Source organism: Enterobacter sp. YSU (assembly GCF_016082135.1).
Lineage (GTDB): Bacteria > Pseudomonadota > Gammaproteobacteria > Enterobacterales > Enterobacteriaceae > Enterobacter > Enterobacter hormaechei_C.
On the sequence record NZ_CP059487.1, the window covers coordinates 2,449,607 to 2,507,277 of the forward strand.

Annotated in this window: 52 protein-coding genes and 2 pseudogenes (2 of these 54 running past the window's edge); 40 read left to right on the forward strand and 14 right to left on the reverse strand. The window is 50.6% G+C overall.

The window, feature by feature from the left end; translation table 11 throughout:
- The 4 genes in view from H2Z33_RS11935 to parE are tightly spaced (at most 28 nt apart) and all read left to right on the forward strand, a layout consistent with a single transcriptional unit that may run on beyond the window.
- Positions 1-113, forward strand: the 3' portion of a protein-coding gene (locus H2Z33_RS11935) for a DUF1249 family protein (RefSeq protein ID WP_003862516.1). 310 nt of this gene lie to the left of the window's left edge; only the last 113 of its 423 coding nucleotides appear in the window; the start codon falls outside the window, past its left edge; it ends in the stop codon at positions 111-113.
- Between the two features lie 27 nt (positions 114-140).
- Positions 141-968: a 3',5'-cyclic-AMP phosphodiesterase gene (gene cpdA / locus H2Z33_RS11940; protein WP_045906826.1), complete on the forward strand. Its 828-nt coding sequence runs from the start codon at positions 141-143 to the stop codon at positions 966-968.
- Positions 968-1,549 (forward strand): esterase YqiA, encoded by a 582-nt coding sequence (yqiA, locus tag H2Z33_RS11945; protein ID WP_015571888.1) that lies wholly within the window; start codon positions 968-970, stop codon positions 1,547-1,549. The genes cpdA and yqiA overlap by 1 nt, the downstream gene beginning before the upstream one ends.
- A gap of 28 nt (positions 1,550-1,577) precedes the next feature.
- Complete coding sequence (gene parE / locus H2Z33_RS11950; RefSeq protein ID WP_017384044.1) at positions 1,578-3,470, forward strand: DNA topoisomerase IV subunit B; 1,893 nt, start codon at positions 1,578-1,580, stop codon at positions 3,468-3,470.
- 85 nt (positions 3,471-3,555) lie between these two features.
- Here the strand turns inward: parE and H2Z33_RS11955 are convergent, their stop codons facing one another.
- Complete coding sequence (locus H2Z33_RS11955) at positions 3,556-5,685, reverse strand: TonB-dependent siderophore receptor (protein ID WP_015571887.1); 2,130 nt, start codon at positions 5,683-5,685, stop codon at positions 3,556-3,558.
- A gap of 384 nt (positions 5,686-6,069) precedes the next feature.
- On the opposite strand from H2Z33_RS11955, the gene H2Z33_RS11960 reads away from it, so the two are divergent.
- Genes H2Z33_RS11960 through H2Z33_RS11980 form a run of 5 tightly spaced genes read left to right on the forward strand, consistent with a single transcriptional unit; the run spans position 6,070 to position 10,731 of the window.
- Entirely contained in the window at positions 6,070-6,882 is an 813-nt protein-coding gene (locus H2Z33_RS11960; protein WP_017384046.1) for an ABC transporter ATP-binding protein, read from the forward strand.
- Positions 6,879-7,862, forward strand: coding sequence for a FecCD family ABC transporter permease (locus H2Z33_RS11965; RefSeq protein WP_040118116.1), 984 nt, complete (start codon positions 6,879-6,881; stop codon positions 7,860-7,862). Before H2Z33_RS11960 ends, H2Z33_RS11965 begins: the two co-directional genes overlap by 4 nt.
- A complete protein-coding gene (locus H2Z33_RS11970; RefSeq protein ID WP_017384048.1) occupies positions 7,859-8,899 on the forward strand; it encodes a FecCD family ABC transporter permease in 1,041 nt (346 codons plus the stop codon). The genes H2Z33_RS11965 and H2Z33_RS11970 overlap by 4 nt, the downstream gene beginning before the upstream one ends.
- Positions 8,900-8,908: 9 nt before the next feature.
- Positions 8,909-9,859, forward strand: coding sequence for an iron-siderophore ABC transporter substrate-binding protein (locus H2Z33_RS11975; protein WP_015571884.1), 951 nt, complete (start codon positions 8,909-8,911; stop codon positions 9,857-9,859).
- Positions 9,856-10,731 carry a MurR/RpiR family transcriptional regulator gene (locus H2Z33_RS11980; protein WP_015571883.1) on the forward strand — a complete coding sequence of 292 codons (876 nt, stop codon included), beginning with the start codon at positions 9,856-9,858 and terminating at the stop codon, positions 10,729-10,731. The genes H2Z33_RS11975 and H2Z33_RS11980 overlap by 4 nt, the downstream gene beginning before the upstream one ends.
- A 41-nt stretch (positions 10,732-10,772) precedes the next feature.
- Here H2Z33_RS11980 and H2Z33_RS11985 read toward each other — a convergent pair whose 3' ends face one another.
- Positions 10,773-11,612 (reverse strand): AraC family transcriptional regulator, encoded by an 840-nt coding sequence (locus tag H2Z33_RS11985; RefSeq protein ID WP_023295450.1) that lies wholly within the window; start codon positions 11,610-11,612, stop codon positions 10,773-10,775.
- 166 nt (positions 11,613-11,778) lie between these two features.
- Here H2Z33_RS11985 and H2Z33_RS11990 point away from each other — a divergent pair, with 166 nt between their 5' ends.
- The 3 genes and pseudogenes from H2Z33_RS11990 to H2Z33_RS12005 all read left to right on the forward strand — a co-directional run bounded on the left by H2Z33_RS11990 (position 11,779) and on the right by H2Z33_RS12005 (position 16,263).
- Complete coding sequence (locus H2Z33_RS11990; protein WP_047726759.1) at positions 11,779-13,593, forward strand: DUF2264 domain-containing protein; 1,815 nt, start codon at positions 11,779-11,781, stop codon at positions 13,591-13,593.
- Positions 13,594-13,624: 31 nt separating this feature from the next.
- Positions 13,625-15,047 (forward strand): annotated as a pseudogene (locus H2Z33_RS23595) (MFS transporter).
- Between the two features lie 28 nt (positions 15,048-15,075).
- Positions 15,076-16,263: a glycoside hydrolase family 88 protein gene (locus H2Z33_RS12005; protein WP_032103344.1), complete on the forward strand. Its 1,188-nt coding sequence runs from the start codon at positions 15,076-15,078 to the stop codon at positions 16,261-16,263.
- Positions 16,264-16,295: 32 nt separating this feature from the next.
- Here the strand turns inward: H2Z33_RS12005 and lysM are convergent, their stop codons facing one another.
- The 5 genes from lysM to qseB all read right to left on the reverse strand — a co-directional run bounded on the left by lysM (position 16,296) and on the right by qseB (position 19,924).
- Complete coding sequence (lysM, locus tag H2Z33_RS12010) at positions 16,296-16,736, reverse strand: peptidoglycan-binding protein LysM (protein ID WP_014885249.1); 441 nt, start codon at positions 16,734-16,736, stop codon at positions 16,296-16,298.
- Between the two features lie 151 nt (positions 16,737-16,887).
- Positions 16,888-17,202: a putative quinol monooxygenase gene (locus tag H2Z33_RS12015; RefSeq protein WP_063135374.1), complete on the reverse strand. Its 315-nt coding sequence runs from the start codon at positions 17,200-17,202 to the stop codon at positions 16,888-16,890.
- Between the two features lie 30 nt (positions 17,203-17,232).
- On the reverse strand, positions 17,233-17,814 hold the full coding sequence (locus H2Z33_RS12020) for an NAD(P)H-dependent oxidoreductase (RefSeq protein WP_015571876.1): 582 nt from the start codon (positions 17,812-17,814) through the stop codon (positions 17,233-17,235).
- Positions 17,815-17,903: 89 nt separating this feature from the next.
- A complete protein-coding gene (gene qseC, locus H2Z33_RS12025; RefSeq protein ID WP_045906820.1) occupies positions 17,904-19,268 on the reverse strand; it encodes a quorum sensing histidine kinase QseC in 1,365 nt (454 codons plus the stop codon).
- Complete coding sequence (qseB, locus tag H2Z33_RS12030; protein ID WP_047636441.1) at positions 19,265-19,924, reverse strand: quorum sensing response regulator transcription factor QseB; 660 nt, start codon at positions 19,922-19,924, stop codon at positions 19,265-19,267. The genes qseC and qseB overlap by 4 nt, the downstream gene beginning before the upstream one ends.
- A 139-nt stretch (positions 19,925-20,063) precedes the next feature.
- On the opposite strand from qseB, the gene H2Z33_RS12035 reads away from it, so the two are divergent.
- The 9 genes and pseudogenes from H2Z33_RS12035 (at position 20,064) to H2Z33_RS12075 (ending at position 29,704) form a co-directional block, all read left to right on the forward strand.
- On the forward strand, positions 20,064-20,465 hold the full coding sequence (locus H2Z33_RS12035) for a YgiW/YdeI family stress tolerance OB fold protein (RefSeq protein WP_003862501.1): 402 nt from the start codon (positions 20,064-20,066) through the stop codon (positions 20,463-20,465).
- 118 nt (positions 20,466-20,583) lie between these two features.
- On the forward strand, positions 20,584-22,842 hold the full coding sequence (parC, locus tag H2Z33_RS12040; protein WP_063135375.1) for a DNA topoisomerase IV subunit A: 2,259 nt from the start codon (positions 20,584-20,586) through the stop codon (positions 22,840-22,842).
- A 163-nt stretch (positions 22,843-23,005) separates the two neighbouring features.
- A complete protein-coding gene (gene plsC / locus H2Z33_RS12045) occupies positions 23,006-23,743 on the forward strand; it encodes a 1-acylglycerol-3-phosphate O-acyltransferase (protein ID WP_003862497.1) in 738 nt (245 codons plus the stop codon).
- Between the two features lie 61 nt (positions 23,744-23,804).
- Entirely contained in the window at positions 23,805-25,217 is a 1,413-nt protein-coding gene (ftsP, locus tag H2Z33_RS12050) for a cell division protein FtsP (RefSeq protein WP_017384056.1), read from the forward strand.
- Positions 25,218-25,347: 130 nt separating this feature from the next.
- Positions 25,348-26,523 (forward strand): annotated as a pseudogene (locus tag H2Z33_RS12055) (YgiQ family radical SAM protein); the annotation flags it as partial.
- A gap of 124 nt (positions 26,524-26,647) precedes the next feature.
- Positions 26,648-27,682, forward strand: a complete 1,035-nt coding sequence (locus tag H2Z33_RS12060) for a hypothetical protein (RefSeq protein ID WP_198091833.1) — start codon at positions 26,648-26,650, stop codon at positions 27,680-27,682.
- A 19-nt stretch (positions 27,683-27,701) separates the two neighbouring features.
- A complete protein-coding gene (locus H2Z33_RS12065) occupies positions 27,702-27,902 on the forward strand; it encodes a hypothetical protein (protein WP_000594930.1) in 201 nt (66 codons plus the stop codon).
- Entirely contained in the window at positions 27,899-28,615 is a 717-nt protein-coding gene (locus H2Z33_RS12070) for a zinc finger-like domain-containing protein (protein ID WP_000838219.1), read from the forward strand. The genes H2Z33_RS12065 and H2Z33_RS12070 overlap by 4 nt, the downstream gene beginning before the upstream one ends.
- A gap of 234 nt (positions 28,616-28,849) precedes the next feature.
- On the forward strand, positions 28,850-29,704 hold the full coding sequence (locus H2Z33_RS12075; protein WP_000970401.1) for a hypothetical protein: 855 nt from the start codon (positions 28,850-28,852) through the stop codon (positions 29,702-29,704).
- 8 nt (positions 29,705-29,712) lie between these two features.
- On the opposite strand, the gene H2Z33_RS12080 is transcribed toward H2Z33_RS12075, so the two are convergent.
- Positions 29,713-30,525 carry a DNA adenine methylase gene (locus H2Z33_RS12080; protein WP_001121574.1) on the reverse strand — a complete coding sequence of 271 codons (813 nt, stop codon included), beginning with the start codon at positions 30,523-30,525 and terminating at the stop codon, positions 29,713-29,715.
- Positions 30,526-30,894: 369 nt separating this feature from the next.
- Here H2Z33_RS12080 and H2Z33_RS12085 point away from each other — a divergent pair, with 369 nt between their 5' ends.
- The 5 genes from H2Z33_RS12085 (at position 30,895) to H2Z33_RS12105 (ending at position 34,942) form a co-directional block, all read left to right on the forward strand.
- On the forward strand, positions 30,895-32,058 hold the full coding sequence (locus H2Z33_RS12085; protein WP_000114860.1) for a hypothetical protein: 1,164 nt from the start codon (positions 30,895-30,897) through the stop codon (positions 32,056-32,058).
- 247 nt (positions 32,059-32,305) lie between these two features.
- Positions 32,306-33,997: a DUF4942 domain-containing protein gene (locus H2Z33_RS12090; protein WP_000096325.1), complete on the forward strand. Its 1,692-nt coding sequence runs from the start codon at positions 32,306-32,308 to the stop codon at positions 33,995-33,997.
- The gene (locus tag H2Z33_RS12095) at positions 33,994-34,170 is read left to right on the forward strand and encodes a hypothetical protein (protein ID WP_000070862.1); all 177 of its coding nucleotides are present in this window, start codon (positions 33,994-33,996) and stop codon (positions 34,168-34,170) included. The genes H2Z33_RS12090 and H2Z33_RS12095 overlap by 4 nt, the downstream gene beginning before the upstream one ends.
- 60 nt (positions 34,171-34,230) lie before the next feature.
- The gene (locus tag H2Z33_RS12100) at positions 34,231-34,674 is read left to right on the forward strand and encodes a hypothetical protein (RefSeq protein ID WP_001805248.1); all 444 of its coding nucleotides are present in this window, start codon (positions 34,231-34,233) and stop codon (positions 34,672-34,674) included.
- Positions 34,661-34,942, forward strand: coding sequence for a hypothetical protein (locus tag H2Z33_RS12105; RefSeq protein WP_000535423.1), 282 nt, complete (start codon positions 34,661-34,663; stop codon positions 34,940-34,942). The genes H2Z33_RS12100 and H2Z33_RS12105 overlap by 14 nt, the downstream gene beginning before the upstream one ends.
- A 57-nt stretch (positions 34,943-34,999) precedes the next feature.
- Here H2Z33_RS12105 and H2Z33_RS12110 read toward each other — a convergent pair whose 3' ends face one another.
- Positions 35,000-35,626: a hypothetical protein gene (locus H2Z33_RS12110; RefSeq protein ID WP_000966518.1), complete on the reverse strand. Its 627-nt coding sequence runs from the start codon at positions 35,624-35,626 to the stop codon at positions 35,000-35,002.
- A 372-nt stretch (positions 35,627-35,998) separates the two neighbouring features.
- Between H2Z33_RS12110 and H2Z33_RS12115 the strand changes: the two genes are divergently transcribed.
- Together H2Z33_RS12115 and repHI2 are read left to right on the forward strand one after the other, a co-directional pair.
- Entirely contained in the window at positions 35,999-38,455 is a 2,457-nt protein-coding gene (locus H2Z33_RS12115; RefSeq protein WP_001232713.1) for an Ig-like domain-containing protein, read from the forward strand.
- Positions 38,456-39,562: 1,107 nt separating this feature from the next.
- Positions 39,563-40,651, forward strand: a complete 1,089-nt coding sequence (gene repHI2 / locus H2Z33_RS12120) for an IncHI-type plasmid replication initiator protein RepHI2 (RefSeq protein ID WP_000159528.1) — start codon at positions 39,563-39,565, stop codon at positions 40,649-40,651.
- Between the two features lie 2,077 nt (positions 40,652-42,728).
- Here repHI2 and H2Z33_RS12125 read toward each other — a convergent pair.
- The 5 genes from H2Z33_RS12125 to H2Z33_RS12145 form a co-directional block, all read right to left on the reverse strand.
- Positions 42,729-45,149 (reverse strand): Ig-like domain-containing protein, encoded by a 2,421-nt coding sequence (locus H2Z33_RS12125; RefSeq protein ID WP_000681217.1) that lies wholly within the window; start codon positions 45,147-45,149, stop codon positions 42,729-42,731.
- Positions 45,150-45,613: 464 nt separating this feature from the next.
- Positions 45,614-46,201 (reverse strand): hypothetical protein, encoded by a 588-nt coding sequence (locus tag H2Z33_RS12130; RefSeq protein ID WP_000491820.1) that lies wholly within the window; start codon positions 46,199-46,201, stop codon positions 45,614-45,616.
- Between the two features lie 43 nt (positions 46,202-46,244).
- Positions 46,245-46,508 carry a hypothetical protein gene (locus tag H2Z33_RS12135; RefSeq protein WP_000149862.1) on the reverse strand — a complete coding sequence of 88 codons (264 nt, stop codon included), beginning with the start codon at positions 46,506-46,508 and terminating at the stop codon, positions 46,245-46,247.
- 93 nt (positions 46,509-46,601) lie between these two features.
- On the reverse strand, positions 46,602-47,363 hold the full coding sequence (locus H2Z33_RS12140; protein WP_001167418.1) for a methyltransferase: 762 nt from the start codon (positions 47,361-47,363) through the stop codon (positions 46,602-46,604).
- A gap of 80 nt (positions 47,364-47,443) precedes the next feature.
- Complete coding sequence (locus H2Z33_RS12145) at positions 47,444-48,208, reverse strand: hypothetical protein (protein ID WP_000277498.1); 765 nt, start codon at positions 48,206-48,208, stop codon at positions 47,444-47,446.
- Between the two features lie 331 nt (positions 48,209-48,539).
- Here H2Z33_RS12145 and H2Z33_RS12150 point away from each other — a divergent pair, with 331 nt between their 5' ends.
- The 12 genes from H2Z33_RS12150 to H2Z33_RS12205 all read left to right on the forward strand — a co-directional run.
- Complete coding sequence (locus H2Z33_RS12150; RefSeq protein WP_232350978.1) at positions 48,540-49,055, forward strand: hypothetical protein; 516 nt, start codon at positions 48,540-48,542, stop codon at positions 49,053-49,055.
- A 103-nt stretch (positions 49,056-49,158) separates the two neighbouring features.
- Complete coding sequence (locus H2Z33_RS12155) at positions 49,159-49,590, forward strand: hypothetical protein (protein WP_001251242.1); 432 nt, start codon at positions 49,159-49,161, stop codon at positions 49,588-49,590.
- Positions 49,591-49,826: 236 nt separating this feature from the next.
- Positions 49,827-50,015 carry a hypothetical protein gene (locus tag H2Z33_RS12160; RefSeq protein WP_001107529.1) on the forward strand — a complete coding sequence of 63 codons (189 nt, stop codon included), beginning with the start codon at positions 49,827-49,829 and terminating at the stop codon, positions 50,013-50,015.
- A gap of 32 nt (positions 50,016-50,047) precedes the next feature.
- Complete coding sequence (locus H2Z33_RS12165) at positions 50,048-50,299, forward strand: hypothetical protein (protein WP_000115760.1); 252 nt, start codon at positions 50,048-50,050, stop codon at positions 50,297-50,299.
- 402 nt (positions 50,300-50,701) lie between these two features.
- Positions 50,702-53,092: an Ig-like domain-containing protein gene (locus tag H2Z33_RS12170; protein WP_000694551.1), complete on the forward strand. Its 2,391-nt coding sequence runs from the start codon at positions 50,702-50,704 to the stop codon at positions 53,090-53,092.
- 433 nt (positions 53,093-53,525) lie between these two features.
- Positions 53,526-53,996 (forward strand): hypothetical protein, encoded by a 471-nt coding sequence (locus H2Z33_RS12175; protein ID WP_000170639.1) that lies wholly within the window; start codon positions 53,526-53,528, stop codon positions 53,994-53,996.
- 49 nt (positions 53,997-54,045) lie between these two features.
- On the forward strand, positions 54,046-54,342 hold the full coding sequence (locus H2Z33_RS12180; RefSeq protein WP_000581857.1) for a type II toxin-antitoxin system RelE/ParE family toxin: 297 nt from the start codon (positions 54,046-54,048) through the stop codon (positions 54,340-54,342).
- A 44-nt stretch (positions 54,343-54,386) separates the two neighbouring features.
- The gene (locus tag H2Z33_RS12185; protein ID WP_000339750.1) at positions 54,387-55,532 is read left to right on the forward strand and encodes a hypothetical protein; all 1,146 of its coding nucleotides are present in this window, start codon (positions 54,387-54,389) and stop codon (positions 55,530-55,532) included.
- A 405-nt stretch (positions 55,533-55,937) separates the two neighbouring features.
- Positions 55,938-56,315, forward strand: coding sequence for a hypothetical protein (locus tag H2Z33_RS12190; RefSeq protein WP_000645320.1), 378 nt, complete (start codon positions 55,938-55,940; stop codon positions 56,313-56,315).
- A gap of 91 nt (positions 56,316-56,406) precedes the next feature.
- A complete protein-coding gene (locus tag H2Z33_RS12195) occupies positions 56,407-56,835 on the forward strand; it encodes a hypothetical protein (RefSeq protein ID WP_000069824.1) in 429 nt (142 codons plus the stop codon).
- Between the two features lie 64 nt (positions 56,836-56,899).
- Positions 56,900-57,157: a hypothetical protein gene (locus tag H2Z33_RS12200; protein WP_001290639.1), complete on the forward strand. Its 258-nt coding sequence runs from the start codon at positions 56,900-56,902 to the stop codon at positions 57,155-57,157.
- Positions 57,158-57,312: 155 nt separating this feature from the next.
- On the forward strand, positions 57,313-57,671 hold the 5' portion of the coding sequence (locus tag H2Z33_RS12205; protein ID WP_000833775.1) for a hypothetical protein. The gene runs 250 nt beyond the window's last position; the window shows 359 of its 609 coding nt (coding positions 1-359); the start codon lies at positions 57,313-57,315; the stop codon falls past the right edge of the window.

Sequence of the window (57,671 nt, forward strand, 5' to 3'; positions counted from 1 at the left end):
ACCCGAATAAAAAGTTGCATCAACGCGACGAAAAGCATCAAATTAACCAGTTTTTAGCCGACTGGCTAAGATATTGTTTAGCACATGGAGCAATGGCGATTCCGGTTTGTTAGCGTCATAAACCTACCTAAGGACACCATTTGGAAAGCCTGTTGAACCTGACTGTTGCTGGTGGGGCGCCAGTCAGGATATTACAAATCACCGACACCCACCTTTTTGCCGAAAAGCATGAGACGCTTCTGGGCGTGAACACCTGGGAGAGTTATCAGGCGGTTCTTGACGCGATCCATGCTGAAAAGCGGCCATGCGATCTGATCGTCGCGACGGGCGATCTGGCGCAGGATCAATCCTCCGCAGCCTATCAGCATTTTGCTGAAGGGATTGCGAGCTTTAGCGTGCCTTGCGTCTGGCTACCGGGCAATCACGATTTTCAACCCGCTATGTACAGTTCGCTTCAGGATGCGGGGATTTCACCGGCAAAATGTGTCTTTGCGGGGGACCAGTGGCAAATTCTGCTCCTCGACAGTCAGGTGTTTGGCGTTCCGCACGGTGAGTTGAGCGACTATCAGCTTGACTGGCTGGAGACAAAACTGGCCGCCGAACAGAATCGCAATACGCTGCTGTTGCTGCATCATCACCCGCTGCCGGCGGGCTGTAGCTGGCTCGATCAGCACAGCTTACGCAACTCTGCGGCGCTGGACGGCGTACTGGCGAAATTTCCGCGCGTGAAAAATTTGCTGTGCGGGCACATTCACCAGGAGCAGGATCTCGACTGGAATGGTCGCCGCCTGCTCGCGACGCCCTCTACCTGCGTGCAGTTTAAGCCGCACTGCGCCAACTTTACGCTGGATACCATCGCACCGGGCTGGCGCTGGCTGGAGCTGCATGCCGATGGCTCGCTGACCACCGAAGTTTGCCGTCTGGTCGGGGCTCAATTCCGCCCGGATACCGCTTCGGAAGGCTATTGATGTCGACGCTTCTCTATCTGCATGGGTTTAACAGCTCACCACGATCGGCGAAAGCGACGCAGCTTCGCCAGTGGCTGAGCGCGAATCATCCCCACGTGGAGATGATTATTCCGCAGTTGCCCCCTTATCCGGCGGATGCGGCAGAGATGCTGGAATCGATCGTGCTTGAACACGGCGGCGAATCGTTTGGCGTTGTCGGGTCGTCGCTCGGCGGCTACTACGCCACCTGGCTGTCGCAGTGCTTTATGTTACCCGCTGTCGTCGTCAACCCGGCGGTCCGGCCATTTGAGCTGTTAAGGGACTTTCTTGGCGAAAACGAGAACCCCTACACCGGCCAACAATATGTGCTAGAGTCACGCCATATTTACGATCTCAAAGTTATGCAGGTCGACCCGCTTGAAGCGCCCGATCTTATCTGGCTGCTGCAACAGACGGGAGATGAAGTGCTGGATTACCGCCAGGCAGTGGCGTATTACGCATCCTGCCGCCAGACTGTAGAAGAGGGCGGTAACCATGCTTTCACGGGCTTTGAAGATCATTTCACCCAGATTGTCGATTTTCTTGGACTGCACAGCCACTGACAATCAATGCGAATTGCTAGCTTAAATCATGACGCAAACCTATAACGCTGATGCCATTGAGGTACTCACCGGGCTTGAGCCGGTTCGCCGCCGCCCGGGGATGTACACCGATACGACGCGCCCAAACCACCTGGGCCAGGAAGTAATTGATAACAGTGTGGACGAAGCGCTGGCAGGCCATGCCAGACGCGTGGACGTTATCCTGCACGCCGATCAGTCGCTGGAAGTTATCGACGACGGCCGCGGCATGCCGGTAGATATCCACCCGGAAGAGGGTGTTCCCGCCGTTGAGCTGATCCTCTGTCGTCTGCACGCGGGCGGTAAGTTCTCCAACAAAAACTACCAGTTCTCCGGCGGCTTGCACGGCGTGGGGATCTCCGTGGTTAACGCCCTGTCAAAGCGCGTGGAAGTGAACGTTCGTCGCGATGGCCAGGTGTATAACATCGCGTTTGAAAACGGCGAAAAAGTGCAGGATTTGCAGGTCGTCGGGACGTGCGGTAAACGCAACACCGGCACCAGCGTCCATTTCTGGCCTGACGAAAGCTTCTTCGACAGCCCACGCTTTTCCGTTTCTCGCCTGACGCACCTGCTGAAAGCCAAAGCGGTGCTGTGCCCGGGCGTGGAAATCACCTTTAAAGATCACGTAAACAACACCGAACAGAGCTGGCGCTACGAAAAGGGTCTGAACGACTACCTGTGCGAAGCGGTTAACGGCCTGCCGACCCTGCCGGAAAAACCGTTCGTCGGGAATTTCGAAGGTGACACCGAAGCGGTGGACTGGGCGCTGCTGTGGCTGCCGGAAGGCGGTGAGCTGCTGACGGAAAGCTACGTCAACCTGATCCCAACGCTGCTCGGCGGGACGCACGTCAACGGCCTGCGTCAGGGGCTGCTGGATGCGATGCGCGAGTTCTGCGAATACCGCAACATTCTGCCGCGCGGCGTGAAGCTTTCCGCAGAAGATATCTGGGACCGCTGCGCCTACGTGCTCTCAGTGAAGATGCAGGATCCGCAGTTTGCCGGTCAGACTAAAGAGCGCCTGTCGTCACGCCAGTGCGCGGCGTTCGTCTCCGGCGTGGTGAAAGATGCGTTTACCCTGTGGCTGAACCAGAACGTTCAGGCCGCAGAAATGCTGGCTGAAATGGCGATCTCCAGCGCCCAGCGTCGCCTGCGCGCGGCGAAGAAAGTGGTGCGTAAAAAGCTGACCAGCGGCCCCGCGCTGCCGGGCAAGCTGGCGGACTGTACCGCCCAGGATCTCAACCGCACCGAGCTGTTCCTGGTGGAAGGGGACTCGGCAGGCGGATCGGCCAAGCAGGCGCGCGATCGTGAATATCAGGCGATCATGCCGCTCAAGGGTAAGATCCTCAACACCTGGGAGGTCTCGTCTGATGAAGTGCTGGCCTCGCAGGAAGTACACGACATCTCCGTGGCGATCGGCATCGATCCGGACAGCGACGATCTGAGCCAGCTGCGCTACGGCAAGATCTGTATCCTCGCGGATGCGGACTCCGATGGTCTGCACATCGCCACGCTGCTCTGTGCGCTGTTCGTGAAGCACTTCCGCACGCTGGTGAAAAACGGTCACGTCCACGTGGCGCTGCCGCCGCTGTACCGTATCGACCTTGGCAAAGAAGTCTACTATGCGCTGACGGAAGAAGAGAAAGCGGGCGTGCTGGAGCAGCTCAAACGCAAGAAGGGCAAACCGAACGTTCAGCGCTTTAAAGGGCTGGGCGAGATGAACCCGATGCAGTTGCGTGAAACCACCCTGGATCCGAACACCCGCCGTCTGGTGCAGCTGACCATCAGCGATGAAGACGAACAGCAAACCAACGCCGTGATGGATATGCTGCTGGCCAAGAAACGTTCTGAAGACCGACGTAACTGGCTCCAGGAGAAAGGCGATATGGCGGATATAGAGGCCTGATGTCCCCTCACCCTAACCCTCTCCCACAGGGAGGGGGTTAGGATCGTAGGCCCGGTAAGCGTTAGCGCCACCGGGCTTTTTTACGTCAAAACTCCATCTTCACCGTAAACTGCACTTCACGCGGGTCGCCAATCTGGTTGCCCAGGTTGTTGGTCGCAATCGACGACGTGTAGTAGGTCTTATCGAACAGATTCTTCACGTTCACCTGTAGCGTCACCGGATATTGCAGCTTCATTTTGTACGCCGCAAATGCATCCGCCACGAAATAGCCCGGCAGATAATAATCCGCACCGTTAGTCGCTGAGCGGCGGCTTACGCCGTGCCCGCCGCCGCCAATTGTCAGCGTATTCCCGGCAAACGCATTGTGAATATCGTACGTCAGGAACAGGGAGCCGGTATGGCGCGGTACGTTCGGCAGCGGTTTGCCCGCGTAGTCCGGGTCTTCCAGCACCTTCGCATCGGTATAGCCGTAGCTGGCGATAATGTTGGTGTTCTCGGTCAGCGATCCGGCGAGATCCACTTCGACACCCTGCGAGCGCACGCGGCCCGCGGTTTTGGCGACGGTTTCATCACCGACGCTCTCGGTGTACAGCACGTTGCGCTTGTGGATATCAAACAGCGCGATGTTGGCGGTAATGCCGTCGAACAGGTCGAATTTAGCGCCTATTTCATACGCGTTCGACGTTTCCGGCGGCAGGTCGCCGATGTAGCTCGCAATGGACGACTGCGGCATAAACGTCTGGGAATAGTTGGCAAACAGGGAGACTGCCGGCGTGAGCTTGTATACCAGGCCCAGCTTCGGCGTCCACTGGTCGTCGCGGCTGTCGGTGTTGACGTTAAACGGACGGCCTTTGCCCGCGTACTGGGTGTAATACTGGTAGCGCAGTCCGGCAACGGCGATCCATTTATCGGTCAGGTACAGCGCGTCCTGCGCGTAGGCGGAGTAGCTCTCCTGCTTGATGGTTTGATCGCTGTCGGCTGCCGAGACGGTGGTGCACTTGCCGAGGCTGCCGTAGCTCGGGTTGTAAATATTGAAATCCTTAACGTTCTTACAACGGATCATGTCCGTGCGCAGCAGATCGTAATTTTCATACGACACGCCGGTCAGTATCTCATTGTAAAAGCCCGCGATGTCCACGTTCCCCTGCAAATCTGCCCGCGTTGTGTGCATACGCTGGGTCGAACCCTGGGTCGCATCCACGCGGCGGGTCAGGTTGCCGGTTTTTGAATCGTAGGCCATCACGCGAGCCTGGTTATCGCTGTACTTATCCTGGCTGTAGCTGTAGTCGAACTTCGCGGTCCACTGGCTGTTGAGCCGATACTCCGCGTTAAGCTGAGCGAGGTCGGACTGACCGTCGGTCACGTTAAATGGCTCATCAAAGCGGGTTTTGCGATCGACGTCGACGGCCTTTTTGGTGTTGAGATCGAAGATCGTTCCGCGATCGAACGGCGTTTTATAGTCGCGATGCGAATAGAGCACGGTCACGGTGGCATCATCGCCGAACCAGGTCAAAGACGGGGCGATAAAGGTGCTGCGTTCGGTGCCGAAATTACGCCAGTAATCCTCGTCCTGATACTCCCCCGTCAGGCGATAGGCCAGACGCGTACCTTCAATTGGACCGGTGACGTCAAACTGTCCGCTACCGCCGCCAAAGCTGGTTGATGTGGCAGAAATCGAGCCGCCGAAGGTTTTCTCCGGGCGTTTGGTCACCACGTTAATCAGGCCGCCGGGGTCGAGAATACCGTAAAGGGTCGAGGCCGGGCCTTTTAGCACCTCCACGCGCTCGGTTGCGGCATTGAAGCTGCGCGGCAGCACGGTGCGCAGGCCGTTGGTCATGATCGAGCCATCGCGGTTTGCGCCGAAGCCACGGCGCACGAAGGCATCCTGCGTGCCGCCCAGGGTGTTGGTCTGCACCACATTGCTGACGTTATACAGCGCCTCGTCTAGCGTGGTCGCGTTTTGGTCTTCCAGCACTTTATCGCTGACGGTATTGACCACCTGCGGGATGTCCAGCATCGGCATGTTGGTCAGCGTGGCGGTGGAGGTGTTCAGGGGCTGATAGCCGCTGGTGGCGTCGGTGGAAGCGTAAGGATCGGCAGTGACGGTAAGCGTCTCACCGTCTTTTGCTGCTGCGTGCACCAGAGGCGCCATGAACAGGAGTGAAAAGAGCGCGCGCCCTTTTACCCCGGCGAATGAAGGTGTGAACTTAGCCATTACATCTGTTTTCCCAAAATATCCTGCGATGAAATGCTCGCGGAAGAATGTGTGAGTCATTGCCCTTACGGTCTGTCCGTTAGCCTCTACGGCATCGGACTTGTAATTGAGAATCATTCAAGCATGAGGGCATGTAGTAGTAAATGGAATAAATAAAAATTTCGCTACAGAGGTTTCTCTCTGGCTAACACGCTTCGATTTATTGTTTAAGGTATTGAAAATAATCAATAAAAATGAATTTTAATTTGTGCGGTGATGCTCAATTATCCCTGGGTTTTACAGGGTGTATCTTCGCTTGACTACTACATGGAGCGGCGGCAAACTCACAAAAGAGAATGAGTTTTATTTTTATTTGTTGGTTTTTTTTCTTACGTTGGCGTTCACGTGGCTCACTACATCAAAAAGCCGGGACTGGTTCTTGAGAACCTCTCCGCGGGTTACCAGAAAAAAATCATCGTTGATGATATCTCCCTTGCGATCCCCCAGCAGAAAATGACTGTTCTGGTGGGCGCAAACGGCTGCGGAAAATCGACGCTGTTAAGTACCCTCGCACGGCTGCTTCAGCCGCTCGGCGGCAGCGCGGTGCTGGACGGCAAAGCCATCCACTCGCAACCAACCAAAGCGGTCGCCCGCCAGCTCGGGATCCTGCCGCAGTCTCCGCTGCTTCCAGAAGGGTTAACCGTATTTGAGCTGGTCTCGCGCGGACGTTTCCCCTGGCAGAACGTGATGCGCCAGTGGAGCGAGGAAGACGAGCGGGCCGTGGAAGAGGCGTTACGCCTGACCGGAACGGCAGAGTTTGCCCATCATCTGGTTGAAAGCCTGTCCGGCGGCCAGCGCCAGCGCTGCTGGATCGCTATGGTGCTGGCGCAGCAAACGCCCTATATCCTGCTGGATGAACCCACGACGTACCTCGATCTTCGCTACCAGGTGGAGATCCTCGAACTGCTGCACACGCTGACGCGCCGGCACGGGCGCACCGTGGTGGTGGTTCTGCACGATCTCAACTTCGCCGTGAATTACGGTGATTCGCTGGTCTTTTTACGTCAGGGAAAGGTTGAGGGGGTACTGCATGAGGGCGACGCCTGCACGCCGGAGCTGATCAAAGCGGTGTTTGACGTCGACGTGCATATGTCGGTTAACCCGCTGACTGGCAAGCCGTTCTTTATGCCGTTCCGTCAGGCTGACGACAAACCATGATGCGCACATCTGTGGCCTTTATTCTCTTTACGCTGCTGCTTCTGGCAGGCGCGATTGCGCACCTGAGCATCGGGGCGCGCGTTATCGCCCCCCGGACGGTAGTAGACGCATTTTTCCACTTCGACCCGCGCAATTTTGAGCATAGCGTGATCGTCAGGCTGCGCTTGATGCGGCTGTGCGCCGCCCTGGTGGCGGGCGCGGCGCTCGGCATCGCGGGCGTGCTGCTGCAATCAGTGATCCGCAACCCGCTCGGCGAGCCGCATATCCTGGGGCTGAATGCAGGGGCGGCGCTGGCGGTGGTGCTGACGAGTGCCCTCGGGCTGTCGCTGCCGTTTGGCCGCCCTCTGATAGCCGCAGCTGGCGCCGCCGCGCTCTTTTTGCTGGTGCTAACGTTCTCCTCATCCGGGCGTACCGGTCTCACGCCGATGAAGGTCACGCTGTGCGGCGTGGCAATGTCGGCATTTGCCTCATCGATAACCGCCACGGTGTTGATTCTGGATGAACAGACGCTGCTGGCCATGCGGACCTGGCTTGCGGGGGATGTGGCGGGAGTCATCGGCGAGACGATCGCTAGCGCCGCGGGGGCCGCTGCCGTGGGTTTTGCGCTGGCGCTCTGGCTGTCGCCGTCGCTGAACATGCTGGCGCTGGGCGAGAGAATGGCGCAGGGGCTTGGCGTGTCGCTGCTGAAAACGCGCCTGCTCGCGCTGCTGGCCATCGCCCTGCTGTGCGGCGCGGCGGTTTCAGTTGCCGGACCGATCGGGTTTATCGGACTCGTGGTGCCGCAGCTGATTCGCCGTCTGGTATCGGTGGACCTGCGCGTGATGGTGCCGCTTTCAGCCCTCTGCGGGGCGCTGGTTCTGCTGATGGCGGATATCGCCGCCCGTACGCTGTTTACGCCGTATGAGCTGGCAACCGGCGTGATGACTGCGCTGGTCGGCGCGCCGGTCTTTATCCTTATGGCGTCAAGGATGTTCAAATGAACCGGGCTGGATTGAGGGCAGTACGATTTTTCTCCTTCTCGGCGCTGGTTCGCCCGAGGGCGCTGCTGTATCTGGCCGTATTATCGCTTGCCGCTCTCCTGCTGCTAAGTTTTGGCCTGACGCACGGTTCGCTGCCCATTCCTGCTTCCGCCATCGGACGTGCGCTGTTTTATCCTGAACGTCTGACGGCGGATGCGCATTACATTGTGATGGATATCCGCCTGCCGCGCCTGCTGATGGCGGTGCTGTGCGGCGCGATGCTCGGCATGGCGGGGGCGGCCATGCAGTCCATTACCCGCAACGGCCTTGCTGACCCCGGTCTTATCGGCGTGAAAGAGGGCTGTAGCGCGGCGGTGCTGCTGCTGATTTTTCAGTTTCCGGGATTGGGGCCGTACTGGCGTCCACTTATCGGCATGGCCGGTGGGCTGCTGACCGCGCTGCTGGTAGTGGCGCTGGCGCGTGATATCTCGCGCCCGCGATTCATCCTGATCGGCATCGGCGTGTCATGGGCGTTTGCCGCCGCGATGGGGGTCTTTATGACGACCGCCGACGTGCGCGACGTCCAGACGGCGATGCTGTGGCTGGCGGGGAGCCTGCATACGGCAAGCTGGACGCTGGTCAGCATCGCTGCTGCCTGGACAGTGCCAGCGTTTGCGCTGCTGCTCTTTACCGCACGCGCCGCAGACGTAGCCTTGCTCGGCAACCACACTGCGACGGGGCTGGGCGTGCGGACTTCACGCCTCGCTCTGCTGCGCGTGTTTGCCCCCGTGGTGCTCACCGCGGCCTGCGTCTCCTGCGTGGGGAGTATCGGCTTTGTCGGGCTAATTGCTCCGCACATGGCGCGCCTGCTGCTGCGCGGAGGGCAAACGGCACTGCTGACGGGAAGTGCCGTACTGGGCGCGCTGCTGGTGCTGCTGGCGGATAACGTCGGGCGGCTGGCATTTCTCCCGTTGCAGCTGCCGGCGGGAATTGTCATTTCACTGATTGGCGGACCGTTTTTCCTGCTGCTGCTCTGGCAGCGTCGGGATCGATTTTAGGGGATAAAAATGCGCGTATTTTTTGCAATGCTGGTGCTGGTGGGTTTTGCTGTAGGAGCCGCAGAGCCAACGCAGACGTTTACTGACGACCTGAACCGCAACGTGGTGGTGCCGGTTAACCCGAAGCGGATTGTGTCCCTGCACGACCTGGATATCACCATTCCGCTGATCGAGCTTGGCGTACCGCCGGTTGCCAGCCATGGCCGCACCCGACCGGACGGCAGCCATTTTCTGCGTTCCAGCGGTATGCTGACGGGCATCGATTTTGATAATTCCGACATCACATTCATCGGCACCGCGGATATCGATATTGAAGCCATCGCTGCGGCGAAGCCGGATCTTATCATCACCGAGCCGACCCGCAACACGCCGGTCGAACAGCTGGAAAAAATTGCCCCGACGGTGAGTATCGATCACCTCGACGGCGGTGCGCCGGAGATCTACCGCAAGCTGGCGCAGCTTACCGGGACAGAGGCGCGGCTGAAGATTCTGGAGCGTCGCTATCAGGAGCAGATCGAGGCGCTAAAGGCGACCATCGATACGAGCAAACTGACCGTCTCGGTGATTCAGGCCAATCAGGGCAAAATCAACGCCATGCACAGCTACCACTCGCTTGGGCGCGTGCTGCGCGACGCAGGGTTCAGGTTCCCGCCGCTGATTGAGAGCATCCCGGAGGGCGGGCGCATCGACGTCAGCGCCGAGCGCCTGCCGGAGCTGGATGCTGATTTTGTCTTTGCCACCTGGCGCGGGGACACCGGCGGAAAACCGCAGGACGAGCTGGCGGCGATGGATGCGGTGATGCCGGGCTGGTGTCAGTTTCTCAACGCCTGCCGAACCGGGCATTACGTGCTCATCTCCCGCGAGGAAGCGATCTCAAATTCATTTGCCTCGCTGGGGCTGATGGCCGCGCAGGTGCAGTCGCAGATAGCGGGCCGTCCGCTGCCGGAGGCCGCACGATGATCCGAAAAATTGATGTCTACGGCGACCGCCTCCGCTCGCGGGCGCACCAGCTGACGCCGCGTCTGCTGCAGGTGGCGAGCTATATCAATGAAAATCGTGAAGCGGTTATGGAGCAGACGGCAATGGAGATTGCCGCTGTGCTACACACCTCGGACGCCACCGTGGTGCGTGCCATTCAGGCGCTTGGGTTTGGTGGGCTGCGGGATCTCAAGCAGACCCTGGAGCAGTGGTTTGGCCCGGTGGTCACCTCCAGCGAGAAGATGTCCACCACGGTAAACACGCTTACCAGCGACGTCGACGCGAGCATCGATTTTGTGCTGGAAGGCCATCAGCACACCTGCGCGGTGTTGTCCGAACCGGGCAACCGCTACGCGATGGCGCAGGCCGTGTCGCTGCTGGCGCAGGCGAGACAGGTCGCTATTTTTGGCATTGGCGCATCCGGCATTCTGGCTGAGTACACCTCGCGACTGTTTAGCCGTATAGGCCTGCCTGCGATCCCGCTCAACCGCACCGGTATTGGCCTCGCCGAACAGCTGATTGCCCTACAGCGCGGTGACGTGCTGGTAATGATGGCGCAAAAATCCGCGCACCGGGAGGGGCAGACCACGCTGCGCGAAGCGAAGCGCCTGGGTATTCCCACCATTTTGCTGACCAACGCCACGGACTCGCGCTTTAGCAAAGAGGCAAGCGTAGTGATCCACGTCCCGCGCGGTGGCGAGAAGGGCAAAATCCCGCTGCACGGCACGGTGCTGCTGTGCCTGGAGATGATTATTCTGTCCGTCGCCTCCACCGAGCCGCAGCGCACCATCAAGTCGATGAAGCGCATCAACGAGTTACACCGCGGATTAAAGCCGGGGAAGAAGAGCGGATGATCTTCCCCCTCTCTCCGTGGGAGAGGGCTGGGGTGAGGGCGTCAAACCGCACGATGGTTCTTCCTGTACTGCAACGGCGTCTCGCCAATCCCCTTTTTAAACGCGCTGATAAACCACGTCACGTCGGAAAATCCCGCCTGTGCGGCAATGTCACGCACGCTCGAATCCGTGTGGAGTAAACACTCGCACGCCTTACGCAACCTTAGCGTGTTCAGGTAGTCGTGAATTTTTTCGCCCGTTTCCGCATGGAATCTTCGCGATACGTAACTGCGTGATTTACCCAGCTCTTCGGCCAGCGCATCCAGACGAAATTTCTCCTGATAATGCTCGTCGAGCCAGAACATTACCTGGCTGGCGATCCCCTGGCTGTTGCCCGGCTCACCGTCGCGATCGTCGGGGAGCATCGCGAACAGGCCGATCAGCAGGCTGGCGATGCTCTCGCCGTTCATCGGCGGTTTATAGCAGCTAAACAGATGGTCGATATGGTGGTGACAGTGGGCTAAATCGGCGACCCACGCTTCGCCGCCACGGCGTGACAGCCGCTCCAGGCGCTGCCGGGTCTGGGGAAAATCCCGCAGGATCTTCAGCACCGCGTGCTGGTCGAGATGAATAATGGTGCGGCGGTAAATTGCCTCCGCCTGTTCGTCCACCATGACCTTGTGCAGCGTAAAAGGCGGGAAGAAAAACAGTCGTCCGGGGCGCATGGTGTAGTGACGATTATCGACAATCGCCACGCCAAAGCCCTCTTCCACATAGAGGATCTCCAGACACTGATGCCAGTGATGGTAGCGCACCGTATTGGCAAACAGGCGGCTGAACGAGGCCACGGTATCATTCAGGGCGATCAGTTCCAGAAGGTCGGATGTCGGCGTGTCGCGCATAGTGCAATAAAACTCAACTTTTTCCCGTCTGATCGTCTTTATAAACCACCTTTTTAAATTTTCTCAACTGGAGGTTTATTCATCGTTCATGCCTGTGACATGGCTAACATTTCTGCCCCTTGCGGATTCACTATGCTTTGCCGCAGTTGATTACGAGGGCGAACCGATGTGGGCGGCAAACAAAGAAAAATCAAATCCGTTGTCTTCACGCCAGGAGGTAGTGGCGTCGTTGAATGCACTTTTACAGGCGCTGGACACGCAATTTCCGGCGAACCGTTCACGATTCCCGCTGGGCGACACCTGCGCCCATTACACAGCGGATATTGCGCAGATGGAGGGACTTTCTCGCGCGCTGTGGGGGCTGTTTCCGCTGATGGCATCTGGCGAAAGCACGCCGTTCAGCGAGAAGTACCTTACTGCCATTAAGCTTGGTACCGACCCGCAAAGCAGCGGCTACTGGGGTGAAACCGGCCCGTACGATCAACGTCTGGTGGAGATGGCGGCCTACGGTCTGGGGCTCGCTCTGCTGGGGGATAAACTCACCGCGCACTTTACCGGGCGCGAGGTGATGAACCTGCACGCGTGGCTCAACCAAATCACCGACGCGCAGATGCCGGACAGCAACTGGAACTATTTTGCCATTATGGTCCAGCTCGGCTTTAAGCGCGCCGGCCTGCCGTACGATCGGGCCGCCATTGACCACCGCTTTGCGCTGATGGACGCCTACTACCTCGGCGACGGCTGGTATTCCGACGGTCCCGGCCGCCCGAAAGATTACTACATCTCCATGGCTTTCCATTTCTACGGCCTGATTTACGCCACGCTGAGTGACGACGAGGCGAGGGCGAAGGTGCTGCGCGAGCGCTCGCGTCTGTTCGCGGAAGACTTTATCTACTGGTCCGCCGCCGATGGCGCCTCGGTGCCGTTTGGCCGCAGCCTGACCTACCGCTTTGCCATGGTTGCCTTCTGGAGCGCGGTGGCCTTTTCTCAACTGGACGTCTTCACCCCGGGCATCGTGAAGGGCATTGTGCTGCGGCATCTGCGCTGGTGGCAGCAGCAGTCGATTGTCGATCGCGACGGTATTCTTACCCTGGGGTTTGCGTATCCGAACCTGGCGATGTGCGAGGATTACAATTCCCCCGGTTCACCGTACTGGGCGCTGAAAACCTATCTGATCCTGGCGCTGCCGGAAGCACACCCGTTCTGGCAGGCGGAAGAACAACCGCTGCCCGCGCTTGCTGAAAAACATGTGATTCCGCATGCGCAGCAGATCCTGATGCATTCGAAAGATTCGCAGCACGTCGTCATGCTCACCGCCGGTCAGCTGGAGCTGAACAACTACGTCAACACCGAAGCGAAATACACCAAATTTGCCTACTCCAGCCGCTTCGGATTCACCCTTGAGCGCGGGCGTTTTGGCCTGAAGCATGCCGCCTGCGATTCCATGCTGCTGCTGGCGGACGGAGATGACTATTTCCGCGGTCGTCGCGAGTGCGACGAGGTTCGGGTGGATGAAAATTACATTTTCTCGCGCTGGTCGCCGTGGCGCGACGTGCAGATTGCGACCTGGCAGATCCCGTTCGGGGAGTGGCACCTGCGCCTGCACCGTATCAACAGCGCGCGCACTCTGCAAACCGTCGAGGGCGGCTTTGCGGTGATGAAAACCGCCCATCAGGTGCGCGAACGCGGTTGTTATCTGTTGGCTGAAAACGGCAGCAGCGTCATTGTCGATCTTTCGCCGATCATTCAGCGCCAGCCAGACAGCATCGTCACGCCGCCGAACAGCAGCATTATGTTTGCGGAGTGCGCCTCCATTCCGCTGTTAAAAGCTGACCTCCCGCAAGGGGAAAGCTGGCTCTGTTGCGCCGTTCTGGCTGGCGGAAAACAGCCCGCTGCGGCGACGCCGCAGCTGAATATAACCCATAACCAGGTCGTGATTAGCGAACCCGGAAGCGAACGTAAGCTGGCGTTCACATTATAAAAATCTGGCCCTACACCCCGGCGAGGATGATATGAAAAGCACATCGACAACCAACAGAACTGAATATTACAAAATCAGCAGCTTTATCTTTCTCTATTTCTTTACCTGGTCTGCCAGTATTGGTCTGCTGGCGATCTGGCTCGGTCAGAAAGCCAACCTGAGCGGATCGGTGATTGGAACCGTCTTTGCGGTGAACGGGATATTCTCCGTTATTCTCAAGCCGATCTACGGCTATATTCTCGATAAGATCGGCATGAGCAAATATCTGCTCTATTTTGTGGTGATCATGTCGGCCCTGATGGCGCCATTCTTTATTTATGTTTACCAGCCGCTGTTAATGTCTAATACCCTGCTGGGGATTATTATCGGCGCGCTCTATTTAAGCTTTGCCTGGTACGCGGGCGTGGCGGCGTGTGAATCCTATTCCGACCGCTTTAGCCGTTTGAATGGCATGGAGTTCGGGCAGATCCGTATGTGGGGATCGCTCGGCTGGGCGGTGGCGTCATCTTTCTCCGGCCTGCTGTTCAACCTCTCACCGGCGTATAACTTTATTCTCGGCAGCGTGGCGTCGGTGGTGATGCTGATTGTCCTGCTGAGCCTGAAAGTGAACACTAACTCCGCTCACGCAGGCGAGGTGCTGACGAAAGAGAAAATAGCCCCGTCTGACGTTTACGCCCTGCTGTGTACTGCACCCATTTTGTTGGACGATGAAATGGAATAGTCCCTGATATGTCAAAGCCAAAATACCCCTTCGAAAAGGGTCTGAGTCCAATTGAATATCGAACCCAGACCTATGTGCCTCGTGTTTAACTGTCCAACTTTTTGGGGTCAGTACACTGCGTAACCGCAAATTCTGGGCTTTCTGCCTGTACGTGGCGGGCGTGGCGTGGATGATGTTTATCGCTGAGCAGCAATTCTCGCGCTATTTCGTCACCTTCTTTGATGATATTCATGAGGGCAACGCCGTATTCGGCTATCTCGGGACCGTACAGTCGGGCATGGAATTTGTCATGTATATGGTGGTCCCGCTGTTTGTGAACTTTATTGGCGCCAAACGCGGGCTGTTAATTGTCGGGCTGGTGGTTGGGGCGCGTCTGATTATTTCCGGCATGTGTGATTCACACCTGTTAATTTCAGTGCTTAAGCCGCTGTACGGTCTGGAAATTTGTCTCCTGCTGGTGTCGGTATTTAAATATATCGCCGAGCATTTCGACAAGCGCGTCAATGCCACCATGTATTTACTCGGCTATCAGGCGATGCTCTACGTTGGCAACGTGGTGGTCTCTTCCCCTGCCGGCTATATGTATGACCGTATTGGCTTTGAGCACACCTATATCATCATGGGCGCAACGGCGCTGACCTTTACCCTTATTTCTGCTTTTACGTTATCCGCCTGTCAGAGCAAATGGCGCGGGGCTCGTGCGCTGAACGTAGCAGAAACGTCAACTCGATAAATTACGCCGTCAAAGAAGGAACCGAAATATGTTAAGTCGTATCAAAGAAGAACGTCTGCCTGTTATCGCTGCGCCCGTTGACTCCCGCGCATTCAGCGATGAACTGAATTCGGCGCGCAGCCACGTTCTTGACCTGATTAGCCGTCATTTAACGGAGTTCGGCGACAAATTCCCGGCGGAAACCTGCCAGAACGGTTTTTATCCGCTGACTGACAACGTGGAGTGGACCACCAGCTTCTGGACCGGGCAGCTGTGGCTGGCATGGGAGATGAGCGGCGAGGAAAAATTCCGCGCGATGGCGGAAAAACACGTGCGCTCGTTTGGCCTGCGCATCGCCGGGCGCAACGACACCAACACCCACGATTTAGGCTTCCTCTACACGCTCTCCTGCGTAGCCGCGTGGCGGCTGACCGGAAACCGCGAGGCGCGCGGCTTCTCGCTGCTGGCGGCGGAAGCCCTGCTGGAACGCTTCCACGAGAAGGCGAAAATCATCCAGGCGTGGGGCGATCTCTCCGATCCGGAGCAGGCCGGGCGGATGATCATCGACTGCAACATGAACCTGCCGCTGCTCTACTGGGCAACGGAGCAGACGGGCGATCCGCGCTTTGCCGACGCCGCAAAAGCGCACGTCATGCAGGCCGCGACGTACCTCATTCGTGACGATGCCTCCACCTTCCACACCTACTATATGGATGTGGCAACCGGCGCACCGCGCTACGGCAACACCCAGCAGGGCTACGCCGACGACTCCTGCTGGTCGCGCGGGCAGGCTTGGGGCATTTACGGTTTCCTGCTGAGCTATATCTATACCGGCGACGAAACGATGATCGCCCTGTCAAAACGGCTGGCGAACTACTTCCTCAATCGCCTGCCGGAAGACTACGTCTGCCACTGGGATCTGGCGCTGGTGGGCACCGACGCACTGCGTGATTCTTCCTCGGCGGCAATTGCGGTGTGTGGACTGCTGGAGCTGGTGAAACATCTGCCGGTTACAGATCCGGATCGCGAACGTTACCTCGAATGGGCGAAAGGGATTATGTCCTCGCTGACAAAGCACTATCTGATGGGCAAAGAAGAGAAGGGCAACGGGCTGCTTAAGCACTCGGTGTATCACCTGGCGAGCAATAAAGGCGTGGATGAGTGCGCGAGCTGGGGCGATTACTTCTACGTTGAGGCACTGGTGCGTTTTACGCAGAGCTGGAAACTGTACTGGTAAAAACAGTCGGGGGGTAACCCCCGACTTATCGATCACGCTTTCGGAATACGCAGCGTCTGACCGGGATAGATCTTATCCGGGCTGGAGAGCATTGGACGGTTAGCCTCAAAAATCTTATTGTACTGGTTGGCATCGCCGTACACGGTTTTAGAGATTGCGCTCAGGGTATCGCCGGATTTCACCGTATAGTAGGTGGCTTCATCTTTGGCATCTGTTGCGGTGATATTGTTCTCCACTTCGCTGACGCCCGCGATGTTGCCGACGGCGACCTGGATTTTTTCTTTCTGCTCCTGCGTCAGCCCGTCGCCCGTCACGCTGGCCTTGCCGTCAGTGACGTTAACCTGAACCTTATCGGAACCGGGAATGTTGAGTTTCTTGAGGTGCTCGGTAATTTTGTCGCCCTGACCTTTATGATCGGTCAGGTTATCCCACAGCTTTTCGCCTGCTTCTTTTACGAAGTTAAAAAGTCCCATTCCATCCTCCTGTTAAACATGAAGTCAGAATAAGCATAGCAGTTGAATGTTAAGGTGATAAAAAAAGCCCGGCGGCGTTAACGCTTACCGGGCCTGGGAGGGAAGTTGAAGGCCGGGTAAACGCAGTGCCACCCGGCAAATTCCACGAACCTTAAACCCCTTGCTCCAGAATTCGGATATGGGTATCCAGCACGTCACCTTTTACCGCCTCACTCCACGCTTTCATATGCGCGGTCTGCAAATGCGCTTCAAGGTGCGCGACGGTTTCCCACTGCTCAACCATGATGATTGAGTCTGGCGCGGTCGCCTGGAAGCTTGCGCTGGTGGCGGCGTCCACCATCGGCGCGTAGCCGTGGCAGCCTTCTTCTTTCAGTACGGTCGGGATGATCTTCGCGAACTCATCCAGTACCGCCTGGCGGTGATGTTGGCCAGGACGCGTACGGATTTCAGCAATAACGGTAAGCATAATTAACTCCTTCTAATTCCAGGCTACCAGTTAAGCAAAAATTTCCGCGAGATGCTTGCGATATTCTGCGATATAGCGCGGGACGTCCGGCATTTTAATTACGTCGTTGACGATAAAGGTCGGCAGCGGCTCCATACCCAGGAACTGATTCGCCTTGTGGAACGGCAGATACGCGCCGTCTACGCCCACGCCTTCGAAGAACTGATCTTGCTCAGTGAACGCTTCTAGCGGGGCATTCCAGGTCAGGGAGAGCATGTATTTCTTGCCCTGAATCAGGCCGCCGGAACCGTATTTTTTAGACGCGTCTGAGCGGGTGCGGCCGTCGCTGGCATACAGCGAACCGTGACCTTCGGTAAACACATCGTCCATGTATTTTTTCACGGTCCACGGTGCGCCCATCCACCAGCCCGGCATCTGCCAGATAACCACGTCGGCCCACAGGAAGTTCTGCACTTCGGCCTTCACGTCGTAATCGCTGTCCGCGCGCACGACCTTAACATCATGTCCGGCGTCGCGCAGGAAACCATCCGCGACCTCGGTCAGGGTGTCATTGAGCTGGCCTTTAGAGTGCGCAAATTCTTTCGCGCCGTTGATAATCAGAATGTTGCTCATTATTTGTCCTCGATGCTGAGAGTATGCCGGGTATTCTACGCGCGAGGACGGAGCGGAAAAATAAGCAGAATGTGCAAAGTCTTTTGCGCTCAGCGCAATAATGGCTGCCAGCTGACGGTCACCTCAAAGCCCCCTTCCGGCGCATTGCCCAGCGAGACGCGCATCCCATGTAACGCCGCGATACGCTTGACGATAGACAACCCCAGACCGCTGCCGGTGGCGTCCTGGCCCGGTGGACGATAAAAGCGCTCGCCGAGACGCGCCAGCGCATCGGATGAAATGCCCGGGCCGTTGTCGCGCACGGTAAAGCTTTGGGTATGCAGCGTCACGTCCACCACGCTGCCGCGCGGGCTGTAACGAACGGCGTTGTCCAGCAGGTTACGCGCCAGAAGGCTCAGCAGTAGCGGCTGTCCGTGACGCATCACCTCGGGCGCGTTGACGTTGAGCCGAATATCAATGCCCGCCTGCTGCGCCGGATGCCAGATATCCAGCACCGCGGATTGCAGCAAATCGGCCATCATCACGGGTTCGACGTCATCAAGATTATCCAGTGAATCCAGGCGCGACAGGGTGAGAAGCTGGTCCACCAGCCGGGAGGCGCGGTCGATGCCCGCATGCAGCTGCCCCAGCGCTTTAGACTGCGCCCCGGGATCGTCCAGGGAAAGCTGCGCCACGTCGGTTTGCACCTTCAGCGCGGCCAGCGGGCTGCGCAACTCATGGGCGGCATCCGAGGTGAAGCGGCGCTCGCGGGCCATCATCTCCTGCGTACGGGCGAAAAGATGGTTAAGCGCATCAAGCAGCGGGCGAACCTCCGTCGGCACGCCGTGGGTGGGCAGCGTATCGGTCGCATCCGGCGAGCGCGAGCGCAGGGTCCGCGCCAGATTTTTCAGCGGTTTCAGTTCCCGGCTCAGCAGAACAATCAGCAACAAAAGCATGACGGGCAGCGCCACCAGCCACGGCGTCAGCTGCGAGCTGACCACGTCCAGCGCCATATCCTGTCGGTACTCCCACTCCTGGCCAACCACCACGCGGTATTTCCCGTCCGGAGAAGTCAGCCACAGGAAACGCCATTCGTCGTTGTCATCCTGCAACCGACCGTCATCAAACCCGTCCCGGCGGTAGAGGTAAGGTATGTCGCGCCCGTTTTCGCCGTCGTTAAGCACCATGCTGCCGTCGGCGGTGAAGATTGCGAAGGCCAGCGCATCGTCGTCCAGATGGCCGTGTTTGGCTTTTTTCGGTACCTCGCGCATGCGTTCCGGGGCGCGAAGTTCGTCCACGTCCATCGTCAGCAGCCGTTTGGCAAACAGCATCTGCTGGGTATCGAACAGCTTATCGAGCTTGTCGGTCGTCTGGTGCCAGGCCACCACGCTTGCGGCAAACCAGGCCGCCAGGGACAGCAGCAAAAAGAGGAGCGTCAGGCGCAGCTTCAGGCTCAGGCGTTGGGTCAGTTTCATGCGTCACCCAGGGTATAACCGATGCCGTGCACGGTGCGGATAAATTCGCTGCCGAGCTTGCGGCGTAAATGATGAACGTGGACTTCGACGGCGTTGCTGGAGACGTCATCATCCCAGTTGTAGAGTTTCTCCTCGATGGTCTTGCGCGGCAGCACGCGGCCCGCGTTGCGCATCAGCAGCTCCAGCAGGGCGAACTCTTTGGGTTTGAGCACCAGCGTTTCGCCCTCCAGCGTGGCGACAAGGCTTGCCGGATCGAGCGTGACCTTGCCGTGACGCAGCTCGCTGCGCGCCTGACCGTGGCTGCGGCGCACCAGCGCTTCAAGGCGGGCCACCACTTCAATCAGCGCGAACGGCTTACACAGGTAATCATCCGCCCCCAGGCGTAACCCTTCGACGCGCTGATTCAGCGCATCCCGCGCGGTCAGGATCAGCACCGGTTCGCTCTTACCGCTTTCGCGCCAGGCGCGCAGGATCTCAAGCCCGTCGATTTCTGGCAGCGTCAGGTCCAGCACCACGGCATCATACGGCGCGGTGTACAGGGCCGCCTGCCCGGTTTTACCGTCGGTAAACCAGTCCACGTTAAAGCCCATTTTGCTTAAGCCCGCTTTGATGCCGTCGCCGATGAGCTTGTCGTCTTCTACCAGTAAAATGCGCATATTTCCTCCTTGATGTCGTCAGTAAACCTTCTGCAAGCGCCTGCTGTACAGTAAAAATAAATAAATTTTCCCCTTAAGAAGTTGTTAAGGTTTACCCTGTTTAATGGATTGTGAAACGACATTAAAGGGAGAGATAAAGATGAAAAAATTCGCTGCAATTGCTGCCATCATGATGATGACCACGGCCCCTGTCTTTGCTGCACAGGGTGGCTTCTCTGGCCCATCTGCGACACAGAACCAGACGCAAACCCAGCAGGGTGGCTTTGTCGATAACAACGCCAACCTCACCACCGCGGCTAAAGTGAAAGACCTGAAGGACGATGCCTGGGTGAAGCTGCGCGGGAACATTACCGAGCGCCTGTCCGATGACCGTTACACCTTCCGCGATGAGAGCGGCACGGTGGTGGTGGAGATCGACCACAAGCGCTGGAACGGCGTGACGGTGACGCCCCAGGATAAAGTCGAACTCCAGGGTAAAATCGATAAAGACTGGAACGAGTTTGAAATCGACGTGAAGCAGGTTATCAAGCTGAACAAATAACCCGGAAAGGGCCGCTTATGCGGCCCTTTTTCTTTGTGACTCAACTCGCCAGATGAGGTAGTATCTGCGGCAATATTGCCTGAAACCCATCGGTTTCTGAGTTGAGGAATCACACGTAATGAGCGATATGGCAGAGCGCCTCGCGCTACATGAATTCACGGAAAACGCCTACCTGAACTACTCCATGTACGTCATCATGGACAGGGCGTTGCCGTTTATCGGGGATGGCCTGAAGCCCGTTCAGCGCCGCATCGTCTATGCGATGTCCGAACTGGGACTGAATGCTACCGCCAAGTTTAAGAAATCCGCCCGTACCGTCGGCGACGTGCTGGGTAAATACCATCCGCACGGCGACAGCGCCTGCTATGAAGCGATGGTGCTGATGGCCCAGCCGTTCTCTTATCGCTATCCGCTGGTGGATGGCCAGGGGAACTGGGGGGCGCCGGACGATCCGAAATCCTTCGCGGCAATGCGTTATACCGAATCCCGCCTGTCTAAATATGCCGAAGTGCTGTTGGGCGAGCTGGGGCAGGGGACGGTCGACTGGGTGCCAAACTTCGACGGTACGATGCAGGAGCCGAAGATGCTGCCTGCGCGTCTGCCGAACATCCTGCTGAACGGCACGACCGGTATCGCCGTGGGCATGGCGACGGACATTCCGCCGCACAACCTGCGTGAAGTGGCAAAAGCCGCCATCACCCTGATTGAGCAGCCGAAAACCTCGCTGGACGATCTGCTGGATATTGTGCAGGGGCCGGACTATCCGACCGAAGCCGAGATCATCACCTCGCGCGCGGAAATCCGCAAAATCTACCAGAACGGCCGTGGCTCCGTGCGCATGCGCGCGGTGTGGACCAAAGAAGACGGGGCCGTGGTGATCACCGCGCTGCCGCACCAGGTGTCCGGTGCGAAGGTGCTGGAGCAGATCGCCTCCCAGATGCGCAATAAAAAGCTGCCGATGGTGGACGACCTGCGCGACGAATCGGACCACGAAAACCCGACCCGTCTGGTGATCGTGCCGCGCTCTAACCGCGTGGACATGGAGCAGGTGATGAACCACCTGTTCGCCACTACCGATCTGGAAAAAAGCTACCGCATCAACCTGAACATGATTGGTCTGGACGGTCGTCCGGCGGTGAAAAACCTGCTGGAGATCCTCACCGAATGGCTGGCCTTCCGCCGCGATACGGTGCGCCGTCGTCTGAACCATCGCCTGGAAAAAGTGCTTAAGCGCCTGCATATCCTCGAAGGTTTGCTGGTGGCGTTCCTCAACATTGACGAAGTGATCGAGATCATTCGTACCGAGGATGAACCTAAGCCTGCCCTGATGTCGCGCTTTGGCATCAGCGAAACCCAGGCCGAAGCGATCCTCGAACTGAAATTGCGCCATCTCGCCAGACTGGAAGAGATGAAGATCCGCGGCGAGCAGAACGAGCTGGAAAAAGAGCGCGATCAGCTTCAGGCGATTCTGGCGTCCGAGCGCAAGATGAACACCCTGCTGAAGAAAGAGTTGCAGGCCGATGCCGACGCCTTTGGCGACGACCGTCGTTCTCCGCTGCACGAGCGCGAAGAGGCGAAGGCGATGAACGAGCACGAGATGCTGCCGTCCGAGCCGGTGACCATTGTGCTTTCCCAGAGCGGCTGGGTACGTAGCGCCAAAGGCCACGATATCGACGCGCCGGGTCTGAGCTACAAATCCGGTGACAGCTTCAAGGCGGCGGTGAAGGGCAAGAGTAACCAGCCGGTGGCGTTCATCGACTCCACGGGCCGCAGCTACGCCATCGACCCGATCACGCTGCCGTCTGCGCGCGGCCAGGGCGAACCGCTAACTGGCAAGCTGACGCTGCCGCCGGGCGCCACGGTGGACCATATGCTGATGGAGGCCGACGATCAAAAACTGCTGATGGCGTCTGATGCGGGCTACGGCTTTATCTGTACCTTCAACGATCTGGTGTCGCGTAACCGTGCTGGTAAGGCGCTGATTAGCCTGCCGGATAACGCACACGTCATGCCGCCGCTGATCATCGAGAACGAAAGCGACATGCTGCTGGCGATCACCGCTGCCGGACGCATGCTGATGTTCCCGGTCAGCGATCTGCCGGAGCTGTCGAAAGGGAAGGGCAACAAGATCATCAGTATCCCGTCAGCGGAAGCGGCAAAAGGCGTCGATGGCCTCGCTCATCTCTTCCTGCTGCCGCCGCAGAGCACGCTGACCATTCATGTCGGCAAGCGTAAAATCAAACTGCGTCCGGAAGAGTTGCAGAAGGTGGTGGGTGAGCGTGGACGTCGCGGCTCACTGATGCGCGGCCTCCAGCGAATCGACCGCGTGGAGATCGACTCGCCGGCGCGCAGCAAAGCGGACGACAGCGAAGAGTAACCTGTTTCATCCCCCCTCTTTCCGGAGGGGGAATTACCATAAAATTTCCCGTAAAAACGTTGTTAATTCGTGCGTTGCGATTAACAATACGCGCTCGTAATAAAGTCCTTACCTGGCCACAGGTGAAGTATAATTGTCAGCTGTCAGGGCTTCAGAGGTCGCTATGCTATACATTGTTCGTCTCATTCTTACCGTTATTTATTGCATTCTGGTCTGTATTTTCGGATCGATTTATTGCCTGTTCAGCCCGCGTAACCCAAAGCATGTCGCGACGTTTGGCCACATGTTTGGTCGTCTTGCGCCGCTATTTGGCCTGAAGGTTGAAAAGCGTCTGCCTGAAGGGGCGGAGAATTTCGGTAACGCCATCTATATCGCTAACCATCAGAACAACTACGATATGGTGACGGCCTCAAATATTGTTCTTCCGCCGACCGTAACCGTGGGTAAAAAAAGCCTGCTGTGGATCCCGTTTTTCGGTCAGCTGTACTGGCTCACCGGTAACTTACTGATTGACCGTAACAACCGCGCCAAAGCGCATGGCACCATTGCGGAAGTGGTGGATCAGTTTAAAAAGCGCCGGATTTCCATCTGGATGTTCCCGGAAGGGACGCGCAGCCGTGGTCGCGGCCTGCTGCCGTTTAAGACCGGCGCGTTTCATGCTGCAATTGCGGCAGGCGTTCCAATTATTCCCGTGTGTGTTTCCAATACATCGAATAAGATTAATCTTAACCGTCTGAATAACGGACTGGTCATTGTCGAAATGCTGCCGCCGGTAGATACCTCAAAATACGGTAAAGACCAGGTGCGCGAGCTGGCCACGCACTGCCGCGAGCTGATGGCTCAGCATATTGCGCAGCTCGATAAAGAAGTTGCAGAGCGAGAAGCCGCCGGTAAGATTTGACCCGGTGTCGTGTAAGGGAAAACGAATTCCCGCGTTGTTAGTCGTTTCAGATGGAGCTTATATGTCACTCAGTCGGCGTCAGTTTATTCAGGCTTCGGGTATCGCCCTTTGTGCGGGTGCGATGCCGCGGACAGCCAGCGCCGCCGGGCAGCAACAGCCGCTGCCTATTCCGCCGTTGATTGAATCCCGTCGCGGGCAGCCGCTATTCCTCACGCTTCAGCGTAGCCACTGGTCCTTTACCCAGGGAACGCGCGCGCAGGTATGGGGCATTAACGGACGCTACCTCGGGCCGACCATTCGCGTGTGGAATGGCGATGACGTTAAGCTCATCTACAGTAACCGTACGACGGAAAATGTCGCGATGACCGTCAGTGGTTTGCAGGTGCCGGGGCCGCTGATTGGCGGCGCGGCACGCATGATGTCGCCGAATGCCGACTGGGCGCCCGTCCTCCCGATTCGTCAGAGCGCGGCGACATTGTGGTATCACGCCAACACCCCGAACCGCACCGCCCAGCAGGTCTACAACGGCCTGGCCGGAATGTGGCTGATTGAAGATGAGGTCAGCAAAACGCTGCCGATCCCGAATCACTACGGCGTTGATGATTTCCCGATCATTATTCAGGACAAGCGGCTGGATAACTTCGGCACGCCGGAGTACAGCGAGCCGGGCAGCGGTGGTTTTGTGGGCGATACGCTGCTGGTTAACGGCGCGCAAAGCCCGTATGTTGAAGTGTCTCGTGGCTGGGTGCGCCTGCGTCTGCTGAATGCCTCTAACTCGCGCCGCTACCAGTTGCAGATGAGCGACGGCCGCGCGCTGCACGTGATTTCAGGCGATCAGGGGTTATTACCTGCGCCGGTGTCGGTAAAACAGCTGGCGCTGGCACCGGGCGAACGTCGTGAGATCCTCGTGGATATGACCAACGGGGATGAAGTGTCCGTGACCTGCGGCGAAGCGGCAAGCATTGTTGACCGTATTCGTGGCTTCTTTGAACCGTCGAGCGTTCTGGTCTCCACGCTGGTGCTCACGCTGCGCCCGACCGGCCTGTTGCCGCTGGTGACCGACAGCCTGCCGATGCGCCTGCTGCCGCAGGAGATTGTGACCGGCCCGGCAGTACGCAGTCGCGATATCAGCCTTGGCGACGATCCGGGCATCAACGGCGCGCTGTGGGACGTTAACCGCATTGATATCACCGCCCAGCAGGGAACCTGGGAGCGCTGGACCGTCCGCTCGGAGATGCCGCAGTCGTTCCATATTGAAGGGGTGTCATTCCTGATCCGCAACGTCAACGGGGCGATGCCGTTCCCGGAAGACAGGGGCTGGAAAGATACCGTCTGGGTGGATGGCCAGGTCGAACTGCTCGTCTACTACGGCCAGCCTTCCTGGCCGCACTTCCCGTTCCTGTTCCACAGCCAGACGCTGGAGATGATGGACAGGGGATCGGTAGGGCAGATGCTGGTGAATCCGGCACCATAAAACGCTTTCTCCCTCTCCCTGTGGGAGAGGGTTGGGGTGAGGGCAACAGCCCGCACAATACCCCTTCATTTCCCCCGGTAAACCAGCGTATAATCCCGCTCCTTTTGTCTATTTTTTCTTCGGAAGCATTATGAGCGCTATTTCCCTGATCCAGCCGGATCGCGACCTCTTCTCCTGGCCCCAGTACTGGGCAGCCTGCTTTGGACCGGCGCCGTTCCTGCCGATGTCCCGGGAAGAGATGGATCAACTGGGCTGGGACAGCTGCGATATCATTCTGGTAACGGGCGATGCGTATGTCGATCACCCGAGCTTTGGCATGGCGATCTGTGGCCGTATGCTTGAAGCCCAGGGCTTCCGCGTGGGGATCATCTCCCAGCCTGACTGGAACAGTAAAGACGACTTTATGCGTCTGGGCAAGCCTAACCTGTTCTTCGGCGTGACCGCGGGCAACATGGACTCGATGATCAACCGCTATACCGCCGACCGTAAGCTGCGCCATGACGACGCTTACACGGCTGACAACGTGGCGGGTAAACGTCCCGATCGCGCGACCCTCGTCTACACCCAGCGATGCAAAGAAGCATGGAAAGACGTGCCGGTGATCCTGGGCGGCATCGAGGCGAGCCTGCGCCGCACCGCACACTACGACTACTGGTCAGATACCGTGCGCCGTTCGGTGCTGGTGGATTCGAAAGCCGACATGCTGATCTTTGGCAACGGCGAGCGTCCGCTGGTGGAAGTGGCGCATCGCCTGGCGCAGGGTGAACCGGTCAGCGAGATCCGCGACGTGCGCAACACCGCGATCATGGTGAAAGAGGCGCTGCCGGGCTGGAGCGGGGTGGATTCCCGCATTATCGATATGCCGGGCAAAATCGACCCTATCCCGCATCCGTACGGTGACGATCTGCCGTGCGCGGATAACAAACCGGTTGAGCCGAAGAAAGCGGAAGCAAAGGCCGTGGTGGTGCAGCCGCCGCGTCCGAAGCCGTGGGAAAAAACCTATGTGCTGCTGCCGTCTTACGAAAAAGTAAAAAGCGATAAAGTACTCTACGCTCACGCGTCGCGCATCTTACACCATGAAACCAACCCCGGCTGCGCGCGCGCTCTGATGCAAAAGCACGGCGAGCGCTATATCTGGGTTAACCCACCGGCGATCCCGCTCTCTACCGAAGAGATGGACAGCGTCTTTGCTCTGCCGTACAAGCGTGTGCCGCATCCGTCATATGGCAACAGCCGTATTCCGGCGTACGAGATGATCCGTTTCTCAATCAACATCATGCGCGGCTGCTTCGGCGGGTGCTCATTTACTCTTGTTTTTATGTATTTAGAGTTAAACTCTACTTTTCTATTTTTAGAATTCAAGCTATTCATCGTAATTGAGATCGGCCCAGATCCGCGAAATTTTAATCAGCGAGTCAGCTTGGGAAGAAATGACCTGCTTATTCGCACCTTCCCTAGTTGAAATTGAAAAGGGATTTAATCCCCGAGAGGCGGTAATCGGAGATTTGTGTTACGAACAAGAACCTGTCAAATCGATGATTGTGTCAATCAAACAAGCCTTTAAGGAAGGAAGGCAGGTTGATATGATCAAGGTCGTAAAAAGAAAAGGTAAATATTTAGTTCGTCAAGGTCATACTCGTTTTCATGGCTTAAAATTAGCAATTTCTGAAGGTGCTAATATTCCAAAATTATCTGTTATCTTAATCGATTATAAAAACGAAATTGAAGAATACCTTGAGAACCTCGATGGTAACAGAAGCAATGGGCTAAATCCGGTTGGGCAAGCTCATGCATTAGCTCATGCTGTTAGTCTCGGGTATTCGGTTGAAGAACTAGCAATGCGATATCAACGATCAACTACCGCAATTCGTAATATGCTAAAAATCCTTGATATGCCATTAGAGCTTCAACGTTTGATTAGCCTAAATCTAATCAAAAAAACGCTCGCCATTGAAATAATGTTAAAATATTCCAACGATCACAAAATGGTTTTAAAACATATAGAAGGTTTCTTACCTGGCGTTAAGAATATTGAGACTACAACGAGCAAAATTGTAGGCATACCTGAACACAATGCAGCTGGAGCAGGACCAGACACCTTAAATAAAGGCGGACCAGAAAAGAAAAATTCGGCAGTCACACGTAAGACTTTGGGTATTAAGCGCCTCTCGCATAAGAAAACAGAACGGCTAAAATCTGAATTTCTTGAGCTTGTGGAAAGTACACATACGGAATCTATAACGAATACTCAAACAGAACTAAAATTTGGTAGAGATAGTGCACACTTGTTCAAAAATGTTGATAGTAAAAATGTAATATTTTCTGATGATGGTGTTCAAATAATCTTGAATGATGAAAAGCTAAATATTTTATTGTCTTTACTTAACGACGAAAATACAGCAATCATTCTTTCTAAACCAAAATTAGAAGAGCTTCTGGAAATTCGAGATCTCCTTAAGGAATAAAAACCCGAGGATTAGTTGAGTGATTAAACCTATAAAGCTGACTCTTATCGATAATTATAATGATTTGCTTCTAACTCATGAAGTCCTTAAACGCAACATGGAAGAGTTAGAACACGGTAAACGTTTTGACCAATTTCCTGAAGGGCATGACCACTATGAAAAAACTGTGAAAGAAGCTGTAGCAATCGTAGAGGCACGTTTGGAGGTGTTTCGAAAATGAAATCTCTTTTCTTTACTCTTGATGGTCATATGGTACCAGCCTCAGTGAATGTATCCCTTAACGGAGATGGAAATTATTATGCACCTATCGAAAGAGAATGTAACGAATGTGCGGGCACAGGCCACAAAGGGGCTGATGTATGTGAAAAGTGTCATGGGGTGCAAACAGTTGGACCCATTATTGAAAAATTAGTGGTACTAGAGCCAATTACCTTTCTCGATAACATTCCGGAACTGCGTGTTAACCCAACACTCGAAGCATGGAAATCCAGAAACCACGTACTTATTGAGAAAGCAAAAAAGGCTAACACTAAGTTTTCTAATAGTATATTGGCGCAACTAGACAATAACCGTTTTTTGACAGAACGCCAGCTGGATTGTTTCTTTACAACCTTTGATGTGATGTTGTCTGAAACTCCGGAAAATGAACAAGAAATTTTAAAACATAGCTACAATATCGGCCAGGTCATAAGCATTGAACTAACATTTACTGAAGTCAGGGCCGCGTACGCAAAAAGTAAAGGGAGTTATTTTTTTACATTTACTGGTAAAGTTAGAAATGACGGGATCGCTTTAACGGCCGATAAACAGGATCACATTTTATTGGGTGAACGTTATCATTTGACTGGAAAAGTCAGAAAATTCTATGATTTTGATTCGAAAAATTATGCTGCAATAACAGTTTTTAAGTTAAGTAAACTCCAAGACAGTTAAATGTTTTACTGCTTAAATATAGAGCCAAGACTTAAACTGTCGTTAGGACTCACTCACGTAATATTGTTGCTTACGCAATGGGTTTTATCCCTCATAAAGATCTGCGAGTATAAATCTTTTACATTTAAATTCCCCTCTATCACAACCTTTTCAATAGTAAAAAAATGATAATCTTATTAATTATAATTTTTAATTTTTTGTATACCAATACCATACAGTTAAGGCTAAAAGGTGATGATGGAGATGGACTTTAAAATGCACAATGATCTGGGTCTCGGTTTCATTTGTAAAAATGCAAGAACATCGTCAAAGCCAACGTTAAGAAAAGTTACTTTTCCGGTAAGCGCATATGAAACGTCTAAGCTTTCTTTAACCGGTTTTCAATGCCCCACAGCCTGCCGATTTCCTTTTTTTGTGCTATGCATGATAATCCATAACCATCTTTCGTCTGCATGCCCTATCAACCAAAATGAATGTTCAAATCATATATCGCAATTTTCTATCGACATTAAAGTACAAGATTGGCTTAGCCGTTCAAGAGTAGCGTTTATTGATTTCCATAATCTAAGAAATACAGATAAAACCACATTAATAACAGTGGAACATCTTGAAGCTTTACTTACTGTTATGTCAACTACTCTTGTCGCTTACGCTCCATATTCAAAAAAGAGACTTAACTTTAGCTTTCTAAATTCATTTACTTTGTCTAAAACTTCTCAAAGTTACACATTAACTTTCCCGGTAGTTCTCAGTCCGCTTTTAGATGCTCTTGGCGGTTTCATTCAGGAATGCATAACCGAAAAATTGTTAAAACGACGAAATTCGAATTTCATGGTTTACGAGTATCTTAAACGTTCAGGCCAGAGCTCTCATAAAGTGGAGGACATTAATAACGACTTACAGCTTAAAACTCTAAATATAAGACTTATGAGCGTCCTTACTGGGCTTTCTCAGCAAGGACTCATTTCATTTATTTGCGAAGGAAAGAGGGGCGACCGGAGAATAGAAGAGCTTCAGTTTATACCTTATGTTCAACGAACTCACCCTGAGGTATTAACTTTTCAGGAATGGATTAGCCCCGTTGATTAGAATTAACTCTATTTCAGCACGGCCAGTATTTCTGTTTCCGTTTTCCGTGTATTTGGCTTACTTCCTACGGATCGGTAAGCGCTGAGTCTGTGTATGACGAATCCACGCTCTTCATAGAGGCCCAAAGTGAATGGTGTCAGGCTATTTGATATCGCAACAGCAGCGCCTTTTCTGTGAGCGTCAACGAGCATATTTGCTAACAGCACGTGGTCGCTTTGGCTGAACGGTTTACCATCGTAACTGACAAAACTAGTTTTGCTTGTTTTGTCATATGGCGGATCACAATAAATCTGATCTCCTTCGCCGGTTGCGGCCAGAGTCTCCTCAAAACCAGCGGTGATCAGTTCAATACCTGAAAGACGAAATGAAAGGTAGTCTATTTTATTGAAGTCAAGCTTCAGTTCTGTATGTTTCCCCCAGGGCACTGAATAGATTCTTTCTGAGTTATAGCGGCACATACCGTTATAGCCCAGGCGATTCAGGGAGTAAAACAAAGCCGCTCTTTGAAGCGGTTGACCAGAAATACAGGTTTTGTTGAAACGGTCCCTCATCTCATAGTAGTCCTTTTCGACAAAGGTTTTATCCGCTAGGTTTTGGACCTGATTTATAAAGTTAGTTTTCTGTCTTTGAATAGTCCTGTATAGGTTGATCAAGTCTGGATTGCTATCTGCAAGCAATGCATTTTGTGCAAACATGTTCAGAAAAACGGCACCACCGCCTATAAAGGGTTCTACCCACCGGCAACTATGATCGTGTGGGTAGTGATGGCTGATGAAAGGCATCAGTTTCGTTTTTCCACCAGCCCATTTGATTATCGGCATGTGTCTGAGATGTCGAGTCAAAGTGTCTATACCTGAGAGAGAAATTTAGGTGCTGGTATCGTACCTAACCACGGGCTTTAACTAATAACTTAGGGAGCAAAAAAAAGTTGTTTAAGACGCACAGTTTTGACTTTCAGCATTGCGGATTTATAAGATTTTTCCTCACTGATACCTGAACTTTATGTTTTGGATTTATGTCTTTGTTTATGAAGCGATTTTGATGCCATCACAAGAAATGGGGAGCCCTCTTTTTTTGTGAAAAATCAGAATAGGCTCAAAAAGTACCTTTTTTGCGAAAAATTATGGATTTTTTTTTCGGTAGTATCCCCGCTACGCAGAAAGTAAGCAGAAAAATGTAACGGAGCCCCTATGAGTGTTTTACTGACAGAACCTACACAGCAAGCTAATGACAAGGTCTTTAAAACGGCCCATGTTGCCTTTTCAGTAGTTACTGGCACAGGTCGTTACGTCACTGGGCTTAAACAGTTCCGTGATGCAAACCCTGAACTTTGTACTGAAGTAAGTGACCAGAAAGCATGGGCTATCCACCCTTCAGTAATTCAGGTCACGCCAGGCTTCAACTCCCGCGAAATGGGAATGGGTGACGATTACTATAAGCTCCCTGAGGTTGAAGAACACATCTACAACATCAAGAATGCCTACATTCGAGGTGACTATGTAGACCCTATCCGAGTACGTGTCATTGATGGGGTACCTTTTGTTCGCCAGGGGCACTGCCGTTTAAAAGCCGCAATGATGGCATGTGATGAAGATCATGACATCACAATCCTTTGCGTTGAGATTAAAGAAGATGAAATTGGCTGTGAGCTCGCGACCATTGATGGTAACCGTGGTCTTGCGCTTTCTCCTGTTGCGCTTGGCGAGTCCTATCGTCGCCTACATTCTCTTGCTGGCTGGTCACTCGAACGAATTGCTCAACGTGAAAATAAAAGCCCGACGACCATCAGTTCTCTTATCCGCCTGACAACCTGTTCTGTTGTTATCAAGAAATGGATTCATGCTGACGCTATTTCGTATGTTAACGTGCTTTCACTGATCGATGAGCTCGGTGAAACAGAAGCAATTTCACGTATCAAGAAGATGATCGCGGAACTTGAGCAGGCCGATGCGAATGGCATCACGGTGAAAAAAACCCAACATGGTCAGGTACGAGTCAGACCTTCAGACTTCAAGCCAGCACGGATTCCGCCGGTTATTGCCACAAAAGCCGTAGAAGGCGTCAAACTCATCACCACCAGCTTATTACAGAAACTGGGGGATATTGAATTGCCGGAGATGACAGATTCAAGTGCTGACGAAGAAATCAACATTACGTTGAACCGCAGTACTCTGGAGATGCTGAGAAATCTTTCAAAAGAGATCACAGAATCAGAGAACAAGCAGCTTCGCCGTGCGGAGAATCGTCAGGCAAAACTTAATGGTGAGAAGCCAAAATACCCACGTAAAAAAAATGCTAAGAAGGCAGGGGAAGAGACCGATCAGGATACTGACCCACAGCCGGACGCAGAATAATTTACTTTTGGCAAAGTGTTGGTTTTGTCAGAGTCATTAAGGATTCAGGCTTTTTGCCCGCCTTTTTTAAACCTCCATGTATCGTTCTTGCCCCGTTTATGCGGGGCTTTTTTTTTGCTTCTTTCTATGAGTTGACATCTTTAAGTTTTATTCAGAGACATAAAAAACTTTTTCGTGTCACTGAACCTATTAGGTTACAGAGCGACGTTGCTATCCTGGTAAAAGTTTTTTCTAAAGGACCGGTAAAATGTCATCTCTTGATTCTGAAGCTAAACCCGATAATGCAGGTCACAGCGTACTGGCTTTAACAACCTCTCATAGCCTGGTGGTTAGCTCTTCTGAAACATTTCTTCCAGATATGCGCAAAGAGCTCGGCATTATCGCGGATCTTGTTGAGTCCTATAATGATGAACTCTGCTTGTTGAAACACATGGCTGTCCAGTTCAAAACCCACAATCACCAGAAACTTTATTCTTATCTCTCAGGCTACAACCACAGTATCTCTGAAGCGGATGCCTTGTTCGCGGAAAACGCTCTGAGATCTGAATACTGGAAACGCGTTATGGCACTCACTGATGTTTTGCCTATCATGTCGGATGCCAAACGTAACGAATGGGATAAGCAGTTTACGGCCGACCGCTATATTATGCCGCCTCAGGTGATCCCTGATTTCACAGCTGACGCTGTAGTAGGCACAGTCGTTGCTTTGCTTAATGACCGCAATCAATTTATTAAAGAAAGGGTTTACGACGTCTTCCAGTCTCTGAGCCGCAGTCATAAGACAAACAAAGCTTTTGGGTTCTCCACCCGCATGATCACTACCGGAGTTTGCGAGCCGTCTAAATACCCCTGGCAGAAATTAAGGGTGGATTTTAAAGAGTCTGGCATTTCACCACTGAGCGAGCTCCGCGTTATATGCGCATTCTTCCGTGGCGAACAGGTGAAGGCGATCCATAACACCAAATCATTGGTTGAGGCGTTGGTCGAACATGAGGGGTTCAGAAAATGGATCTGCATCGATGGCAACAGTATTCGTTTCAGGGTTTACAAAAATGGATCAATGCATATTGACGTCCACCCTGATATCGCCGAGCGGCTTAACAATATTTTATCAGCTATCGTACCGCTGGCATTACCTGCCGACCGCATGGCTCATAGCAAGAAATCTTTGGAGGCATTCCCTGTACTTAAGCAGTGCATCGACTTTGATACCCGGATGCAGCTTTCTGAACTAATGTTTAAAAATGACGGGGACAATAAATGGAGTTGCTGGACATCTTTAGGGTCTCTCGCCGAACGCAAATCTTCGAGTGTTGCCGCTGACACCCTTCGGTTCTTAGGGGCAACAGTAACAAAATACGATGTGACATTTTCCTATGATCCGTGTGAGGTTATTCGTTACATCGGCCAGATAGGGGAGATGCCTGATATTGTATCGCATCAGTTTTACCCTTCATCTTGCCGAATCAGCGAATATGTATATTCCCTGCTCGGTGCAGGGGAAGGGGATACCCTCCTGGAGCCTAATATTGGCCATGCGGATTTGCTTAAATCATTCCCTGCCGGTGTGATCGTTACTGGCATCGAGCTTGATACTTTGAATTGCCTTATCTCCCGGGCTAAGGGATACGATACGACAGAAGCTGACTTCCTCACATGGTCTAAGTCTAATCAACAGAAGAAGTTTGATTATGTCGTGATGAACCCACCTTTTGCCGATAACCGGGCCAGGCTGCATCTCCAGGCAGCTGCATCTCATCTCGCAGCCGGGGGATCTCTAGCAGCCGTTCTTCCATTATCTCTTCAGGGGCTCGATAACCTTCTGGGGGAAGAATTCCGGACGGAATGGATGGACGTTTTTGAGAACGAGTTTGAAAACACGACCGTTTCGGTTCGCATCCTGTACGCCGAACGTATTCAACAAGAGGAAGTCCTATGAGCAACCAACCCACCAGCCTGCCAGAAGAAGATATTGAGTTTGTTATGGATACCTTTCAGAGGAGCATGGGTAAATCCAAACCTGTCAGGGATACTCAAATAGAGGGCGAGAAACCGCAAAGTAAAGAGTCCGCAAACTCAACTGAAAACCCCGGTTATGAAGAATTCTTTTAATTACGCTCATGATATCCTGGTGCAGTTATTTAGAATGATATTTGAGGGATGGGGGACATTGTGATTAAAAGGCGTAACATTCGACGATCAGTTTATGGATTGCTTATTGTTCTTATCGCCGGAAATGTGTGGTTAGGCCTTAGAGCTGATAAAATTCATAAAGTGCGTTATCAGGATTTCTGGTCACCGGCAACTGTGATTAAAGTAACTGTAATGCCTTCAACGAATGAAATCCAGCTCAGTGGTAAAATCCCTAAATCGGTAAGAGTTTCAAACAATTATGTTGAGTACTCGTTACCGGGCACACTCTCGGACAAGACCATTTACCGAAGCGTGTTAGAAGATGAGATGCTCACTTTGCTTAATGCTGGAGGTCAACTTGAAGTTAAATACACTCTGGACAAGCAGACAAATCGAACTAAGGTATGCACTAAGTGCTTACGGGTGATTAAAGATATTAACCATCAATATTCAGCCACTGAGGTAAAGCATGGGCAGTCCTAAATTTGAAATTGCTGAGCAAATTAAAATGTGGATCGTTGTTTATCTAGTTTGCTTTTTAGCACTTTACTGTGTGTTAAGCGCTCTACATGCGCTTTATGATCCGCTAAATTTACCTGCCCTGACGTGGCCTATCAGCTGGTTCGTGGTGCCTGAAATGACAAGTTTTGGCAGTGCATTATTAGCTTTTGTCCTAACGCCAGGCCTTTGCTCTATAATTGCTGTTTTATTCGGTAAGTCTACCTTTAAAAAAGCTAAAACAAAAATATAGAGTTAATTAGATTGGTGGCTCAGGTTTATAAAACCTCTCACTAGAGAGGTTTATTTATTATTTTTGACTGAGATTAACAGCGTTTTCCATAAATGTATCAATAACAACCGTAAGAGACTGGCTGGTACCATGGCTATACTCAGGCCAAGGTAAAAAAGGATATGAAGAATACGCCATCAACATGATACTGGTTGGGCAACGCCAGTCCGTTGGAACACCTTTACTGTAATGGACAATCATAGCCGGGCGACTACAATCAATATCTCCAGCGTTTTTATCGAGTACGAAAGTAGCCAGAACGCCGGTGTCCTTCTGGGATACGAAAACAAGGCTGTCAGTAAAAATAAAGGCCATTAAGGAAGAGGCCAGGAAAGCGCCAGTAAATAAGGACTTCTTCTCTTTCCAAACGCGTCGAGCATATAACCCCATTAGCGCTACCGCTGAAACCATTCCGGACCACTGAGCACCCAAAGAAAAATCTGTTACTGTTTTAGATGTCATACTTTCATTAATAGTAATCATTGCGACAATGAATGGTGATGCAATTCCAAGTGTTGCTAGGACTATCAGCGATATTTCAGACCGGTTTTCTTTAGCGGATCCTTTACTTATTGCAGACATTGCTCTGAACATAACGAATGTACTGTTGAGCATCAGAAAACAGCATAAGAGCATGTATAACATTGGGTTTCCTCAACCTAGAAGTGATGGTTACCCTGTTATTTTACATAAATTTGACTCAACAGATGCTTTTAAAATCTCGCTTCCTTGAATTTAAAAACATATCAGCACAATTGGCAAACATAAAGGAGCAGCGTCTATCAAAAGTTACTTTTATGATTGGTTGAATACTCATTTTGAAGGCTAAAATCCAAAAAAGTGGGTACAAAAAGTTACTTTTGCGTCATCCAGATGCACTGCCGCCATTTTGCATTCTGTACGTTGGTTGCTTTCTCACTTGATGTCTCTTTTAACAGGCAAATTATCACTTTATCCGACCGGACCTTGTAGGCTGAATCCGTAGAATAAGGCTATAACCTATTCCCGGAGCATCATATGCGTAAAACTCTAATTGGCTGCATGGTTGCAACTGCCCTTGCTACTGTATCTTCGGCACATGCTCAGGTATTTAGCTACTCATTTACAGATACCAATAAGGCTGTTCGGAATATTAAGCCTGCAACACAAACATATCTTAATCCCGCTGGTGTTTTGACTCTGAACTTGATATCGGGTCTTGATCGGTACGAGCGAGTGACGGTCACACGAGACAGCGATAAAAAGGTTATGTATTCCTCCGTCTCGACCAAAACGAGCGTTGCAGATCGTATCGTTGCTGCCGATGGAACAGAATACTATGGAAAGGATATGGTTCTACCGGCGCTCGGAGAAGGGACCTTTACTGTAGTCAATGAAACTCTGGATATTCGCCAGACTGTAGTGAGCACATCTACTTATCATTTCATCGTTGATACAACTCCTCCACGCTATAAGAGTATTTATCCGAGTCAAAACGCAGGTTACGACATGGTACTTTCTGGGCCACTTTGGGAGTTGGGCCGAGGCGGTAGTGGCCAGTTTTCTATATTTGCAGACGGTATTGAGGATGCTAGTGGAATTGCCAAGATCCGTCTTGTCATTAAACGAAGTAATGGTTCTGTGGTCTCCGACAATAACCTGAGTTATGACACAGCCAATAAACGTGCGTTCTATCCGTGGATTAAAGATATGAACACCCAGGCTGGCATGCCCTCAAGTGATCTTGATGAAGAATTCACCTTCAATTTCATCGTTACGGACCTGGCAGGAAATACGCTTAACATTCCTCCCCAGCGGTTTTTATATGACGATCAAATGGGAGAATTTACGCCATTTGCAGTTCATGACTCACGTGTAAGCACCAGTGTTGTACCCGGCATTTCTTCGGGATACGTCCCGTTTAAACGAGGCCTTACAGTGCTGGAAAACCCCTACAAGTTGGTTATACGTATCCCAAGAACTAACTGGAAGCCATATCGAAATGGTGGCATGAGCATTACCAATAACTATGGCGGAGTACAGGTCCTTTCCGAAGATGCCACCTATGTCTACGTGGAAGTTAAGCTGCCACAGGGTGCCTTAGATGGAAACTACTATAGACCTGTGAATACATATCAATGGTCTGGAGGAGATCTTGGTCAGTATGCCAGCTGGCTCAACTGGGATCCTGCCTCTGTAAAGAGTCCGGCTTGGGGAAGTTCACCCATAGAACGACAAAAGGCTGATGGAACATGGTTCAACAGCGTAAACTGGAACCTGTTCAAGGCATCTGATATGCCTATAAAACTTACTAATATCCGGTTCAATGTACAGGCTAGGCCATATGATCAAAAAATCACTGGCGGAGCAACATGCAGTATTCCAGCTGGCTCAACAACCTGTACCGTCTCTTTGCCCCAGGATATTATAAATGGCACTACCGGCTATCTTCATAGTGGCTATGAAGTAAGGTCAACCACCGAAGCAACCTTCTTTGCCCCTATATGGGAGAATATAGCCTGGCATACACTGGGTCCCTCCGTCACTGGATTTGATTACATTGAAACCACCAACATTCTCCAGGTTTACGTGAATCAACCTGGAGATGGTTCATATTTCGACCATGTTTATGTAAATCGAGTTTGGTTGTCAGATAAAAACCGTAACAACGCAGAAATAAGCGTAACCGGCAAACAAACAGGTAGAAATATGGCGTCTGGGAACTACACGTATGAGTTCAACATGAAAGAGGTACCAGAAGGCAGTTATAACGTGGTAATTAATGCCCAAGATACATTCAACAATACCGGTAACCTCCCTTATCAAACTGTTGTCGTTGATAATACAGCACCATCTGTAAGTATTAGCTACGAAGGAAAACCGATCAGCAAAAACGTAACAGTATATGGGCTGGAGAACGTCCGTATACAGCTCACCGATGCTCTAACTAAACCATCCTTAAGCCGTATGACTCTTCGCGGTGGCCCTGTTTCTGATGCGGTGGAATTGTCTTGGGTGAATCTGGGAAACAACCTGTATGCACCTAATTATCCCAAGATCTTTCCGTCTCTTAATGAAGGCGAAACATACACTCTCACAGTTCAGGCCAAAGATGAGATGAACAACGTTAAAGAAAGCTCAGTCGAATTTAACTACCTTCCAAACAATCTCGTCAGGCTAGAGAATCTGAAAACCTTAGCTGTCAATGCTTCTCTCAAAACATCTGACAATACTCCTCTGGCTGTTCTGTATGCCAGCCAGCTGCGTAAAAAGGATGGTTCAATCGCTACAGGGCTTCAGGACGCAGTGCTTACTGTCCGTAAGGACGCTGCATTCGGCGTGACTGTAAATGGTGTTTCTGCGATGCCAGGTGAAAGCAAAGAGCTTCAACTGGATTTGGGGCTCGGGGACAGCCGTAGCTTTCCTATTTTCCCTGCTGTATCCGGCCTTACAGGCAGATCTGAGTTCATGATTAACATTGAAGAATTAAAATAAAGCAGGGCTGTTTTGCTGAAGCACAACGGCCGTCTTCTGATGCGCCGTAGCCCATGTTGTTGCAAATCAGTCCGACGTTCATTGCGTAAGTAACGCTTACTGCGGACCATGGTAGTGATTAGACTCACTACCATGGTCATTTCACCACATATCTTCTCTGCATTGCTCTTGTTGGGCAGACTAGTAACTCGTCACTAAATTGCAGCTTTTGTCTTGCTAAGTCGCTGGTATAACTGCACTACGAAATCGTCAAAAGATTTTATCCCTCATGTAGATCCAATAAATGATCCCAAAGGTGCCAGAGAGTACAAAGAAGATCCCGGTACGCTGTAGGCCGCATGGTTACTGGGCTGGAGCATTGTCACTGACAACAGTAGCGACATAAGTGACAACGGGAGTGACTTAAAAGACAATGGTAGAGACTATTTCGACGTTGGTAATGATTTTAAGTGACAATGGTAGTGAGGTTAGACTTAAACTTCCACTGTAAGGTAAGGTGACTCGCATTATTTAAATAAATTATTACTTTCAATTACTTGCGACACGAGTCTGCATGTATGCTTCTATTTCTCAAAAATTTATCCACCGAAAATGCCTGTGGCTGTGATTTAGCTTTGACGACAGTTTTTATCAGGGAGGCAAGTTGAGACCTGTATAAGAACTAAGCATTTATTTATCCCCATTTTCCACAAGGTAGTTCCAATAATTAGTACCTTAGTGTTCCTGATAGATCAAAAGAGATCCCCGCTGCCTCCAGGCCAGACGGCACAAGGCCTGAGACGTGATCAGTGACAACAGTAGTGATTATTTTGACATTGGTAGTGATTATTATAACGTTGGTAATGAGTTTTTTGACATCAGTAGTGATCAGAGCGACAATAGTAGTGACTTTTCATTAGATCTTTTTAACTTGATCTGATCCGTTGTTGATAAGAGTTGCAGGTCATTGTATGCAAAGAGTTTTTGCCAAGTTTTAATGAGTGGAGTCGTTTTTTTAGGTAGAACTTATGCACAGATATGGATCATCACAATGATCCATCCAGTGACATAGAGTTCGCTGGGGCTTACTATTCACCAATCTGTTTACACATTCAGTGATAACTTATTATGACTAAAGAGAAAGATACTGAGCAGCAGGACCTGGTCACCAGGGCTTTCTCTGTTAGAGAGAAAGAATCAGGTAAAGACATCATTTTGCGTCCTAACAGCAACCGTACGGTGCAGTCTATTGCTTTGATGCGGCTCGGGCTGTTCGTCCCATCACCAAAGAGTGTGGGGCGTCAAAATCGGGAATATAAAACGGTTGGCTTTGACGCAACGAAAGAGTTACAGACGCTCTCTTTAATGGAGAGCGAGGGGTTCACCAATATTTCAATTGTCGGTGAGCGTCTTGATATGTCAGTAGATTTTAAGACGTGGATGGGCATCATTCGAACCTATGCCAATCATCCGATTAACAATGACACGATAAGCTTAAAATTCACTGAATTCCTCAAGCTATGTACGCCTGAAAATTATCGCTCATCTACAGCGTCCAGAAAACGTATAGACGCCTCCTTACGCAGGTTAGCATCCGTTACCTTGTCGTTCACCAGTAATAACTCGTCCAAAGTCTATACAACGCATCTGGTACAGTCTGCCCTGTTAGACCCGGAATCAGATCAGGTTGTCCTTCAGGTTGATCCTAAGATTTTCGAGCTCTATCAATACGATCATAAGGTTTTGATGCAGCTGAAGGCAATTAAGGAGTTGGCCAAGAAGGAAAGCGCCCAGGCTCTCTATACGTTCATAGAGTCATTACCGCCAAATCCTATACCGATATCCCTTACTCGGCTGAAAAATCGTCTGAACCTCAAAACACGAGCAAATAGTCAGAATGCTACCGTGAGAAAGGCTCTTGAAGAGTTGGCATCGATAGGATACCTCCAGTACACCGAAATTAAGAAAGACGGAAAAGTATACTTCCAGATTCATAAGCGGGATCCCGATCTGAATTTGAACAATACTCAGCCTCCTTTAGAAGTGGTTGAAGATGAAGAAGAGAACTCAGGGTCTTCTGTTTTAGAAGGTGAGTTATGCCCACCAGCTGACCCGATAGACGGCGATGATGTTCTTACCGTCCATGATTTAACCGCTGAAGAACTGCGCTATATTCGTAGTCTTCGAAGCCAGAAAAAGAACAGCAACGCCAGCTAAAGTTAACCCGGCGGTTCAGGCTCCGGGTGCTAAATTACTTCTTCGATTTTCGTTAGTCCCAGCCCGCTCTTTCACGTCAACGGTAATGAGTCAAAAGTCATTACCGTTGTCATTGTTCTCTACCACCCTATGTAGATCGAGATTGCGAATTCAACGCTTTCTCCTGAGTCACCTGTTAACACCCGGTTTCTACGCTTTACTTCATTGGCCAGTACATCCAACGGAAAATATCGTAACGGGGTGACAATGGCAGTGAGTTGACCCACTCACTACCATCGACATTCAAATCCCGGCTTCTCTGGTAGCTATAGTGACAATGGTAATGATGTGTACCTTACTGGCATTGTCATTGTCCTCCGAGTGTGCGTTCAGCTTTGGGAGGACACCGGAACTTAATGCGGCGAGTCACGGCCATTGTGAATCTCGATTGGATTGGCGAATACGGCTTCCGGTTGGGCCAGATGTCAATGGTTATGCTTCATCCAGCTCATTACTGTAGTCATTGCCGTTCAGCTGAGCTGATGCTCCTCTCATTCTATGTGGCGACAACGGTAGTGAGCCCAGAAAGTGACTACCGTTGTCATGGCCGTCCAGTAGAGCGGGTCAACCTCTTAAATCACAGGGTGACAACGGTATTGAGCCCAGAAAGTCACTACCGTTGTCATGGACGTCTGGTTAAGCGGATCTACCTCTCAATTCACAGGGTGACAATGGTAGTGAGCCCAGCAAGTCACTACCGTTGTCATAGTCGTCCCGTTGAGCAGATCAACCTCTTAACTTACAGGATGACAACGGTAGTGAGCCTATTAAGTCATTACCGTTGTCATTGCCATCCAGAAGAGCGGATGATCCTCTCAATTCATACGGCGACAATGGCACTGAGCCCAGCAAGTCACTTCCGTTGTCATAGCCTTCCAGAAGAGCAGATGAGCCTCTTAATTAACAGGGTGACAACGGTAGTGAGCTCATTAAGTCATTACTATTGTCATGGCCGTACAGCTGAGCTGATCATCCTCTCAATTCACACGCCGACAATGGTAGTGAGCTATTAAAGTCACTACCATTGTCATAGACGTCCAGTTAAGTGGACCATCCTCTCAATACACACGGTGACAACGGTAGTGAGCCATTAGAATCACTACCGTTGTCATTGCTTTTCAGGTGCACTGATAAGGCTCTCAATAGACACGACGACAATGGCAGTGAGCAATTAGAGTCACTTCCGTTGTCATTGCTTTCAGCTGAGCTGATAAGGTACGTCATTTACACGATGACAATGGCAGTGAGCCAATCGAGTCACTACCGTTGTTAATGCCGACCAACCGAGGGAAGGGTCCGCTCAAAGAACTGAGTGACAACAGTAGTGAGATCATCCAATCACTACCATTGTCAGCTTAAACCTGTAGGACGAAGAGGCTTGTCCGATAAAATGACGACAATGGAAATGAGCCTATCCATCACTACCACTGTCATTAAAGTCCAGCGGTTCAACGTTAATCAGTAGCTCCGGATGACAATGGTTGTGAGTCAGGCAATTCCCAAGCATTAAGTGACAGCAGCGTAACACCTCTAAGCTCACTCCTGTTGTCAGGGGTTAGGGTATTGAGTCTCTACCGTCGTCAGTGTTTCTGAGACACCAGTATTGCAGATCACTACAATTGTCACTTAAGTATCGACGGGGGAATAGATGCAAGTGACTGGCTAACCAGTACCAGTTTAGATTCAAAACGATCCCATCTTTGTGGATGCACTTGAGTAAGCTCGTATGACGATATGTCAGAGAAGTGACAACGGGAGTGAGTTGCCGGACTCACTACCGTTGTCATCCCCGGTTGAAGGAAGAGGATCCCCGGGGCTGTATATTTACCGGGTATCCTTACTCAAGGGTTTCGACACTCACTCCCATTGTCGTAATCAACGAGTGTGCATTGTCTTTTAAAAGCATCGCTGGAAACGTACGATTAAAGTAACTTTTCTTTCGGTTCTTCCTTGCGAATCTCTGAAGACGTACTGGCTGATCGGAGTCAAGGAGGGCAGTAAAATTGAAGCCGTCAGTTTTACTGTCGGCTCCGGGTAGTTACTTCAACTCGTCGATCTGAATCATGAATTCTGAGGTGCCAACTTTCCCATTTTCGGAAGGATAAACGGGTAACAGAAGATTATCCCCCTGGCCCATATCTATTTGCACCTCAACTGACTCACCTGGAGCCGCCTGTGCCCCGTTAAATTTAATACCGAAGGCTGCATCCTTCCGCACAGTCAGCGTTGCGTTCTGGACCCCTTTAGCAATTTCTCCATTTGTCTTACGCAGAACGTTAGTGGACAGGTACGCAAGGGGTACGCCATCTGTCGTTTTGAGAGGCGAACTGACCGATAATGTGCGTAGATTATGTAACTGCACAAGGTTATTCGGTAGATAACTGAACTTCTGAGTATAGGTTTTGGTATTCGACTGACTATCGGCAACTGTTACGCTAATTGAATAATTTTCAGATGGTTCGAAATTTGGGAACAGCCTCGGATACTCAGGCATGTATGTATCTTTGCCTGCCGGTGACCACGTAAGCTCAACGTTATCAGCTGTGGGGCCACCTACGAGCTGAAGACGGGTTATCCTCGGGGTTGTCAGATTATCTGCCAGAGCGATCCTGAGGTTCTCCAGGCCGTACACTACCGTATCGTCTTTTACCGGCTTTCCGTCGAATGTTATGGCCACTGTCGGAGGAGTGTTATCCAGAGCAATTTCTCCGAAAGTTTTATTGGTCTGGTTCTGGAAGAAGTCCCTGATGTTGACCTCAACGTTGTATTTTCCTTCAGACTGACGGGATAAATCATAAGCAATCGTGTAGTTACCTGAGATACGAGATTTGATTACGCCTGTGGGTGACATCCGGGTACCGGTGTTCTTATCGGAAAGATAAAATTCCCTCAATGAGACCGAGTCGAACCAGTTACCATCGCCTTCAAGTGACGCCAGTACATCCAGCTGCTTGTTAGTCTCGTCATATGATATCGAGTTTATTACCGGCAGTTGTTTATTGTTCCAGCGTGTCATAATCCATTGCTCAGACCGCAAAATGGGATTGCTGATGCTGCGAACGAAGTAAAGGATCCTATTGTAGCCCTGGGTACCCAAGGCCATATCAAACGTCTCAGGCGCTTCACACGAGGTTTTTCCTGCCGGAATGGTGCAGGTCGCCTTACCGCCGATCTCTTGTGCAAAGGGCCGGGCTTCAACGTTAAAACGAAGTCGGGAAATTTTAATTGGCAGTCGTGATGAAGCCACACTCTCAAAATCCTTCCACTTAACCCAGTTCCCCTTATCATCGAGGAAATCTACCCAGGTACCCGCAAATGCAGGCGTTTGGTTTGCAGATGGGTTTAGAACGAGGCTGTATGACGGATAATACCCTCCCCACTGGCCAAAGTTCGCCATACGAGCCATATCCCCATTAATTGAGCCATAGGGAAGAGTCATTTCAACATAAGCATAAGTGCTGTCTACAGCTATCTCTTTGGGGGCGGAATATTGATTGATGAACTGAAGCCCACCTTCTGAATAAGCACGGTAGTTAGATTTTGGGATCCGGTAGACTAATCGAATAGGGTTTTCGTTAACGACCATACCGGCTTTGTAAGCCGGATAATTAGAAACCCCGGGTACGACGCTGGAAGACGTATTTGGATCATGAACGGCCCACAGTGTCATCTCACCCAGCGTGTTGTCGTAGCGAAATTTTTGAGTTGGCAGCGTTCGGCTATTACCTGCGTTATCGAAGATAACAACTTTTGCAGTAAAGTCTTCATCCAGGTTGCTGTCTGGTATTCCGGTTCCCTTAACTGAATTCTTAGAGTAAGTGTGGTACATCTTTTGGCCGGATACGTCATACTGCATCTGTGTAGTGCTGTAGAGGCTACCGTCCTGCCTGTAAATATATATTAGGCCCTTATCAATACCATTTGCATCACTTACGCCCGAAGAGGTGAAGTCATACTGCCCCGTTGCCTCTAATCCAAGCTTCCACACGTCACCAGCGGTAGAGCCAGAACCAGTATTAGCGGTAAGAGCATTTGCCGCTGGAGGGGTGACATCAATTAGCCAGTTATAGTTATAGGTCGCTACAGGCTTCTGATTGAGATCTAACACGTTTATCTGAACGACAAATTTGCCTTCACCCAAAGCAGGCAAAGTTACTTTTTTGCCGTAGAACTCACTACCGTCAGCAGCTGTTAGTCGGTCTGATACACCCGTCCGTGTAGTCGTAGTATTAAGAATGACAGTTCCAGTGTCTTTCGTGACTTTGACATTAACGAAACGATCAAGACCTGAAATAAGTGTCAAAGTTACCGGTGATGCCGGATTAAGCATAAGACGAGAAGACGGGGCGTGGATCTCAATACCGTTCGTGTCTTTAAAGGCCGATTCATATATCTGAGCTGGGGCCTGAACAGACATACCGAGTCCGGCTACAGCAGTAATAAAAGCGAGATGTTTCATTCTTATTCCCCTTTAGGTTTGGTGTTATTTTAAGCTTTTCCTAAAGGTCACTATGTTCGTAAAAGTATAAAAAACTTCTCCATATGGTGCTCGAAATTACAAATCTATAATTTGCCTTTCGACAAACCTTATTGTGCGTTCAGGACGGAAATCTTTCTTTTTGGAATTACATCTGACATTTCTGTGGTGTCCAAACTGGCAACGATTGCAAAACTTATAACATTAGCCTGAAACTATCGGCATCCACATATCGCATTAAGTGATGCTTTTACTTTGTGTAAAAAAGAATCAGGATAAATTAGGTATGTCAGATATAAATGCGTTAACGGACGGCATATATGAATCAAAACCTGGCGGCATTACGCCACCAGTCGAGAGGGGAGTGAACCTCAGTCAGTACGTCTACCTTCGTTCCGCAAGGCGCTTCTTGTTGTGAATTACAAACTGCCCTGGCGAGAACTGCATCATTTCACCCCTAGCAACACACGTGCCTCTTCAACGGTTTGCCAAGAAGGCATTGCTACGCCAGATTGAGTGCCGTTGCCCCTGCGCTCACCTGTGTCACATTCTACATAAAGACGCATCAGCATCGCTTCTGTTTCAGCGGCCCGGCTATTATCCATTACCAGTTCTGCTGCGCGTCGTAGCTGTTCTGGAATGTCATTCCACATTCCCGCACCACTTCTGTCTTTGTTAGTGAGCAAGTCTTCAATAGCAGATGAAGCCATGTTAAGCAGGTCAGCCGAAACTAAAGGCATCGGCGGGGCGGTATAGAGGATTCGACGTCTTCCGCGTCTGTCTGGATCGTATTTATCATAAAAAGCTTTGTTCACATCTTCCCAGTGCCACTGAAGTTGCCCGGTTGCGTCATGGTGGCAAAACTCGCACTGATAAACAGGCGCAATCGACATAACTGCCTTTCCAATACGTGCCAGTACAGCAACTTCGTCAGCTCTGAGACTCATTGCTTCGCTTGGGTTACTACCCTCGGCAAATTCCAAAATTTGTTCAATACGTTCTGGTGTGAAAGTGGTCATAGGCTTTGAAAACATATTTTTCCAGTTGTGCTTACCATATCATCAGGCATTAGGAGCGTTAGCGAATAATTAACAGGTCAGGACCAAAACTAAATCCTTCCCCCATACGGTCTTCATGACGGGAGACATATGCCTTACCGTATTTCTCCAGATCCTGTAAGCGATCTTTTGCCAGATTCCACGAGTATTCCTGGCCCCACACGGGTCCGTCACGCCCGTCAAAGCGGTCAGGTTTACAATTTGCTTTCAGAAGAGCGTAGACATGCTCCACCGTGGGTAGCTGCAAAGCACTATTAGCCTGAGAAACGGCAGTATGCGTCATTTCTGTTCACTCTTTATTGATTTAGTCAGTTAAGCCGGTCAGGTAACTTTAACCGGCTACTCGTATTAAGATTTCTTTCCGGTTGCTTGTCAGTTAGCGGCGAAGATCAATTTCAAGGCGGGCTGTTTTGACCTTTGTTCCGGACTCCCTAAATGTATCATCCGGAAGAGGCGAAATTTGTCCGCCAAGTTGTTTGACTCGCTCCCTGAGCGCTTTTGTCAGTGTGTCTTCCCGGAACAATACCCCAGCTGACAGAATGGCCTGTAAGCGACCTCGCTTAGCGAGCATTGCGATGGCATGCATGACTTGTTTAACGTCAGAGCGTTTAAGGAATGGTGGATTCATAACGATAACATCAAAAGTTTCATCGGGCTGGTACCCAAGAAAGTCGGTATGCACCAGCTCGACTCCTGTGCTAAGGACACTATCGTTCTTCACTGCAAGGAATCGCTCATCGTTCAATTCGATCCCGGTAATCAATGCATCCGGAGCCGCCAGTTTTAAGGCTTTCAGAATGCGGCCATCACCAAACTCTGGCTCCAGTACACGCTCCCCGGCAGCTGGTTCAGCGCGTAGAACCATATCTGTGACTAAATTCTCAGGTGTAGGGAAGAAATTGAACAGATCTCGTGGGATGTCAACCGAACCTGTCAGAATGATTTGCTCGATACGCTCAGCTGCATCCGCCGTAAAAATATGTGCCTGCTCTTTTCGGTTCCATTTGCCACCGGCGGCTTCGAGCACTTTGTTTGTCTTAACATAAATGCTGCGGTCGAGCTGGTCGGCCAGGAAAAGAAAGTTCCCTTCAGCACGGCAGCGAGATAAGACGTTCAGAACTTCAGTTGAGATTTGCATTAAAACTCCATTAAGAGGATTTACCCGCCTGGCGGCAGCGGGTTGGTTACTTAAACGGGACAATTCAGATTTGGCCTTGGTTAGTCGGCAGACAACAGCAGGGATGGGCTGTTATAAGAGAAGCGGTCAACGGGAGCCTTATCAAATCGCTGACCGCTTGCATCAGGGGTCAGAACGAGTCCGTTATGGGCGCAATGAATGTGGAGCAACATATCCCCGCCGGTGTTGATGTGTAAGGCAGGCACACCCTGATCGATTTCGAACATGACACCAAAACAGGGGTTACCTTCCTTGTTAACAACTTCACAGTGGATGTTATGTTGGCCGGTAACGCTGACCTGATAGGCCTGACTGTCCTCTTCTGGCAGTGTTTCCTCCTCCAGGCGCCAGTCCTGAAGTGTGAGGCTAATTTCAGGGGTGTCATGCTCTTTCTGAAGAGCCTGGATACCTTTACGGAACAGCTGCATCATTTCAGGAGTAAGGCAGTCTTCCTCAGCTCCAAAATGTTCTTTCCAGCCTTCAGGATCTGCATACATCCAGACGTTTTTAGCGAGCGAAGGTAAGGAAGCATCAGGCTCTACAAGGAGGTGAGGGATGTTCTCTTTGATTCCGAGATAACGTACCGGCTGGCCATTAAGCGGTAACCCATCCGACACTGTAACTTCTGTTCCTGGCAAGACGACGCTGTTTACCAGACCTCCACAATGTTCGGCCACCACGCGGCCTAAATCTGCCATAAACATCCGATGCTTTTCTGGTGAGTCCAGCTCACCAAGGAGTTCAGGTTTAAGCAGTAAACCGGTAATAATCTCAGTCAGTTCACGAGGAGATACTAATTTATACATTTTGTTTTCCTTTTCTGTGTTGGCTTTATATTACCAATCCAGATGCACGAGCTAATAACCTCCAGACAACTTTTTCAAAAATTATTTACTTAAAGCAGGGTGCTAATATGCGCAAGAAATGAATTTAGGAAGGACGGCTTCAAATTTAACTTTTTGGTTTTTTATTTTAGACGGACTTTAAAATAGCATCGTTGATAAAATAATAAACATGGTTTGTTTTTTTGTTTGTATTGACAATCAAATGGGTATAAATTAATTTACTTACATGGCGTATATTTAACGCCACCGCCCCGGCGGCACCGGGCATAAAAGGAAAACCATTTTGAAACCGATGCTCAAAAAAGATTTTTTTTCAGCTATTGAAAACCTTCTCAAAGCTGGCTTTCAACCTCGCTTTTACACTGTTAACAGTGGCCGAATCGGTCTCATTACATTCACTGATAAAAATGGAACAAAACAGGTCGAACAGGTTTATTCCTGCACTTCTTTAGCCGCCAATACTTTTGGAAAGCGCTTCACCACTTGGTTAGAAGAAATTTTTCAAAAGCATAATGAAGAAAAAGTAGCTGATTCCGGGTTCGAGGTTGGTAGCCGTGTCTGGGATAAATTGATGTATACGTTGCGCACCATTTCAGAAATTCGTGCCGGGGGGGTGCTGGTGCTGGATAACGGTGCACAGCGTACACTGGATGAAGTGCAAAAAACGGCACCTGAAACAAACCAGGTGCAGCCAAAGGAAATCTCTTCACTTCAGGAGCTGCTGAACGCTTCCAAAAATCTGGAGCCGACTTCGCCTGAGCTAATTGCGGCTCTTAATGAGGCTCTGTCAACCGCCATAAAACGGTGAATGCAACGGCAGTCTGGCACATCAGGCCTTGTCAGAGATTAGGCCTGAAAAGCACTTACGTACCGATATAACACCTAATTCCCCTCTAAGGAGATTGCCCTAAATGGCGATGAATAAAAAAGAACAAGCCGCGTATGATGAGCTGGTGGCACAGGCCAGAATAAACCGCGCTTTACGCTGGTCTGACTATGGCGTTGAACGCGATATGCCCGTACCAGAGGTCTCGGGGGAATACCAAAACGGCTGGAGCTTCAACACCGCCACTGGCACTGTTTATCCGACATGGAGCGGAACTACGGTTCACGGCACACGGGAAGAGGGAGAGGTTGTCGATGCAACCTCCCGCCGCATGCGAGGCATGAATGGTAGCCAGAACGGCATACCACAATACAGCACCAAAGAACGCGCCCTGAAGGCATTACGCTGTTCGCTTGAAATCAAGTTTGCCATGCAGCTGGATGCCATAGATAAAGCTATCGCAAAAGAAATAGAGCTGTCCACCGCTCGCCGGGAGAGCGATACATCAGATGCCTAGCGGTAAACCATCAATTCAGGCCCGTGATCAGAGGGGCCTTAACGCCCTGAAAGAGGCGGTTCCAGCGACGGCACAACTACAGATGCGGGTTACCCCTGAACGTAAACTGCGTTACGTCAATCAGGCAAAGGCCGAAGGTCTGGGTCTAACAGACTGGGTCCAAAAGCATATGGATAACGTGTGTGATCTGGCAGGCCAGCCTGAAATAACCATGTACAAAGATGATGGAGAAACAAGTGGCCAAAAATAACAACAGTCTCAAACAGCATGTCTTCAATATGCTGTCGGCTGGCAGCGAACTTAAAGAAGTGAAGCGTTTTCTCACCAGCAAGCGAGTTAAAGCCCGCCTGGCAGTGTCAATGATCCACGAGCAGGCGATTGCTGTGCAGAACACTGAATACCAGAATTATCCGGCTTATAGCTAACTGGTAACAACAATTACAGAGAGATACTTAAAATGAGCGTAAACCCAGAATACACCAGGGTTCAGCATGTCCAGATTATTCGCGAGCGAGATGGGCAGAAGGAAGTTGTTCGAGTCTATGATGAAGATGGCGACGTGGTTCTGTGTTTACCTGCCTACATTCAGGATGAGGAAATAAATCTTATTCTGCGCCGGTTGAATGACGTATATTCAGTCGGATATCGTGTAGGTGATGCAGCCCGCCGCCGCGCCATCAAAAAAGCGCTGGGGGATGATGAGGAGTAAGGCCATTTTTACTGGCAAGATATCTGTATACCGGAGTCTTTAGAGTACGTTCTAATGGCTCCGGATTATTAATACTGTTTTACTCATGCAATAAAAAGCAAACCAAAATTCTTTCGCTAATTCATTTTTAAATGCTCAAATCATTAAATGTAAGGAGCGTTATTTATCAATAGGTATGGCGTTCTTAATGGCTATTAAGCTAGTTCTGCTTTCGCTTGCTTCTGGAAATTAGGGAAACCTAATTTTACCCTATCAAAAAGTAACTTTTCTGGTTTTGTTGCATTCACGTAAACAAAAAAAGTCCCGCCGGGCAGAAAAGAAAAACATCAAAAATAGCTATTTTCCCGAAAAGATCACGAACACTGAAAAAGTATCATGGGGAACCTGATCAGGAGACAACCCATGAAAATCAAACTAGCCCTGCTTATTGCATTTGCAGGTTTCAGCGCAGGAGCTTCCGCTGAAATCGCAGAATTCAGCTTTAAAGATACCCTGAACGTTAAAAAGACCGTATCGCCTGCATCCGTATGGATTAATCCGGTAACGAGCTTTGACGTTGCCGTTATTTCCGGTCTGGACCGTTATATTACGCTCAGTCTGCTGAAAAGTGACGGGAGCCTCATCTGGAGCACGAAAAGCAGCCTGGTTACCGTTGATGACCGTACCACATCTTCGACAGGCTTTGATTATTACGGCAAGACTCTGACCGTACCAGCGATGGGAGAAGATAGCTTCACCCTCAGAGAGGTGATTACCGACTTGCAAGGGAAGGAGGTCTCCCGGCAGGATTACCCGCTTGCAATTGACCGAACGCCTCCGGCAACGGGTACCATAAGTTATACGAGAAATGGGTGGAACTTTGGCAGCGAAGCGATCTTCACTTCAGTACCAGCCGGTATGCAGTACGCCAGCGTCCAGGCACTGGTCTTTAATGGACTGAGTGATAAAGGTTCCGGGCTTGCTAATGCTGAATATTTCATAACCGATGCCGCTGGAGTGGAGCGTAAAAAGCCAGCGGAAATTAATACAGTGGAAGGTAGCGTAACCGTTCAAGTCGCCGACGCAAGCAGCAATGCCCTGGCACCGGAAAACCGCTCTGAATATAAAGTGGGGATCTACCTTTATGACAAAGCGGGAAACAGGAGCGAACTAAGCCGCCGAAGCGTAATTGATCGGGTTAAGCCTGACGATATCATCCAGGTGCAGGACGCCACTACCGGATCATGGGTCTCCTATCAGTCTGGCATGACCGTCTTCCAGAACCCTATTTCCGTACGGGTATTAAGGAAGAAAAGTGACTTTACTGCTGTTAACGGTTCCAAATATGGCTGGGCGGACTCGAATTTCCAGACGTCCGATAGCACTTATAATATCTATACTTTCAAATACATATATCCAAATGTGGGGGATACTTATCATGAATTTCAGACTCTGGCGGGAGGAGTAAGACGAATTCATCATAACTCCCTCAACTTCACTCCAGCCCCGGCGATGGAAATAGCCCCGAAGATAGTGGCTAAAGAGATGTACCGGAGTGATACCAGTGAGTGGTTAACTCAGGCCTCAATCAGCGTTAAAACCGCCACCATTAGCCGCATAAAGGTAACCGCAGAACCCCGACCATACGTGCAAAAGTTCAGAACGGTAAAAAATGCAGCCTGGTTCTGCACTATTCCTGTCGGACAAAGTTCATGCGAGATGACGGTTAACTTCAACTACACCAGTGACAAAGGATTTGAGTATCTGCATCTTTACTCGGGAAAAGATGGTGACAGCATATTCGATGCGCTTGCTGGTAATTTTACGGTTATCTGGGATAACAACCCACCGGTGGTTAATGTCGCTCAGGTAAACAAGGCCTCCAAGACAATCACTATGACGGCCACCGATAATGATCGCGTCAACGCCTGGAACATCAGCTACTGGGATACCAAAGTTTTCGAAGCCACCCTTAAAAATGCCCGGGGGGAAACTTTCACCCTGAAGCCTGTGACTGTCAGTGAAAGCGATTATAAAACCAAAAACGCCACTTTCTCATACGCTGGTCTACCGGACGGGGATTATACGGTTGTTAGCGTGTCTGCCACGGATCTTGTTGGAAACACAGGAACCAAAACGCTTAATGCACCGCTGAAAATTGACTCAACGCTTCCGGTTATTGCGTTCAGCTTTAATGGCGCAGACGCAGAAGGAAAACTGGTTAAAGGGCTTGAGAACCTACGCATAAGCGTTACTGATGCCTCTGGGGATGCTTCCCTGATATCGCTTCAGCTCGCTGGTGGACCTAACTCTGAAAAGGTCACCCTTGCATTCACGCCGCTATCCAAGGATGTCTTTATTCCTGAATACCCCAGAATCTTCCCCAATACTGACGAATCGGGACAGATGTATCATCTGGAGGCTCTGGCTATTGACGAATCAGGTAACCGGACCACTAAAACGCTTAATTTTACCTACCAGCCAGCTAACCTGATTATGCTGGATAATCTCAAGACGCTGGCCACAGCCGTAGCACTGAAAGCAACGGACAACACGCCGCTGGCCATCATCCGAACCAGTGTGTTGCGTCGTCAGGACGGTTCTATCATTACCGGACAGTTAAACGGAACCCTGACTGTTCAGAAAAACGCCCAGTTCGGCGTTACGGTTGCCGGAGTTACGGTCCAGCCTGGTGAAACTAAATCGCTGTCACTGGATCTTGGTAATGGTGAAGAGCGCACATATCCCGTTACTCCCGCTGTAAGTGGTCAATCTGGCACGGCCACATTTGCTATAGAATTCCCTCAAACATAAACCCTACACAAGGGTACGGTAGTATGCCGTACCCTGTTACGCCATCCTCAATGTAAAATGTAGAGTTGAGCATGACTTAATTATTACTTTCTCATTAAGTGTCTCTTAAACTGCAAACGGGAAAGTAATATTCCCGAGACGGGAAGGACTCCTTCCTTTTGGTTATAATCTATGATGCTAAACTGTGTAATTACACCGGAACAATGTCCTCGTTTAAATCGCTGGCACCAGTACATGATTTATCCATGAATGCTTTTTGATGCAATTTTACTTCAGAATGCTCTTAATTTTTTAAACAAATTATATTTGAATCCTTCGTGTATAAATTTGCAGACCCTCTCTCAATGTTTTTTTAAAATATTTACTCTCAGGTTATTAGCCAGTAGATTCATTCTGTCATGATTACTCCAGAACTAACCGGAGGAATCACATTATGACCAAATATTATGATCGCAGTGGAATTGAAATCTCCAGCGCAAAAATCCGCTGTGTTGATTCTGTAAAAGGTACTGCGGAATATACTTTTCGTATTGTTTGCGATAAATGCAATGGGCGGGGAGAGCGTAAGCATTTTTATAGAAGTCGCTGTATGGCTTGTAAAGCCACGGGTTACAGCCTCGAAACGACCCGTACTGCTTACACGCTGAATGCGCTGTACCGCATTAATGCGCAAGCTGCCCGCAAAGTGTCAGCATCCCTGCAAGACGAGCGTTTAAGGACTGAAAGCGCCCACAGTTCTGCGTTCACAGCATGGTGCAGGTCTCATCAAAAAATGGTTGATGCAATCACCCAACAATCCAGTAGTAATAATTTTCTGGAAAGCCTTAAGTCTTCTTTAACCCACCAGCGTCAGTTAAGTGATAAGCAGCTGGCAGTTGCCGCCCGCATTTTAGGTATTCATTAATTCAAAGCCCTTTTAATTTAATTTTAAGGTCAATTATTACGGAGGAACTATGATCCATTCATTTAAAGACAGACGGCTTGAAAAGTTCTTCCGTAATGGAAAAACAACGGCAGGTATTCCTTCTGAAATTATTAACGCAATTCTGTGTCGACTTGAAACGCTGGATAATGTCCAGAGTGAGCGGGAGTTATTATCCAACAGCTTGCGTTATGAACGCTTAAGAATGACGTCAAACCGTTATTCCTCCATTCGAGTAAACTCTAAGTATCGATTATTCTTTGAATGGAATGATGGCGCACATAATGTTCATTTGTCTGCACATGACTATAAATCGCTCATCCATTAAGGTTAAAAATGAAGCTATTTTCAATTTCATCCCGGGATACAAGCATGGACGCGATGTTTTATATCCAGGCCAGTACTAAACAACAGGCAAGTTACATATTTAGTACCCTTTCCCCGAAGCCTACTGCGAACTGCCAGCTTACAGATTTGCAGAATGAGACGGTCGTCCCTTCCATAAGCCCTATTTCGCTTTCACTTAACCCCTGGTCGATCAATTCCCAGTCCCGAACCCGGGAACTGCGTATGGCCACGCATGGTCTTAACCTGATCTGTGCAGTCACGGATGAGCATACCCGTCAGATAGTTGACTTTTGCGATAACCTTGGACAGCAGCTTAAGGATCCGGACGACAAAAGCGCCTGGGTTAAGCTCATTAATTCTGAATGCGCTTTGCTTAATTCTCCGCGTCTCTATCCCGTTCTGCTTGAGCCGGATACACCGGCACAATTTGAAATCTTTGTGCCAGCTCCGGAAGATGGAGAACACGACACGGTCATAGCCAGCGTTGTTAAAGAATGTTTCGGAGATGAATGCCGGTACAGAGTAACGGACAAAGCTTTTGCAATGTCGGAAAAGCCAGTCATCAGGCTGGAAGCTCATTTCAATGACAAACGCGAAAAGGTTTTAGAACTGACCTTTTCCTGTTTCAATCTTTCACTCTCAGCGTCCGTGCATGAAAACCAGCTACGTCAGATTTTGTTACTTTGCGAAGACTTTGGCGTAAGGCTTCAGGGTAGAGCAGGGGCATCCTGCCACGTTAATATGCGCAGTGCTTACCGTCGTCTTGCTCATGTTGGCACCGGCTCTCGCCCAGGTGATGACAGTGATGTGCGGGTCTATACCTCGTTAAAAGAAGAAAAAGATGTTAAGAGGCTGCTTGATAAGTCAACCAGGGGAAGTGAGCTTGTACCGGCGAGGCACGGGCAGCAGTTTAACGGGGTCTTAGTGAATGCCACACCCGCATCGGCCACTACTGGTTTCATTTACCTTTCGCATGATTTTCCGGAAGGCCAGTTTATGATGACAGCCGAGGTGTTGCATGTTGGAATTACACCAGGCGGTATTTACTACATTGAAACACTGGACGGTTACCGGTTTATCGTGACAGCGTTTGAGAAGGGATTAATGAACGGTTTGAGGGAGTTTATAGCTGCAAATGAGGAATATTTTAAGTATTACCGCTGGTCTTAGTATCTGAGCTGAAACCGGTAGGCCAGGGAAGGCAACCGGGAAAATGCAATTTAACCTGATCCTATACCTACGACTATCTTTATCCACTTATAATAGCCTCACCAAATTATAATGCCCGATCACCGCATTTGCTTAAACCTCACATATTCTTCTTATGCTTCCCCTGATAATCTACGACCGAAAGACAAAGGAAAGTGAATACGAAATAAGATTTATGAGCACATAAAAGTTACTTTTCCTTGGTGGCACATCACAAACATTGTGGGTTTCATAATCCTTTTTGTTATTTAAAAAGGATGTGTTCAATTCTAATTAAAGGTGGTATTTTTTTTGAAAGTTTGCTGGGAGGTTATTAGCTGGGGGGATGGGTAACAGTATAATAAGTACAGATGAAAAGGAGGTTTTATGAAAGCGTTAGACGTGGTTTCAACTCAACTCAACTTTATTAATCTGTTGGATCAGGCAGGATATGCTCTTTCAGAAATTGTTGTAAAACGCTTCAGTGCTGCACCAGCCTTTAACGAAGGGCACTGGTTGTTCATTGCAGAGCAGGATAACCGCTACATTGAAGTGGTCTGTATTCTCTCTTTAGCTTCAGAAAGCGGAGAGCAGCATATTGATGTTTTTATTAATATGTTCGAAGACCCGATTGATGATGTTATTTCACGAAACATTGAAACCAAAACCTTTGCGACGCTTTATAAATACATTGAACGTATACCTTTTACTCCGGGTGTAAAGAAAGAATTCTTGAGCAGTATTGAGAACATCAATTTTAGTTAATCAAAAACCACAACTTTTTGCCACCAAGTTATTAGGTAATGCTATCAACCTGATATAATTACCTTAACATGAATATGAGCGGAGCCGGGTTATGTCTAATAATACTGAAGTCATTAGCTGTGATTTATTTTCAACTCTATCTTCACTTAATTTTAGCACCGAGGATATTACAGGTTTGACTCCGGCCAACTTTCGAAAGGGAGCTTTCTTACATGCAAAAATTTCTGCTAGCCAGGCCACGCGAGCGACTGATATTTCCATTCAATTACTCACGGATCGTGTTTCAGGTGAAATGAACTACGTAATAGTAATTGGCAGGCACGAAGGACTCCTGCAAAGCGAAGCAATTGACCCAAACGCTGATAAGCAATACCGGGAAAACCGTTATTCTCGCCATTTTATCTCAGTAACCGATGCCAATACCAAAGCCCTGAAAAAAACCTGCAAGGTAATGAAAACATATATCAAAGAGCAGGCATTTAAGCCTAACACCTGGGGGCACAGTTTCATTAAGGGTTGATTTATTCTTGCCCCGGTGAGCCGGGGCAACGCTAAATTAACCTCAAACTGTGCTGGAGGCACAAATGTCTGAAAAACACTTTATCGTTAAAATCCAGAACCGAAACGGCGACCATGAGAATAGCTATGTTCGGTTACTCGTCAGCGATTGTGAGAAAAATGCTTGCCAGACGGCACTCATTTCAGAGTGCCATGGCGAGCTTGAACAGCTGAGTTTTGAAGACGGTGGGGTTTACGACTACAACGGCGAAAATCACTACAGTGTCAGGAGCTGCGTGGAGGTTGCTCCAGAAGACGTTGCAACTTTGCAACGCTTCCTTTAACACCTGCGACATTTGATTAAATATCGGGCGTCCGCTACAGGATGCCCGTGATTTAAACGATTCCTCAAAGATCGCTGTCACTCCTGATAACTGTATTAAGAGCAGGTTTGTGATAGGTTCAGCGTAACAACATTACTGGAATTTTGGTTGCCTTGATGAAGAGCTGCTTTTCTGATTTACCCGTTAAAGACGGCACGTCCGGAACCTGGAAACTGGACACATTCGAAATTACCGCAGATAAGGCGATGAGCCTCGCCCTTCGTGCCGAGTATACAGGTAATACAGACGAGTTTATCCCGCCCGGTAGATATCGGCGTTTGTCCAACGGCTGGGATGTGGTGATGTCCAATACCCCGATGGAGATCAGAACCTGCCAGGATTTTTTAGAGCGAGCCACCGGGCGCGTGCTCATTAATGGTCTTGGTCTGGGGATGGTGCTTCACGCCATTCTTCAAAAAGAAGATGTAACCCATGTAACAGTAATTGAAAAAGAACAGGACGTTATTAACCTCGT

Excerpts from the sequence above, each read along its gene's own strand:
- yqiA (WP_015571888.1), top strand. The coding sequence starts at position 968 with ATGTCGACGCTTCTCTATCTGCATGGGTTTAACAGCTCACCACGATCG.
- parE (WP_017384044.1), top strand. The coding sequence starts at position 1,578 with ATGACGCAAACCTATAACGCTGATGCCATTGAGGTACTCACCGGGCTT.
- H2Z33_RS11955 (WP_015571887.1), bottom strand. The coding sequence starts at position 5,685 with ATGGCTAAGTTCACACCTTCATTCGCCGGGGTAAAAGGGCGCGCGCTC.
- H2Z33_RS11965 (WP_040118116.1), top strand. The coding sequence starts at position 6,879 with ATGATGCGCACATCTGTGGCCTTTATTCTCTTTACGCTGCTGCTTCTG.
- H2Z33_RS11970 (WP_017384048.1), top strand. The coding sequence starts at position 7,859 with ATGAACCGGGCTGGATTGAGGGCAGTACGATTTTTCTCCTTCTCGGCG.
- H2Z33_RS11975 (WP_015571884.1), top strand. The coding sequence starts at position 8,909 with ATGCGCGTATTTTTTGCAATGCTGGTGCTGGTGGGTTTTGCTGTAGGA.
- H2Z33_RS11980 (WP_015571883.1), top strand. The coding sequence starts at position 9,856 with ATGATCCGAAAAATTGATGTCTACGGCGACCGCCTCCGCTCGCGGGCG.
- H2Z33_RS11985 (WP_023295450.1), bottom strand. The coding sequence starts at position 11,612 with ATGCGCGACACGCCGACATCCGACCTTCTGGAACTGATCGCCCTGAAT.
- H2Z33_RS11990 (WP_047726759.1), top strand. The coding sequence starts at position 11,779 with ATGTGGGCGGCAAACAAAGAAAAATCAAATCCGTTGTCTTCACGCCAG.
- H2Z33_RS12005 (WP_032103344.1), top strand. The coding sequence starts at position 15,076 with ATGTTAAGTCGTATCAAAGAAGAACGTCTGCCTGTTATCGCTGCGCCC.
- lysM (WP_014885249.1), bottom strand. The coding sequence starts at position 16,736 with ATGGGACTTTTTAACTTCGTAAAAGAAGCAGGCGAAAAGCTGTGGGAT.
- H2Z33_RS12015 (WP_063135374.1), bottom strand. The coding sequence starts at position 17,202 with ATGCTTACCGTTATTGCTGAAATCCGTACGCGTCCTGGCCAACATCAC.
- H2Z33_RS12020 (WP_015571876.1), bottom strand. The coding sequence starts at position 17,814 with ATGAGCAACATTCTGATTATCAACGGCGCGAAAGAATTTGCGCACTCT.
- qseC (WP_045906820.1), bottom strand. The coding sequence starts at position 19,268 with ATGAAACTGACCCAACGCCTGAGCCTGAAGCTGCGCCTGACGCTCCTC.
- qseB (WP_047636441.1), bottom strand. The coding sequence starts at position 19,924 with ATGCGCATTTTACTGGTAGAAGACGACAAGCTCATCGGCGACGGCATC.
- H2Z33_RS12035 (WP_003862501.1), top strand. The coding sequence starts at position 20,064 with ATGAAAAAATTCGCTGCAATTGCTGCCATCATGATGATGACCACGGCC.
- parC (WP_063135375.1), top strand. The coding sequence starts at position 20,584 with ATGAGCGATATGGCAGAGCGCCTCGCGCTACATGAATTCACGGAAAAC.
- plsC (WP_003862497.1), top strand. The coding sequence starts at position 23,006 with ATGCTATACATTGTTCGTCTCATTCTTACCGTTATTTATTGCATTCTG.
- ftsP (WP_017384056.1), top strand. The coding sequence starts at position 23,805 with ATGTCACTCAGTCGGCGTCAGTTTATTCAGGCTTCGGGTATCGCCCTT.
- H2Z33_RS12060 (WP_198091833.1), top strand. The coding sequence starts at position 26,648 with ATGACCTGCTTATTCGCACCTTCCCTAGTTGAAATTGAAAAGGGATTT.
- H2Z33_RS12070 (WP_000838219.1), top strand. The coding sequence starts at position 27,899 with ATGAAATCTCTTTTCTTTACTCTTGATGGTCATATGGTACCAGCCTCA.
- H2Z33_RS12075 (WP_000970401.1), top strand. The coding sequence starts at position 28,850 with ATGATGGAGATGGACTTTAAAATGCACAATGATCTGGGTCTCGGTTTC.
- H2Z33_RS12080 (WP_001121574.1), bottom strand. The coding sequence starts at position 30,525 with ATGCCGATAATCAAATGGGCTGGTGGAAAAACGAAACTGATGCCTTTC.
- H2Z33_RS12085 (WP_000114860.1), top strand. The coding sequence starts at position 30,895 with ATGAGTGTTTTACTGACAGAACCTACACAGCAAGCTAATGACAAGGTC.
- H2Z33_RS12090 (WP_000096325.1), top strand. The coding sequence starts at position 32,306 with ATGTCATCTCTTGATTCTGAAGCTAAACCCGATAATGCAGGTCACAGC.
- H2Z33_RS12095 (WP_000070862.1), top strand. The coding sequence starts at position 33,994 with ATGAGCAACCAACCCACCAGCCTGCCAGAAGAAGATATTGAGTTTGTT.
- H2Z33_RS12105 (WP_000535423.1), top strand. The coding sequence starts at position 34,661 with ATGGGCAGTCCTAAATTTGAAATTGCTGAGCAAATTAAAATGTGGATC.
- H2Z33_RS12110 (WP_000966518.1), bottom strand. The coding sequence starts at position 35,626 with ATGTTATACATGCTCTTATGCTGTTTTCTGATGCTCAACAGTACATTC.
- H2Z33_RS12115 (WP_001232713.1), top strand. The coding sequence starts at position 35,999 with ATGCGTAAAACTCTAATTGGCTGCATGGTTGCAACTGCCCTTGCTACT.
- repHI2 (WP_000159528.1), top strand. The coding sequence starts at position 39,563 with ATGACTAAAGAGAAAGATACTGAGCAGCAGGACCTGGTCACCAGGGCT.
- H2Z33_RS12125 (WP_000681217.1), bottom strand. The coding sequence starts at position 45,149 with ATGAAACATCTCGCTTTTATTACTGCTGTAGCCGGACTCGGTATGTCT.
- H2Z33_RS12130 (WP_000491820.1), bottom strand. The coding sequence starts at position 46,201 with ATGTTTTCAAAGCCTATGACCACTTTCACACCAGAACGTATTGAACAA.
- H2Z33_RS12135 (WP_000149862.1), bottom strand. The coding sequence starts at position 46,508 with ATGACGCATACTGCCGTTTCTCAGGCTAATAGTGCTTTGCAGCTACCC.
- H2Z33_RS12140 (WP_001167418.1), bottom strand. The coding sequence starts at position 47,363 with ATGCAAATCTCAACTGAAGTTCTGAACGTCTTATCTCGCTGCCGTGCT.
- H2Z33_RS12145 (WP_000277498.1), bottom strand. The coding sequence starts at position 48,208 with ATGTATAAATTAGTATCTCCTCGTGAACTGACTGAGATTATTACCGGT.
- H2Z33_RS12150 (WP_232350978.1), top strand. The coding sequence starts at position 48,540 with ATGCTCAAAAAAGATTTTTTTTCAGCTATTGAAAACCTTCTCAAAGCT.
- H2Z33_RS12155 (WP_001251242.1), top strand. The coding sequence starts at position 49,159 with ATGGCGATGAATAAAAAAGAACAAGCCGCGTATGATGAGCTGGTGGCA.
- H2Z33_RS12165 (WP_000115760.1), top strand. The coding sequence starts at position 50,048 with ATGAGCGTAAACCCAGAATACACCAGGGTTCAGCATGTCCAGATTATT.
- H2Z33_RS12170 (WP_000694551.1), top strand. The coding sequence starts at position 50,702 with ATGAAAATCAAACTAGCCCTGCTTATTGCATTTGCAGGTTTCAGCGCA.
- H2Z33_RS12175 (WP_000170639.1), top strand. The coding sequence starts at position 53,526 with ATGACCAAATATTATGATCGCAGTGGAATTGAAATCTCCAGCGCAAAA.
- H2Z33_RS12180 (WP_000581857.1), top strand. The coding sequence starts at position 54,046 with ATGATCCATTCATTTAAAGACAGACGGCTTGAAAAGTTCTTCCGTAAT.
- H2Z33_RS12185 (WP_000339750.1), top strand. The coding sequence starts at position 54,387 with ATGGACGCGATGTTTTATATCCAGGCCAGTACTAAACAACAGGCAAGT.
- H2Z33_RS12190 (WP_000645320.1), top strand. The coding sequence starts at position 55,938 with ATGAAAGCGTTAGACGTGGTTTCAACTCAACTCAACTTTATTAATCTG.
- H2Z33_RS12195 (WP_000069824.1), top strand. The coding sequence starts at position 56,407 with ATGTCTAATAATACTGAAGTCATTAGCTGTGATTTATTTTCAACTCTA.
- H2Z33_RS12200 (WP_001290639.1), top strand. The coding sequence starts at position 56,900 with ATGTCTGAAAAACACTTTATCGTTAAAATCCAGAACCGAAACGGCGAC.